Below are 56,283 nucleotides of genomic sequence, written 5' to 3'. Positions count from 1 at the left end.
TAGGTCGCCATCACGTCGGGGCGGTCCGGGAAGAAGGTGATGCGGCGGAAACCTTCCGCTTCGCATTGGGTGAAGAAGTTCCCATTCGAAACATACAGCCCGCTCAGGGTGGTGTTCTGCTCGGGAACGCAGATGGTCTCGATCTCGAGGGTCACCTGGTCGGGCGCCTCGGGAATGACCAGGATATTGTTGGCCAGGCGGTAGTCGCCCTTGCCGAGGGCCTTGCCGTTCAGGCGCAGCGCCACCAGTTCAATATCCTCCCCATGCAGCTCAATCGACCGCTGACTGCTGCCGGGATTGCGGCGCAGGGTCATGCGGTTGGCGACGACGGTCCGGGACGGATCGAGGTCGAAGCCGAGCTCGACAGTATCCACGAGGTAACTCGGCGGGGTATAGTCCTTCCGGTAGATCGTTTGGGGCGTATCGGTGCGCATAGGGAGTCCGCAAACACAGTGGATGAAGTGCTTATTTTACCAACAAGATTTTCGCGCGTTCCGTACGATTTCATGTATCGGAATGTGCCGCGCGTAACCGGGTGTAAATTCCGTGCAATAAATGTAGAACAAAGGCTAAGCTACATCATCGGGGAAACACCGACTATACAAGGGAGAATGTAATGAAACGCCTGATCATGGTCGCCGCGGGAACGGCGCTGGCACTGCTGCTGGGAGGCTGCGCCACGACCTACCGCAGCGATGTCACGACCTTCCATCAATGGCCCGCCCAGATGGCAGACAAGAGTTATGTCTTCGAGGTGCCGCCGCAGCAGGACGACACGCTCGAATGGCGCAGCTACCAGGAACTGGTGCGCGGCGAACTGGCGCGCCTGGGATTCCGCGACGCCAACGGCGCCACGCCGGCGCTGACCGTATCGATGCGTTTCACCACCACCGACATCCCGGTGCGGGTGCTGGAGCCGGTCATGTCCCCCTTCTATCACCCGATGTACCACCCGCTCTACCACCCGCGGGCGCGCTTCGGCTACCGCGGCTACTACCGCCGCTACTGGGGCGGCTACAGCCCGTTCTACGATCCGTTCTGGAGCCCGTTCCCGGCCTACCAGGTTTCGGTGGAACACCAGTACCGGCGCGAGCTGCAGGTCTCGATCAAGCAGGCGAGCGATGCGCGCAGGCTGTTCGACGTCACGGTGCACAACACCAGCCGCGAGCTGTCGACGCCGGAAGTGATGCCGGCGCTGGTGAGGAGCGCGTTCGCGGAGTTCCCGGGGCCGTCGGGGATGGCGCGGCGGGTTGAGGTGACGATGGACGAGAAGAAGGGCTGATTCGCGATTGCGGATGAAGGGAGGCCAGGCTGGTGCCTGGCCTTTTTGTTTGCCGGTGCCGATCTACCGTAACTACCTGCCCGCTGCCCTAAGCCTTCGCCGGAACGAAGAGCTGAGGACTTCGGCGGCGGGTCAGCTGAACCACGCCTCCGACCCGAACGTGATCGCCACGATCATCAGGATCGCCCCCGCCAGCACGATCAGCAGCCTTCCAAACTTCGGCACCCCATCATCCCCCGACGGCGGCGGGCGGTTGTCTCCACTGGTATCCCTCATGGCAGCAGCACCGTCGAACCCGTCGTGCGCCGGCTCTCCAGCGCCCGGTGCGCGTCGGCCGCCCGCGACAGCGGGAAGGTCTGGTTGACCTCGATCTTCACCTTGTCGCTCTCGACCATCCCGAACAGGTCCGCCGCCATCGCCTCCAGCTCCGGCCGGGTCGCCATGTAGGCCCCCAGGGTCGGCCGCGTGAGGTAGAGCGAGCCGCGCTTGGCCAGCTCGCCCGGCGAGAACGGCTCCACCGCGCCGGACGAATTGCCGAAGCTGACCATCAGCCCGCGCGGCTTCAGGCAGTCGAGCGAACGGAAGAAGGTGTCCTTGCCCACCGAGTCGTACACCACCGGCACGCCCGTACCGTTGGTGATCTCGCGCACGCGCGCCACGATGTCTTCCTCGTTGTAGTTGATGACGTGCGCCGCGCCGTGCGCCAGCGCCAGCTCGCCCTTTTCCTTCGAGCCCACGGTGCCGATCAGGTTCACGCCCAGGGCGCGCGCCCACTGGCAGGCGATCAGGCCGACGCCGCCGGCGGCCGCATGGAACAGGATGGTCTGGCCGGTCATCAAGGGATAGGTGCTGCGGAACAGGTATTGCACCGTCAGCCCCTGCAGCATCATGGCGGCGGCGGTCTCGAAGCTCACCGCGTCCGGCAGCTTCACCAGCACATGAGCAGGCATGGTGCGCAGCTCGGCGTACGCGCCGTTCGGGCCGCCGGCATAGGCGACGCGGTCGCCCGGCTGCACGTGGGTCACGCCTTCGCCCACCGCCTCGACCACGCCCGCGCCCTCCTGCCCCAGGCCGGCGGGCAGCGGCTGCGGATACAGGCCGGTGCGGAAATACACGTCGATGAAGTTCAGGCCGACCGCGTGCTGGCGCACCAGCGCCTCGCCGGGTCCCGGCTGGCCTACCTCGACGTCGACATACTCCATCACTTCGGGACCGCCATTGGCGGCGATCCGGATCGCTTTGGCGCGCATGGGACCTCCTTGGTGGATTACTTGGCGAACGCGGCCCGCAGCTGCGACAGCACCAGGTGCGCAGTCGAGACATTGGTCGCGCAGGCGATGTTGTGCACGTCGCAGGCGCGGACCAGGGCGTTGATGTCGGGTTCGTGCGGCTGCGGCGTCATCGGGTCGCGCAGGAAGATCACGCAGTCGATCTGGCCGTTCACCAGCTGGGCGCCGATCTGCAGGTCGCCGCCCACCGGGCCGGAGTGCATGCGCTCGACCTGCAGGCCGAGTTCGTTGATCAGGCGTCCGCCGGTGGTCCCGGTGGCCGACAGGATGCAGGTCTGCAGGAACTCGCGGTACTCGCCCGCGAGCTTGATCATGTCGTCTTTTTTCTTGTCGTGCGCGATGAGCGCAATGCGTGGCTGGGTCGGTTTGGTCATTTTTTGAGCGACAGAAGATAAATCCCCACAAGCACAAGCCCGGTGCCGGCCAGCTGCACCGCCGTGATCGGCTCCCCGAGAATGAGGGCGCCGAAGAACAGCGTCGACGCCGGTCCGATCATGCCTGCCTGCGAGGCGGTCGCGGCGCCGATGCGCTGTACCGCGGCCATGGTCATAAATACCGGGAAGATCGTACAGAATACTCCATTCACGAGCGAGAGCATGTAAACCGGCGCCGGCTGGATCAGCACGCCCGGCGGATGCACGACGAAGAACTGCAGGATGCAGGCCGCGCTCGACACGCACATCGCATAGGCCACCAGGCGCAGCGAGCCGATGCGGCGCACCATCTCGCCCGAGCCCAGCAGGTAGACCGCATAGGCGATCGCCGAGCCCAGCACGAACAGCGAACCGAGCACGGTGCTGCCGGCGCCTCCGCCCAGGTCGTGCACGAACACCAGCACGATGCCGCAATACGCCAGCCCCAGGGCGCCCCACTCGACTGGCTTGACGCGCCGCTTGAAGAACACGGCATTGATGGCCAGGACGAAGGTCGGCGTCAGGAACAGGATCAGGCGCTCCAGCCCGGCCGAGATGTGCTGCAGCCCGAGGAAGTCGAGGTAGCTCGACAGGTAGTAGCCGACCAGGCCCAGCCCGGCGATGCGCCAGCGGTCCGAGGGGGTGAGCGGCGGCCCGGCGCGCATCTTCCAGATCGCCACCGCGGCGAACACCGGCAGCGAGAACAGCATTCTGAACGCGATCAATGTAACGGCATCGATGTGGTACCGGTACAGCAGTTTTGCGACCACCGCCTTCGTCGAAAACAAGACGGCGCCCGCGATGGCGATGGAGAGACCGGCGACGAGGGCGGAGCGTGGTAAAGGAGATGCAGGATTGGCGGCGAGACTCTTGTTCATCCGTCGATTGTAGAACGCCTGAGCCGGCTCTGCTGACGGGGCCGCTGAACGCCGGTGCGGACGAACGGTCGAACAGAACACATCAACGACAGGGGAAACCAATGCCGACCGTCTTTCCACCCGCGTTTGCAAGCCCATGCAGGCCGCAACGCGATCTCCCGCCACCAGCCTTGAAACCGTCTCCCCCGCGAAGGCGGGGGCCCAAGTTTGCCGGCGTCCCGACGGCGCATCAAGGAGCCCCACAATGAACCTTATCGAAACCGGAAGCCACGCCCCCACCGAGCGCCAGGTCCGCCTGGGCCTGGCCTGGCTGACCCTGGTGGCCATCCTGTGCTGGCTGGTGCTCCTGGTCGGCGCCCTGTCCACGGGTCCCGCCGCTGTCCCGCCCGCCCAGAAACCGCCGGAACCGGCCCCCTATGGCGCCGGCCAGCTGGCCCTGGTCTTCGCGCTCTGGGCCGGCATGGCCGCCGCCGTCATGCTGCCGCTCGCGGTCCGTCCCACGGTGCTGGTCGCGCGGGCCGCGCGCTGGCACGGCGCGCCCCTGCCCCGCCTGCGCACGGCGCTGTTCGTGCTCGGCCACCTCATTCCCTGCGCCCTGTTCGCGCTCCTGGCAAGCCTGATGCAGTGGACCCTGCACGACGCCGGCATGCTCGACGAGTCCATGGCGGTGCGCTACCCGGCGGCCCTCGGCCTGGCGCTGGTGGCGGCCGGTATTTACCAGTGGCTGCCCCCCAAGCACGACTGCCTGGAGCACTGCCGCACCCCGCTGCCGGCGCTCCTGGCCGACTGGCGCGACGACACCTGGAGCGCCCTGTGCCGCGGCATCGGCCACTCGCGCACCTGCATGGGCAGCATCTGGCTCCTGATGCTGCTGCCGCTGGCGTCCGGGCCGGTCCACCCAGCCCCGGCCGCCGTCCTGCTGGTGCTGGCGCCGGCCGAAATCAAGCTGCGCGGAGGCCACTGGATCGCCTGCCTGGGAGGGCTCGCGCTCCTGGTCTGGGGAACCCGCTTGTTGTTTCCATAAGTCAGACCCGGCGATTTTGCAAGAGGGGCCTATGTTAGAATGTCGGCCACTCTTGCATTCTGGGAGGGCGGTGGCCCTCCCTTCTCGTCTAAGGATTCTCGACATGGCTGGACACAGCAAATGGGCCAACATCAAGCATAAGAAAGCCGCCACCGACGCCAAGCGCGGCAAGATCTGGACGCGCCTGATCAAGGAAATCACCGTGGCCGCCCGCATGGGCGGCGGCGACGTCGCCACCAACCCGCGCCTGCGCCTCGCCGTGGACAAGGCGGCCGACGCGAACATGCCGAAGGATAACGTCACCCGCGCGATCCAGCGCGGATCGGGCGGCCTGGAAGGCGTCAACTACGAAGAAGTCCGCTACGAAGGCTACGGCATCGGCGGCGCGGCGATCATCGTCGACTGCATGACCGACAACCGCGTGCGTACCGTGGCCGAAGTGCGCCACGCCTTCAGCAAATTCGGCGGCAACATGGGCACCGAGGGTTCGGTGGCCTTCATGTTCAAGCACACCGGCCAGTTCCTGTTCGCGCCGGGCGTGGAAGAGGACAAGCTGATGGAAGCGGCGCTGGAAGCCGGCGCCGACGACGTGATCCCCGACGAGGAAGGCGGCTTCGAAGTGCTGTGCGACCCGTTCGCCTTCGCCGGCGTGAAGGACGCGCTGGAAAAAGCCGGCTTCAAGGCCGAAGTGGCGGAAGTCATCATGAAGCCGGCCACCGAAACCGTGTTCACCGGCGAAGACGCCCTCAAGATGCAGAAGCTGCTCGACGCGCTGGAAAACCTGGACGACGTCCAGGAGGTGTACACCAACGCCGTGATCGAAGAATAAACCGGAAGCTCCCATGAAAATCCTCGTAGTCGGCTCGGGCGGCCGTGAACACGCCCTGGCCTGGAAACTGGCCCAATCCGAACGCGTCCAGACCGTCTTCGTCGCCCCAGGCAACGGCGGCACCGAACTCGATCCGCACCTGGTCAACGTCGGGATCACGGACCCGGCGGCCCTGGCCGACTTCGTGGTGGCCGAAGGCATCAACCTGACCCTGGTGGGCCCGGAAGCGCCGCTGGCCGCCGGCATCGTCAACCTGTTCCGCGCGCGCGGCCTCAAGATCTTCGGCCCGACCAAGGAAGCGGCGCAGCTGGAAAGCTCGAAGGACTTCGCCAAGGCCTTCATGCAGCGCCACGGCATCCCGACCGCCAAGTACCAGAGCTTCTCGGACGCGGCGCAAGCGCACGACTACGTCAACGCCAACGGCGCCCCGATCGTCATCAAGGCCGACGGCCTGGCGGCCGGCAAGGGCGTGGTGGTGGCGATGACCCTGGACGAGGCCCACGCGGCCGTCGACCACATGCTGTCGGATAACGCCTTCGGCGACGCCGGCGCGCGCATCGTGATCGAGGAATTCCTGGCCGGCGAAGAAGCCAGCTTCATCGTCATGTGCGACGGCAAGAACGTGCTGCCCCTGGCCACCAGCCAGGATCACAAGCGCCTCAAGGACCAGGACGAAGGCCCGAACACGGGCGGCATGGGCGCCTACTCCCCCGCCCCGATCGTGACCCCGTCGATGCACGCGCGCGTGATGCGCGAGATCATCAACCCGACCATCCAGGGCATGGCCAAGGACGGCATCGTCTTCACCGGCTTCCTGTACGCCGGCCTGATGATCGACGCCGAAGGCAACCCGCGCACCCTGGAATTCAACTGCCGCATGGGCGACCCGGAGACGCAGCCGATCATGGCGCGCCTGAAGAGCGACCTCCTGAGCGTCGTGGACCACGCCTGCAACGGCACCCTGGACGCCGTGGAACTGGAATGGGACCGCCGCACCGCGGTGGGCGTCGTGATGGCCGCCGAAGGCTATCCGGAAAGCCCGCGCAAGGGCGACATCATCGACGGCATTCCGCCGGAGACCCCGGAATGCGTGACCTTCCACGCCGGCACCCAGATGGTGGGCGGCACCCTGCAGACCAGCGGCGGCCGCGTGCTGTGCGTGGTCGGCCTGGGCGACAGCGTCAAGATGGCGCAGAAGCAGGCCTACGATACGGTGGAGAAGATCCACTTCAACGGCGCGCAGTACCGCCGCGATATCGGGTGGCGTGGGGTGAAGTAAGTCCGCGTTATCGCTGAGCTCTCGCCAGCGGGTACGCACACAAACTTGGGTTCCGGCCTGCGCCGGAACGACGTGCTAAGGGACGTGGCCGAAATCAGATCAGCGATTTTCAGCCACCCGCTTCAAGACCGTCGTTCCGGCGAAGGCCGGAACCCAAGTTTCTTCGAGCAGCCGAAACACCCAGCGAACACCAAACATCTCAACACCTTAACGGCAGGTGTACAATCTGCCCACTTTTCACAAGCTTATCCGATCCGCATGTCCACCCCGTCCCCCCACGCCGTCAAAGCCTGGCTGCTCGCGCTCCAGGCCCGCATCGTGCAAGCCCTCGAGGAAGTCGACGGCAAGCCCTTCCTGCGCGACGCCTGGGAACGGCCGGAAGGCGGCGGCGGGATCTCGCGCCTGATCGAGGAAGGCAATGTGATCGAGCGCGGCGGGGTGAATTTCTCGCACGTGATGGGCGCCAGCCTGCCGCCGTCGGCCATGGCCGCGCGCCCGGAACTGGCGGGCCGCGCCTGGGAAGCCATGGGCGTGTCGCTGGTCCTGCACCCGCGTAACCCCTACGCCCCCACCGTGCACATGAACGTGCGCTTCTTCGAAGCCACGGCGGAAGGCAAGGAACCGGTCTGGTGGTTCGGCGGCGGCATGGACCTGACGCCCTACTACGGCAACGCGATCGATGTCCGCCACTTCCACCAGGCCTGCCACGACGCGCTCGCGCCCTATGGCGGCGACCTGCACGCGCGCTTCAAGAAGTGGTGCGACGAATACTTCTACCTGAAGCACCGCAAGGAGCCGCGCGGCGTGGGCGGCATCTTCTTCGACGACTTCAACGAAGTGGACTTCGACCAGTCCTTCGCGATGGTCCAGAGCGTGGGCGACAGCTTCCTCGGCGCCTACCTGCCGATCCTGAAGGCGCGCAAGGACACGCCCTACGGCGAACGCGAACGCGACTTCCAGGCTTACCGCCGGGGCCGCTATGTCGAGTTCAACCTGGTCTGGGACCGCGGCACCCTGTTCGGCCTGCAGTCGGGCGGCCGCACCGAGGCCATCCTGATGTCGATGCCGCCGATCGTGAAATGGCGCTACGACTGGCATCCGGAACCCGGCAGCCTCGAGGCCCAGCTGTATTCGGACTTCCTGGTCCACCGGGACTGGCTGGCGTCGTGACCTTCTGCGTTGCCTTGCTGGGAGGAAGTTTTGACCCAGTGCATCACGGCCACGTCGCACTGGCCGAGCTGTTCGCCGATCTGCTGCAACCCGACCAGCTGCGCGTACTGCCGGCCCGTCCTTGGCAAAAAGGCGCGCTGCAGGCCAGCGATGCGGACCGCGTCGCCATGCTGGAACTGGCCTTCAAGGACAAGCCTTTCCCGGTGCTGCTGGATCTGCAGGAAATCGAGCGCGGCCAGCCGACCTACACGGTGGACACCCTGCGCGCCCTGCGCGCCGAGCTGGGCCCGGACGCTTCCATCGTGTTCCTGATGGGCGCCGACCAGCTGCAAAAGCTCGACAGCTGGCGCGAATGGCATGCGCTGTTCGACCTGGCCAGCCTGGGCGTGGCCGCACGCCCCGGCTACGAGCTGGCCAGCGACAAGCTGCCGCCCGCCGTCGCCCAAGAATTGTCCGCGCGGCTTGCAACGCCGGACGCAGTGCGGAATAGCCCGCACGGAAAAGTTTGTCTGGCGCATACGCTGGCGGTCGATATTTCCGCCACCCGGATCCGCGAGGCCCTGCGCTCGGGCGCAGACGCTAGCGCGCTGGTGATGGCGCAAGTGCTAGACTATATTCAACAACACAACCTATATAAAAACTAATGGATATCAAGAAACTGCAAACGCTGGTCGTCGACGCCCTGGAAGACGTCAAGGGCCAGGACATCGTCCTGTTCGACACCACCCACCTGACCAGCCTGTTCGACCGCATCGCCGTGGTCTCGGGCACCTCGAACCGCCAGACCAAGGCGCTGGCTGCGTCGGTGCGCGACAAGGTCAAGGCCGCAGGCGGCGACGTGGTTGGCCTGGAAGGCGAAGACACCGGCGAATGGGTGCTGGTGGACCTGGGCGACATGATCGTCCACATCATGCAGCCGGCGATCCGCCAGTACTACCGCCTGGAAGAAATCTGGGGCGAGAAGCCGGTCAAGCTGGGCGCGGCCAAGCGCAAGTCGACCCCGGAAGCGGCGGAAGCGGACGCGCCGAAGACCAAGTCCAAGCACCTGGCGGCCAACCAGGAGCAGCCGGAAGCCAAGCCGGTGCGCGAGCGCAAGCCCGCGGCCAAGAAAGCTGCAACCGAAACCGCCGCCAAGAAACCGGCCGCCAAAAAGGTCCCGACCGGCAAGACCGTCAAGGTAGCGCCGAGCAAGAGCGAAACCGCGGCCGTCGAAGCGCTGAAGGCCAAGCCGCCGAAGCGCGCCGCCAAGACGGCAGCGCCGGCAGCCGACGAGGCGCCGGTGAAGAAGGTGATCCGCCGCGTGAAGAAAGCGGCCGAGTAAGCCTTCATGCAGTTGATGATTGTTGCGGTCGGCCACAAGATGCCGGCCTGGATCGAGACCGGCTTTGCCGAGTACGTCAAGCGCATGCCGCCCGAGCTGCGCATCGTGCTCAAGGAAATCAAGCCGGTCGAACGGTCCGGCAGCAAGACGGCGGCCACCGCGATGGCGCTCGAACGCGAGCGCATCGAAGCGGTGCTGCCGAAAGGCGTGCGCATCATTGCACTGGATGAGCGCGGCAAGGACCTGACCAGTGTCGGCCTGTCGCGCCAGCTGGAGCAATGGCAGCAGGACGGGCGCGACACCGCCTTCCTGATCGGCGGGGCCGACGGCCTCGATCCGGAGCTGAAGGCGCGCGCCGAAGGCATGATCCGCATCTCCAGCATGACGCTGCCGCACGGAATCGTGCGCGTCATGCTGGCGGAACAGTTGTACCGTGCCTGGACCATCACCCAGAACCATCCTTACCACCGCGTCTGAGCGCCATGTTCACGAGACCTAACGACAAGAAAATCTATCTCGCCTCCAAGAGCCCGCGCAGGCGCGAACTGCTGCGCCAGATCGGCGTCGACTTCGAACTGCTGGCCCTGCGCAACGACCCGGTGCGCGGCGCCGACGTCAGTGAAGACGTGCATGCGGGCGAGGCGCCCGTGGACTACGTGGCCCGCGTGGCGCGCGAAAAAGGCGCCTTCGCCTGGAACATGGTGCTGAGCCGGCGCCAGCCGCTGCGCCCGGTGCTGTCGGCCGACACCACCGTCACCATCGACGGCCAGATCCTTGGCAAGCCGGCCAACACCAGGGAAGCGGTGGAGATGCTGGAACGCCTGTCCGGCCGCACCCATGAGGTGCTGACCTCGGTGGCCGTGCACGGCATGAACATCGCCGAGCAGATCACCCAAGTGTCGACCGTGCGCTTCGCCAAGCTCACGCCGGAACAGATCCGCGCCTACTGCGCCTCGCCCGAGCCCTACGACAAGGCCGGCGGCTACGGCATCCAGGGCGCGGCGGCGGTCTTCATCGAGCACATCGAAGGCAGCCACTCCGGCATCATGGGCCTGCCGCTGTTCGAGACGGCGAACCTGCTGCGCAAAGCCGGCTACGTCCTGTAAATACGCCGCGCATCATCCTGGTCCTGGCGGCTCCGCCGCCGGGCCAACCACCGTGTATCATGTCACTCTGAACAACATTGCACGGCTGGGTCCATGAACGAAGACATCCTCATCAACATCACACCGCAGGAAACGCGCGTCGCGCTGGTCCTGCAGGGCGCGGTTCAGGAGCTGCACATCGAGCGCACGCTCACGCGCGGGTTGGCGGGGAATATCTACCTGGGCAAGGTCGTGCGCGTGCTGCCGGGCATGCAATCTGCCTTCATCGACATCGGCCTGGAACGCGCCGCCTTCCTGCACGTGGCCGACATCTGGGAAGCGCGCAGCCACGAAGGCAACGGCACCCCTCCTACCCCCATCGAAAAGCTGCTGTTCGACGGCCAGGTATTGACGGTGCAGGTGATCAAGGACCCGATCGGCACCAAGGGTGCGCGCCTGTCGACCCAGATCTCGATCGCCGGCCGCATGCTCGTCTACCTGCCGCAGGACCAGCACATCGGCATCTCGCAAAAGATCGAGAAGGAAGCCGACCGCGAACTGCTGCGCACCCGCATGCAGAACCTGCTGCCGAGCGAGGAAAAAGGCGGCTACATCGTGCGCACCCAGGCGGAGGAAGCCTCGGACGAGGACCTGAAGGCCGACATCGACTACCTGCGCAAGACCTGGGGCGCCATCGTCCAGGGCGCGCGCACCAAGCCGCCCACCACCCTGCTCTACCAGGACCTGAGCCTGGCCCAGCGCGTGCTGCGCGACTTCGTGCACGACGAGACGGCCACCATCCAGGTCGACTCGCGCGAGAACTACCTGAAGCTGGTCGACTTCGCCCAGGTGTACACGCCCAGCGTGCTGTCGCGCCTGACCCACTACACCGGCGAGCGTCCGCTGTTCGACCTCTACGGCGTCGAGGAAGAAATCCTGCGCGCCCTGGGCCGCCGCGTCGATTTGAAATCCGGCGGCTACCTGATCGTCGACCAGACCGAGGCGATGACGACCATCGACGTCAACACCGGTGGCTTCGTGGGCGGACGCAACTTCGCCGACACCATCTTCAAGACCAACCTGGAAGCGGCGCACGCGATCGCGCGCCAGCTGCGCCTGCGGAACCTGGGCGGCATCATCATCCTCGACTTCATCGACATGGAGAACAACGAGCACCGCAACGCGGTGCTGGCCGAGCTGAAGAAGACCCTGGCGCGCGACCGCACGAAAGTCTCGGTGAGCGGCTTCTCCGCCCTCGGCCTGGTCGAGATGACGCGCAAGCGCACCCGCGAATCGCTGGCCCATATCCTGTGCGAACCCTGCCCCGCCTGCTCCGGCAAGGGCCAGGTCAAGACCAGCCGCACGATCTGCTACGAGATCCTGCGCGAGCTGCTGCGCGAAGCCAAGCAGTTCAACCCGCGCGAATTCCGCATCGTCGCCTCGCAGGAGGTGGTCGACCTGTTCCTGGAAGAGGAATCCCAGCACCTGGCGATGCTGGGCGACTTCATCGGCAAGCGCATTTCGCTGCAGGTGGAGAAGGGTTACCACCAGGAGCAGTACGACGTCATCCTGATGTAAGGCCATGGACGGCTTGAGGGCACGCTGGGCGGCGCTGTGGCAGAGGATGGACCTGCCGGAACCGGAAGGCCTGTGCGGCGCGCTGCTGGACGCCTACAGCGAGGCGCAGCGCCACTATCACACCCTCCAGCACCTCGGCGAATGCCTGGCGCTTGCCGAGACCTTCAGGGCCGAGGCGGAGCGCTTCGACGAGATCGAACTGGCGCTGTGGTTCCACGACGCCGTCTACGATGTGCGCGCGCACGACAACGAAGCCCGTTCGGCGCACTGGGCAGTCACGGCGCTGCACGCCGCAGGACTCGGCGAGCAGGCCTGCAGCCGCATCCACGACCTGGTCATGGCGACTTGCCACAACGCCCTCCCCGGCACACGGGACGCGGCCCTGCTGACCGACATCGACCTGTCCATCCTCGGCGCTCCCGAGGCGCGCTTCGCCGAATACGAACAGCAGATCCGGGCCGAATATGCCTGGGTGGCGCCGGACATCTACGCCGCCAGGCGCCGCGCCGTTCTCCAGGCATTTCTCGAGCGTGAGCCCATCTATGCGACGCCCGCGCTACGTCGTCGCTTCGAGGAGCAGGCGCGCCGCAATCTTTCGCACGCCATCGGCCATCCAGAGAAACCTAGTTCCTGAAACCGGGTGAACCCTTTGTTGCAATCTCCTGTTGTATCCACTGCAGATAACGAGACACGCGAACGGCAAAGCTTTTGCTGCCGTACCTGCCGGACTGCCACGCACTGACCTTACCTTCAGCAAACACCCAGGATGTCAGCCCCGCCAGCCTCCATTCGCCGTCCTCTTCGATGAGGATCGGGCCGCCGCTGTCTCCGTTCCCGCTCGTGCCTTCGAGCGGATGCGCGCCTGGCCCGGAATCGAACACATAGCCAAGCCAGCGCGCATCGGCGCTGCCGACGACATTGAATGCGCGCCGCATCGCAGTACGGTGCGCGCTGTGCGGCTCCAGCCCACGCTCGCCGGTGCCGGTAGCACCCATTCCCATTACCTGCATGAGCTTGCCCGCTTCGTCATCGCCGCGGTAGAGCGCGAGCGGCTGCACATCGGTGACGGGTTCCGACAACTTGATCAAGGCGATGTCATCGGATGCGGCCAGATGCGCTATCCCGTGGGCGGCATCCGCCTCGGCTGCCGTCAGCGCCTTCGGCAGCGGCTTGTAGCCCTTGTGGACGATCAGGCGCTCGACTTTGCGGCATGCGCCGTTCAGCATGATCTCCGTCACCGGATGCCATTGGGTCGCGTGCGCGGCGGTGAGAACCCATTGCGGCGCGATCAGGACGCCATGGCCCTCATGAGGCAAGTTGGCGATGGCCCGCATCGGCGTTTCCTGGACCCGGTACTTCAGGTCGGCGACATCGTGCCGGATAACCACGGCCAGCGCGGGCAGAGAGACCGCCAGCAAAGCGCAGGCAAGGAAGTGTTTGAGCTTGGGCATGGAAGGAGTTTGTTAGGTTAACGAAAACGAGACGCCTTGATGAACAAGACGACCCAGTGTGACGGCCGCCTCCGCCCATGGCGATGCCGGCCGCTGCATGGCGCCGTCGTTTCGCTGCATTTTTTGCAAACCGTTCACTTTTTCGTTTATCGTTCACGCATGCAGACTTCCACTTCAGCCCCCATTCTTCCTGGCCGCTGGATGTCACGCGACTGGTTCTGGGCCGCCGTGGCGTGGTCGGGCATCGGCCTGTTCGACGCGATACAAACGCTGATCGTCATGAAGTCCGGCGGCATGCACCATGCCTGGCCGGAGCTGTTCTGCTTCCGGATGCTGTACTGGCTGGTCTGGGCCGTGGCCACGCCGGCGGTTCTGCGGCTGGGCATGCGCATCGCCGCGCAAGATGCGCAGCGCCTCGGGTGGCCCGGCCATCTTCTTGCCTGCCTGGGCATCGGCTTACTGTCCGCGCTGTGGACCGCTGTACTCGAACAGGCCCTCGACCCGTGGCTGGCGACACCGCCGCCGTCCTGGCGCGAGCTATGGCGCCAGCACTTCGTCAACGGCATGCTGACCAGCGTGGTGCTGTACGTGACGACGCTGGCCATCGGCTATGGCGTACGCGCCCGCGAAGGGCTGATGCTGGAGCGGGCCAAGCGCGCGCAGTTGAACGAGCAGCTCGTCCAGGCACAGCTCGACGCCTTGCGGCGCCAGATCGAGCCGCATTTCCTGTTTAACTCCCTGAATACGATCACGGGCCTGGTCCGCGAGCGGCGCAACGACGCCGCCGTGGGCATGATCACGGGGCTCAGCGAGCTGCTGCGCCGGGTGCTCGCGGACGCCGACCGCAACCTGGCCACACTGGACGAAGAGCTGGCCTTCCTGGACAAATACCTCGCCATCCAGAAAATGCGTTTCGGCGAGCGGCTGCACTACAGTGTCGACGCGCCGCCGGCCCTCCTGTCGGCGCAGGTGCCGACCCTGCTGCTCCAGCCCCTCGTCGAAAACGCCTTTAAACACGGCCTTGCCCACCGGCCGGAAAGCGGCAGAATCGGCGTGACGATCGGTACGGCGGCCGACAGATTATCGATAGCGGTCTACAACGATGGACCGCCTTTGCCGGCCGCCGTCCCGGCAGGCCGGATCGGCCTGGCGAACGTGCGCCAGCGTCTCGCGAGTCTCTACGATGGGAACTTTACGCTCGACCTGTGCAACCGTGGCGATGGGGTCGAGGTCAGGATTACCCTTCCACTTGTTCATTCCTGAGCCATGCAAGACGCTGCCCGAACAATCCGCGCGCTCATCGTCGACGACGAGGCGCCCGCACGCGCCAACCTGAAGGAGCTGCTGCGCCGGCACGCCGATATCGAGCTGGCTGGCGAATACGACCAGGGCAAGGCGGCGGCCGACGCCATGCGGGCATGCAGGCCGGATCTGGTCTTCCTCGATGTCCAGATGCCGGGCTGCGATGGTTTCGACGTGCTGGAGATGCTGGGCGCGAACCTGCCGCCTGCCGTCATCTTCGTGACCGCCTATGACAGCTATGCGTTGAAGGCATTCGATGCGGGTGCGCTGGACTACCTGCTCAAGCCGTACAGCGACGAGCGCTTCGACATGGCCTTGGCGAGGGCGAGGGAGAAGCTGACGACAAACAGGAAATCCGATCAGCGTCTCGTCCTCAAGAATGCGGGGCAAGTCCTGTTCCTGCCGATTCCCGACATCGACTGGATCGGAGCGGCGGATTACTACGCGTCCTTGCATGTCGGGACGCAGGTGCACTTGATGCGCCGCGGCCTGGCGGAACTTGAGGCGGATCTGGACCCTGCGCTCTTTTGCAGGATCCACCGGTCGACCATGATCAACCTCGATCGATTACAGGCGATCGAGTTGAATGCGGATGGGGAGCACGAGGCGGTGCTGAAAAGCGGTGTCCGGCTCAGGATAAGCCGGAGCTACCGTAAGCAGTTGATGCAGCGGATGGGAGTGCTCCAGACATGACGTAGGTGGCGGAACGCGCGGTGAAGTCAATCCATGTCCTCTTGCAGTGGTCCTTTGAAGCGCTTTTCCCTTGGCACCAGTTTCTGACGTGCCTTTCGCAACAGGGCGGACACTTGCTGAGGCTTGTTCATGCCTCTCATCGCACGGAACTTCAGTTTCCTGCCGACATAGTCAGCCAAGGGAGAATCAGGAATCTTTCGCCAAGAATTCGTCCCCGTCTTCCGGGCGATCGGATCGGCATCGTCGAGGAGTGCAAGTGATCGGGTCAGTGCAACATTTTGTGCATGCCGGAGGGACCGCATTGCAAGCGCCTTTCTGCTGGCGATTGCCTTCCTGCTCGAGGAGCGGGACTCCGCAAAGGTATTTCGCCGGTCCTTTTTATAACGCAAGACTTTCTTCTCTTGCGGGGTCAAAAAGCGTTTCATGGTTTTCAATAGGGAGGACACCGCCCGAACTGTCCGCTCGCGCGTCTCCCGCAATAAATCGAGACATGCCCCGCTTCCACCAATAGTGAGAACGATTTCTGCGTGAAGCTGAACTGTTTCCAAGGGATGAAAATGCCCCGCTCGGCGTCATCGATATAGGCCTCAGGAGCGGCCTCGATTGAACACTGGCCAGGCATGCCACATGGCATGCCATGAAGAGAATCGTCCTCATCGCTCCGCTCCAGCACCCCATCGACGCGAAACAGCCGGACATCATGAAACTCGAATACCACTTCCGCACGCGCCGAATCGCGAGAACCCCAGCTTGGAGGGACCTGTTCAGGAAGCTGCATGAATTGACCGGCAATCGCTACGTCGTCGAACTGCGCGCGCCATGCATAGGGGGCGAAGGTGGACAGCGGCGGCGCTTTGCCTTCCCACGCGCTGTCTCTACTTAAACAACGATCATTTCAGGATAAAACTGGACACTTTTGAACTCGGCGGAAGTGTCGTGCAGGCGCAGCTTCAAGGCATCTTTGAAATGGATTTCCAGTAGCCGTTCATCGAGTACGGCATAGCCCTCGATGATCGCGTCGAGCAGCACTTGAAAGCTGGCGGTCGACCACTTCCCCTCCTGATCCCATGCCGAAATCATTTCTCCACCCTGGAAAACCTCCACCAGGGCCTGGGTACAGATTGCGCGCCCTGAACCAAAACGAAATTGCACATCGAAACGGCCGAGACAGATCTGCTGTATCTCCGACCCGACAATATCGTCCAAGTCCAGGTCACGGGGAAAACCATACATCGCATCCTTTCGTGTAGTCCGTCCAGGGTTGGGTGTCCGCCATTGAACGATGCGGAGGGTCGAAGAGTTCGGTGTACGAGGGTGTTGCTCTCAGAGCAAGGCAGAGGGATTGTTTGAGGCGATTACTCCGCACGCCTGCTTCCGGCGCGGTGCAAGTTGGACTCTTCGCCCACGCCTTCCTCCCTGATCTCCTTGCTCAGGAAGTAGTTCAGGCCAGTCCGGATGACAGCGATGGCAGCCAGCTTGCCGATCCGGTCCCAGGTCGGCGCCACCGAGGTGGACAGGATATCGGCGGCCAGCTGCAGTTCGAGAGCCATGGTCAGGTAACGGGCGAAGGTGAGCCGGATCGGCATGAAGCCGCCGCTCTGCCGCGACAGCAGGTGCCGGACCAGCCCGGCGACGACGAGCACGACCCCGGCTGCGATCACCAGCGCGCCGAGCGCCTCCACCACCAGCCGCAGCCATTCGACACTGGCGCGCACCTGCTCTTCGATGTGCGGAAACAAACCGTCCTCCGAGTGTGTCAATACCGCCTCGACTTTAGCCTTTCCGCGCCCCAGGCCGCGCGCCGTAGAGCGAACGCAAGCTATTAACATTATTGCCACATTTTTTGCGCTGCGACGAAACCCGGCCGGAAAGGCCATGTTCTGATGGAAGCGGTCGTACCAACCAGGAGAGAGGCATGAGCGCACGGATCCTTCAACGATGGCAGGAATGGGAACACGCGAGAGCAGGCACGCGGCGGCGGACGCCCAGGCCTTTACCGGCGCTGCTGTGCGCCGCAACGCTGGCCGCATTCGGCGCGGCGCCGGACCATGCGCTGGCCCAGGCCACCCCATGCAGCGCCGCCGGCAGCTGGCTCGACAGCTTCGCCGGCGTGCGCAATATCGCATCCACGCTCACAGGGACGAGCAAATTTCCCTACTGCTCGGCCACCCATAGCATGACCGTCACCATGACGGGACCGGGCAGCTTCACCACCAACAACCGCTACAACGGGGGCGGCGACTGCATCGGCTTTGTCGAGAGCATGAACTTCGCCCCATCGTGCAACCAGGCCAGCGGCGGCTACACCAACGACGACGGCGTCACCGGCGTCATCACCTGGAACCGCACGAATCTGCTCACCCTGACCCGCAACACGCTCACCACGGCCAGCGCCAGCGCCACGCCGGCCGGCGGCAGCTTCAGCCACGTGGGGACGATCGAGGCCGGGCCGAATCCGCCCACCGTCCAGATCGCGTCCGGCGGCACGGCGACGAGCAATCCCAATCCCATCGAGTTCAGGACCACCGCCAACAGCGGCGGCCCCAAAGCGGGCGGACGCATCAAGCTGACCAGCACCTATACCGCCGACGGAGCGCAGAGCGTGAACGACAGGAACCGCGTCGTGGCCTTCGGCATGTCCTGCTATATGCTGGCGCTCGAATCGGACTATGGCGCCCAGCCCGACTCCTGCACCTCCACGCGCATCGGCGGCGTGACCTACAGCGGAACGCGCACCGATCCCAACGGACTGAGCGGCACCTACTGCGCGTCCTTCATCGCCAACGTCCGCCTGCAGGGCAGCGGCCAGCTGAACGATGGCCGCTACGTGAACTATGATGTCAACAGCAACACCATCAATGTCGTCGCCGAGGTCCGCGGTTCGGACAACACGGCGGTGGTGGCCGACCGCACCGTCGCCCGCGACCTTGCCATCATTCCCAGCCGCGGCGTGCTGGTCGATGTCGACGGCATCGGCGACGGCCTGCTCGCCAACGACAGGGGCGGGCATATCGTCGGCTACCGCCTCGATCTGTTCCGCGGGGCCGGCAAGCAGGTCTGCGCGGCTTACGCCAACCCGATTCGCATCGGCGCCTGCCAGACCGCGCAAGGACTGACCTGTCCGGAAAGGAGATTCCAATGAAGATGTCGCGCATGATACTGCTGATGGCATGCATCAGCACCGGCGCGGGCGCCGCCCCGGCGGGCTACCGCACCGTGAGCATCCAGCAGGGCGCCGTCTGCGTCGCCGAGGCCGGCGGGCCGGCGCATTGCTTCGCGCGCGACGGCTTGCGCAAGTCGCTGCCCCTGATGTCCAGGGATGGCGACCGCATCGCCTTCATCAGCGAGGCCGGGCCGCTTGACGCCCGCCAGCGCCCGCTGGCAACGCTGCGGATCGCGGACCGGCACGGCCAGCAGCTGGCGGCCATCGCGATCAAGCCGCTGGGGCCGGACGAGGTGGCGAGCGGCATGCGGGCGGTCGAGTACCTGGAGTGGGTTGGCCGCGACCGCATCCTGGTCGGCGGCTCGATCAACCCATCGAGCGGCGAATACCTGGTCGTCGACACCGCCAGCGGGCAAGTAGTGCAGGAACTGATCGACGACGGCGGCGGCATCGGGGTATCGCCGGACGGCGCCCACATCGCGACGATCGGCGACGCGCCGCATTTCTCCCAAGGCCGGCCCCGCACCGGCAAGCTGGTGGTCGATGGCAATGAGGTCCTGAGCCTGGCGGCGCTGGGCGTGTCCCCGGACAGCCGGCCGCTCTGGTCGCCCGACGGCAAGGCGCTCGCGCTGCAGGTGCGGGGCCGCGGCGAGCGTCCCGGCGTCCTGGTGTGGAACCGGGGCCGGCGCAGCCACAGCCTCACGCTGCTTCCCGCACCCAAGCAGGCCGACGCCAGGCGCGCGCTCGCCTGGCAGGGCGGCGACCTGCTGGCGACGACGCAAGCGGAGCCCGCCCTCCCCGGCCGTCCCGGCGCGGCGGTCGAGGCGCTGGTATTGAAGAACGCCGCCACCTCGTCCGCGCCGGCACTGGTGCGCGCCCGGCCTCCCGCCGCATCGGGCGCCGCGCAGACCAGGAGCCGCCTGAAGGCGGAAGCCCTGCGCAAGGGCGCGCAGGAGGCGGATGTCTGGTGCGCCGACTGTGCGCTGCGCGAGCTGCCGCGCGCGGCCGGTCCGCTGTCCGAGTAGCGCTTGGTCCCGATTCTTCCTTCACCCAGGAGCAAACATGCGACATCTTCTCAACCTGGCCATCCTTGGCCTGGCCTTGTGCGCCGGCGCCGGCGCCCACGCGGTCCCCGTGACCTACACGCTCAGCGGCACCATCAGCGGCGAGCTTGCAGGAACCGGGTTCACCTCGACCCGGTTCGTCCTCACCGGCAAGTCCGACAGCGAGCTGCTCGAGTCGCCCGACCCCGGCGCCAGCCTGGCGCCGCTGGAGACGCTGGTGATCGAACTGGCCGGCATCGGCAGCTTCGAAGCGCTCAACAAGACCTATTTCTTCACCAACCGCGACCTGGCGCTGGCCGGTTTCCTCGACCAGCTGGAAGGCGACCTGATCGACTTCGCGGCGCCCCGCTTCGCCAGCTACGACGGCACGGCGGCGCTCGATGCGCTGCCGGTCGCTCCCGACTACCTCGGGCTACTCGACACCAGCGGCGGCTTGCTGACGCTGAGCGGCGCCAGCGGGCTCATACTCGAAGTCGAGCGCGCCGACGTTGCGCTGCCGGAACCCGGAACCCTGGTCCTCATGCTGGGACCGCTCGCCCTGCTGGCGCGCCGCCGGGCGGGCCGGCTTACTGCGCCGACGGAAAGAACAGCTGCTCGCCCGCCGGCCTGAAGGCCGCGATCCGGCCCTGGCCTTCCGGCGAAGTGATCCAGGCGACCAGCTGCTGCGCGCCCTTGTAGTTCACCTTCGGGTTTCTGGCGGGATTGACGGCGATGATGCCGTAGGGGTTGAACATGCGCTTGTCGCCTTCGACGATGATGGCCAGGCCGGTCCTGGCCTTGTAGGCGCCATAGGTCGCGCGGTCGGTCAGGGTATAGGCCCGCATCTCGGCCGCCATGTTCAGCACCTCGCCCATGCCCAGGCCCGCCGACACGTAGTTGGCGCCCGCAGGCTTCACGCCGGCCTGCTGCCAGTAGCCCTTCTCCATCACGTCGGTGCCCGAGTTGTCGCCGCGCGAGATGAACTTCACATTGGTCGCCGCGATGCGCTTGAAGGCGGCGATCACGTCCTTGGCGCCCTTCAGCTTAGCCGGATCGTTGTCCGGGCCGACCACGATGAAGTCGTTGTACATCACGTCATGCCGGGCTATGCCCCAGCCTTCGTCGACGAACTGGTCTTCCAGCTTGCGTGCATGGACCAGGGTCACGTCGACGTCGCCGTTCCTGGCCAGCTCCAGCGCCTTGCCGGTGCCGACCGAGATCACGTGGACCTTGTAGCCGGTCTTCGCCTCGAAGGCCGGCAGCAGGACCTTGAGCAGGCCGGAGTTCTCGGTGCTGGTGGTGGTCGACAGGCGGATCACTTCCTGGGCCAGCGCCAGCGGCGAGACCAGGGTGGCGGACAAGAGGACGGCGAACAGCGTACGGCGTTGCATGGTGTTCTCCTTCAGTGATGCTTATCGATGCTCGAGCCGGCCTTCGCGCAGCTTGAGGCGGCGCACGCCGGGCAGGCCGATCAGGTCGCGGTCGTGGCAAGCCATCACCACGCTGCCGCCCGCGTGCAGCAGGGTCGGAATCAGGGCGATCACCTGCTCGCGCGCCTGGCCGTCCAGGTTGGCGGTCGGCTCGTCCAGCAGCAGCAGGCGCGGTTGCAGCACGCGGGCGCGCGCCAGCGCCACGCGCTGCTTTTCTCCACCCGACAGGCGGTTGGGGTCGGTGTCGCGCAGGTGCTCCACGCCGGCCCAGCGCATCGCTTCCTCGACCAGGCCGCGCACCTTGCTCCGGTCTTCGCCGCGCGCCTGCAGGCCGTAGGCGATGTTATGGCCGACGCTGGTCGAGAACATGATCGGATGCTGGTGCACGTAGACGATCGCCCGCCGCAGCTCCTTCGGATACGGATACAGCGGCAGGGTGCGTCCGTCGACTTCGACCGTGCAGGCGTCGCAGCGTTCCAGCCCCGCCAGCATGCGAAGCAAGGTGCTCTTGCCGGCGCCGTTCACGCCGGTCAGCACGTAGGCGCTGGCGGTGTCGATAGTGAGCTGGTCGATCTCGAACAGCACCCGGCCGCCATGCTGGCGGCGCAGGCCGCGCACGGTGAGCAGCGCGCTCATGCCCGGACTCCCGGCATGCGCGCCTCGCCCTGCAGCAGCACCAGCGCGCCGTTCATCAGGAGCGCCAAGGTGACCAGCACGATGCCCAGCGCAATCCCCTGCGCGAACTCGCCCTTGCTGGTTTCCAGCGCAATCGCGGTGGTGATGGTGCGCGTCTCGCCTTCGATATTCCCGCCGATCATGAGGGCGCAGCCGACTTCCGAGATCACCCGGCCGAAGCCGCTGATCACGGCCGCCATCACGCCATAGCGCGCCTCGTGCAGCACGGTGAGCATCACGCGCAGGCGCGAGGCGCCGTGGGCGATGGCTGTCTCGGCATAGCGCGGGTCGAGCGCCTGCACCGCCGCCAGGGTGAAGGCCAGCAGCACCGGCAGGCCGATCACGAACTGGCCCGCCACGATGCCGGTCTGGCTGAACAGCCATTCGAGTCCGCCCAGCGGGCCGCGGCGCGACAGCATCAAATACAGCAGCAGGCCGATCAGGACCGTGGGCAGGGACAGCGCCGCCTGGGCCAGCCAGATCGCCACGCGCCGGCCACGGAAGCGGTGCATGGCGATGGCGTAGCCGAGCAGCACCGCGGGCGGCGTCGCCAGCAGCAGTCCCAGCAGACTGGTTTTCACGGAGACCCAGACGATGCGCCACAGCGCGGCGTCGCCGCTGAACAGCAGCGCGAAGGCGTGCGAGATGGCGTCCAGCAGGGACATCAGACTTGCCGCGGCGCGCCCAGGGGTTCGAGCAGGTCGGGTTCGAACACCAGGCGATCGTGCCCCGCCAGCAGCAGGAAATGCTTGCCGGTGCAGCGCGCCAGCAGCGACATGCCGACCCGCTCGGCCACCATGTGCCCCATCTGGGTGGTGCCGGAGCGCGACAGCAGGAAGGGAATCCCCATCTGGGCGCCCTTGATGACCATTTCGGAAGTCAGGCGGCCGGTGGTGTAGAACACCTTGTCCTCGCCGCGCATGCCCTCCAGCCACATCAGGCCGGCGATGGCGTCCACCGCATTATGGCGGCCGACGTCTTCCACGAAGTACAGCAGCTCGCCCTCGTTCGAGAACAGCGCGCAGCCGTGCACCGAGCCGGCCTGCTTGTAGATCGACTGCTGGGTGCGGATGGTCTCGACGATGCGGTAGACCACCGATTGCGGCAGGCGCGCGTCCTCCGGCAGCGAGATCTGGTCGACTTCATCCATCAGGCCGCCGAACACCGAGCCCTGGCCGCAGCCGGTGGTGACGACCTTTTTCGCGGTGCGCTCCTCCACGTCCGCGATGCCGCTGCGGGTGACCACGGCCACGGAGTCCACTTCCCAGTCGACCTGGATCGAGACGATGTCCTCGATCGAGCGCACCAGGCGCTGGTTGCGCAGGTAGCCCAGGGTCAGCGCCTCGGGGGCGCCGCCCAGGGTCATCAGGGTGACCAGCTCGCGCTTGTCGACGTACACGGTCAGCGGCCGCTCGGCCGGGATCGAGATCGTCGAACGGCGGCCGCGCTCGTCCACCGCCAGCACTTCCTGGGTCAGGACGGCGCGGGCGCTGGACAACTGCGGACGGTAGCGTGGCAGGTCGGGACAGTTCATGTTGCCAATTGTGCCATGCCGGCCAGGATTTGGCCGCCACCGTAGCTCCCCTGTGGCGCCACCTCCCCGCCAGGCGTGACCTTGATCGCGCAATACTTGAATTCCGGAATCTTTCCGAAAGGGTCGAGCGCGGCATTGGTCAGGCGGTTGATGGCTGCTTCGTAGTAGCAGAACGGCACGAAGATGGCGCCCACCGGCGAGCTGTCGTCGGCCCGCGCGTACAGCACCACTTCGCCGCGGCGCGAGGTGATCGTGATGGGCTGGCCCGGCTGGATGCCCATGCGCTCCAGGTCGAGCGGGTGCACCAGGGCCACCGGATCGGGTTCGATCGCATCCAGCACCGTCGCGCGGCGGGTCATGCTGCCGGTGTGCCAGTGCTCGAGCTGGCGGCCGGTGATCAGGACCAGCGGGTACTCGGTGTCCGGGCGTTCGTCGGCCGGGATGATGTCGGCCGGGACGAAGCGCGCCTTGCCGCCCTCGCGCGGGAACAGTTCGGTGAACACCACCGGCTGGCCGACGTCGCCCTCGTTCATGCAGGGGTAGACCACCGCGCCGTTGCGCTCCAGGCGTTCCCAGGTGATGCCGCCGATGCTGGCCATGGTCTTGCGCATCTCGTCGAACACCTCGGCCACGTGGCCGTAGTTCCACGGCAGGCCCAGGCGGTTCGCCATCTGCTGGATGATCCACAGGTCCTGCTTGGCCTCGCCCGGCGGCAGGATCGCCTGGCGGCCCAGCTGGACCAGGCGGTCGGTGTTGGTGAAGGTGCCGGTCTTTTCCGGGAAGGCGGACGCCGGCAGGATCACGTCGGCCAGGTAGGCGGTCTCGGTCAGGAAGATGTCCTGCACCACCAGGTGCTCGAGCGCGGCCAGGGCGGCGCGGGCGTGGTTGGCGTCGGGGTCGGACATGGCCGGGTTCTCGCCCATGATGTACATGCCGCGGATCTGGCCGGCATCGATCGCATCCATGATCTCGACCACGGTCAGGCCCGGTTTCGGGTCCAGGGTGGCGCCCCAGGCCTGCTCGAACTTCGCGCGCGCGGCCGGGTTGTCGACGCGCTGGTAGTCCGGCAGCATCATCGGGATCAGGCCGGCGTCGGAGGCGCCCTGCACGTTGTTCTGGCCGCGCAGCGGATGCAGGCCGGTGCCGGGACGGCCGATCTGGCCCGTCATCAAGCTCAGCGCGATCAGGCAGCGCGCATTGTCGGTGCCGTGCACGTGCTGGGACACGCCCATGCCCCACAGGATCATCGAGCCTTTCGAGGTGGCGTACAGGCGCGCCACATAGCGGATGGTGTCGGCGTCGATGCCGCAGATCGGCGCCATCGCTTCCGGGCTGTACTCGGCGACGTTCTGTTCCAGCTCTTCGTAGCCGATGGTGCGGCTGGCGATGAAGTCCTTGTCGACCAGGCCCTCGGTGACGATCACGTGCATCATCGCGTTCAGCAGGGCCACGTCGGTGTCGGGCTTGAACTGCAGGTAGCGGTGGGCGTGGCGCGCCAGCTCGGAGCGGCGCGGATCGAGCACGATCAGCTTGGCGCCGGTACGGACCGCATTCTTGATCCAGGTGGCGGCCACGGGGTGGTTGACGGTCGGGTTGGCGCCGATGATCACGATCACCTCGGCGCGGGTCACGTCCATCACCGGGTTGGAGACCGCGCCCGAGCCGATGCCCTCCAGCAGGGCCGACACCGAGGAGGCGTGGCACAGGCGGGTGCAGTGGTCGACGTTGTTGGTCTTGAATCCGGTGCGCACCAGCTTCTGGAACAAATAGGCTTCCTCATTGCTGCCCTTGGCCGAACCGAAACCGGCCAGCGCGGCGCCGCCGTGCTGGTCGCGGATCGCCGCCAGCTTGCCGCCGGCCAGCTCCAATGCCTCTTCCCAGCTCGCTTCGCGGAACACCTCCATGACGCGGTCCGGGTCCATCGTGAATTCGCCCGTCTTGGGCACGCCTGCGCGGCGGATCAGCGGCTTGGTCAAGCGGTGCGGGTGGTGCGCGTAGTCGAAGCCGTAGCGGCCCTTGACGCACAGGCGGCCATGGTTGGCCGGGCCGTCGCGTCCTTCGACGTAGAGAATCTTGTTGTCCTTGACGTTGTAGGTCAGCTGGCAGCCGACGCCGCAATACGGGCAGACCGAGTCGACCTGCTTGTCGGGGATGTGCAGCGCCACTTCGCGCGCCGGCATCAGGGCGCCGGTCGGGCAGGCCTGCACGCACTCGCCGCAGGCCACGCAGGTGCTTGCTCCAAGCGGGTCGTCCTGGTCGAACACGATCTTGGCGCCCTCGCCGCGGAAGGCCAGGCCGATCACGTCGTTGACCTGTTCGTCGCGGCAGGCGCGCAGGCAGCGCGTGCACTGGATGCAGGCGTCCAGGTTGACGGTGATGGCGGCGTGGGTGGCGTCCATCTGCGGCTGCGCGCGCGTGGGCGCAAAGCGCGGCTTGCCGACGCCGAGCTTGTCCGCCCACAGGTCGACTTCGTTCTTGCGCGTGTATTCCGCTTCCGGCATGTCGGCCAGCAGCAATTCCAGCACCATCTTCTGGGCGGCCACGGCGCGCGGGCTGTCGGTGGTGACCTTCATGCCGTTGCTGGGATGGCGGCAGCAGGAAGGCGCCAGCACGCGCTCACCAATGATCTCGACCATGCAGGAGCGGCAGTTGCCGACAGCTTCCATGCCCTCCTTGTAGCACAGGCGCGGGACTTCGACACCCTCGCGTGCGGCGACTTCGATCAGGGTCTCGTGGGGCAGCGCCTCGACGGTGCGGCCGTTCAGTTCGAAGGATACGGTTCGGATGATGGCGTTCATTTTTGCCCCAATTCGTGCGGGAAGTATTTGATGACGCAGTCGAAAGGATTCGGCGCGGCCTGGCCCAGGCCGCAAATGGACGCGTCGCGCATCACTTGCGACAGCTCGCCCAGCAACGGCACATCCCATTGCGGCTGGCGGATCAGGTCGAGCGCCTTGGCGGTGCCGTTGCGGCAAGGGGTGCACTGGCCGCAGGACTCGTCCTTGAAGAAGGCCAGCGTGTTGCGCGCGGCCGCGACTGCGCTGTCGCGGTCCGACAGCACGACCACGGCGGCCGATCCGATGAAGCAGCCGTAGGGCTGCAGGGTGTCGAAGTCGAGCGGGATGTCGCCCATCGAGGCCGGCAGGATGCCGCCCGAGGCGCCGCCCGGCAGGTAGGCGTAGAAGTCCTGGCCGTCCTGCATGCCGCCGCAGTATTCATCGATCAGTTCGCGGATCGTGATGCCGGCCGGGGCCAGCTTCACGCCGGGGTTGCGCACCCGGCCGGAGACCGAGAACGAGCGCAGGCCGCGGCGGCCGTTGCGCCCGTGGCTGGCGAACCATTCGCCGCCGCGCTCCAGGATCTCGCGCACCCAGTGCAGCGATTCGAAGTTGTGTTCCAGCGTCGGGCGGCCGAACAGGCCCACCTGAGCCACATAGGGCGGGCGCAGGCGCGGCATGCCGCGCTTGCCCTCGATCGACTCGATCATGGCCGACTCTTCGCCGCAGATGTAGGCGCCGGCGCCGCGGCGGAGAATGATCGGCGGCATGCCCTGCACCGGCGGATCGAGGCGCAGCTTTTCCAGCTCGGCCTCCAGCATGGCGCGGCAGCCGTGGTATTCGTCGCGCAGGTAGATATAGATGGCCTCGATGCCCACCGCCCAGGCGGCGATCAGCGCGCCTTCCAGGAAACGGTGCGGGTCGCGCTCGAGGTAGACGCGGTCCTTGAAGGTGCCCGGTTCGCCTTCGTCGATATTGATGGCCATCAGGCGCGGACCCGCTTCGGCACGCACGATGCGCCATTTACGGCCCAGCGGGAAGCCTGCGCCGCCCAGGCCGCGCAGGCCCGAGGTTTCCAGGGTCGAGATGACCTGTTCGACTTCGTGTTCGCCGGCCACGCAGGCGCGCAGCAGCTGGTAGCCGCCTTCGGCGCGGTAGCCGGCGTAATCGGTGTAATCGGCGACAGCATCAATGGTCGAGCCGGATGCCACCTTGGCCAGCACCGTTTCGGCGCTCGCCTGCGGCACCGCCAGCTGGCCGACCACGGCCACCGGCGCCTGCTCGCAGCGGCCGACGCAGGGTGCTTCCAACACCCTCACCTCACGGCCCAGCAGTCCAGGCAGCTTCGCCAGCAATTCCCGGGCGCCCGCCATCTCGCAGGACAGGCCGGCGCAGACGCGGACGCTCAAGGAAGCTGGGGCCGCCTGCCCTTCCTTGACCACGTCGAAGTGGTGGTAGAAGGTAGCGACCTCGTAGACCTCGGTCTGGGCCAGCCCCATCTCCTGCGCCAGCGCGGCGAGATGGCTGCTGGACAGGCAGCCGTAGCGGTCTTGGATCTTGTGCAGGTGCTCGATGAGCAGGTCGCGCTGGCGCGACTCCGCGCCGAGCAGCGCCCGCACCTCGGCCAGCGCCTGCGGCTCGACGCGGCGGCCCTTCGGGGCCTCGCGCTTGCGCTGGCGGCTTGCGCCGGAGACGGCGATCGGGATGATGGGGTGGTTCATGATGGGTCCCAACGTGGTCGATTGGTGAAGGCGCGGACGATGGAACCGCCCGCGCCCGTCCTTGTTACTTGAACAGCACCACTGCCTTCTGCAGCGTGATCCACACGCCCATCAGCAGCGGAATGCCGACTGCGGCCCAGGCGAACATGGCCACGGCCGGGTTGACGCCGCCGGTGGCGACAGCCGCGCCGCCGCGTCCCGACGAGGCGGTGATATCGCGCTCGCTCGCCAGGCGCTTCTCGCGGGCCAGCTCGTCGTCGGTCATGAAGTGCTTGTCGGCGATCGGGCGCACCATCAGGTTGCACAGCACGCCCAGGCCCACCAGCGCGGCCAGCACGTACATCGTCACATCATACGCCTGCGCCTTGGGCACGCCCTGGGCGATCTGGTATTCGCGGATGTAGCCGATCAGGATCGGACCGAGCACGCCGGCGGCGGCCCAGGCGGTCAGCAGGCGGCCGTGGATCGCGCCCACCATCTGGGTGCCGAACAGGTCGGCCAGGTAGGCCGGCACGGTCGAGAAGCCGCCGCCGTACATCGACAGGATGATGCAGATGAAGGCGACGAACAGCGCCAGCTGGCCCGAGTGCGCCAGCGACGGAATCGACACGTAGAGCACGAAGCCCAGCACCAGGAACACGAAATAGGTCGCCTTGCGGCCGATGTAGTCCGAGCACGACGCCCACAGGAAGCGGCCGCCGATGTTGAACAGCGACAGCAGGCCGGTGAAGCCGGCGGCGATGGCCGCGATCTGGCCCTTCTGCGCCGCGTCGAGGTCGTTGAAGGCCACGTCCACGCCGATCAGGCGGCCGCCGAAGACTTCCTGCAGCAGCGGCGAGGCCATCGCCAGGATGCCGATGCCGGCCGAGACGTTCAGGAACAGCACCATCCACACCAGCCAGAACTGCGGGATCGACCAGACGCGGTCCACGTGCACGTGGCGCGCGGTGATCATGGTGTTGCCTTTTTTGGCTGCCGGCGGGGTCCAGCCTTCCGGGCGCCAAGAGCTGGCCGGGACGCGGTAGGCCAGCGCGCCGGCCATCATGAAGACGAAGTAGATCGCGGCCAGGGCCAGGAAGGTCTCCCACACGCCGACCGAGGCCGGGGTGGCGAAGTACTTCATCAGCTTGTCGGCCAGCGGGGCGCCGATCATCGCGCCGCCGCCGAAGCCCATGATCGCCATGCCGGTCGCCATGCCGCGGCGGTCGGGGAACCATTTGATGAGGGTGGACACGGGCGAGATATAGCCCAGTCCCAGGCCGATGCCGCCGATCACGCCCGAGCCCAGCCACATCAGCCAGATCTGGTGGGTATAGATGCCCACGCTTGAAATCACCAGGCCGCCGCACCAGCACAGGGCCGAGACGACGCCTGCCTTGCGCGGGCCGGCGTGCTCGAGCCAGCCGCCGAACAGCGCGGTGGCCAGGCCGAGGAAGACGAAGAACAGCGTGAACATCCAGCCCAGCATCGAGATCTTCCAGTCGCAGGTGGTGGCGAAGATCTCGGCCATGAAGCTCATGTCGGCCGGGCAGGCCAGCGATTCGGTGATGCCGACCGCTTTCGACAGCGGCAGCCAGAAGACCGAGAAGCCATAGGCCATGCCGATGCACAGGTGGATCGCCAGCGCCGCCGGCGGCACCAGCCAGCGGTTGAAACCGGGTCCTGCGATCGTGTGTTCCTTATCCAGAAAACGTAGTCCTGCCATGTTGTCTCCAGTTTTTATAAGTATCGGAATATGCTTTAAAAAGCATATTATTTCGTCTATTTTTATTATTTTGCGGAGCGTACCATGATGTTTTCTGCATAGAAATAGGCTATTTTCAGCATATGCTCAAGGTTCATATACGCCCGCATTGGGAGATCTCCCTGAAGGGAGAGGCGCCGCTGGACACCGCCGACCTGCTCGGTTTGCTGCTGTCCATCCAGGACACCGGCTCGATCGCCCAGGCGGCCAAATCGGTGAAGCTGTCCTATCGCTATGCGTGGGGATTGCTGCGCACGGCCGAGTCCTTGTTCGGCCAGCAGCTGCTGCAGACCGGGCGCGGACGCGGCACTCAGCTCACGCCGCTGGCGCAAAAGCTGGTGTGGGCCGACCGCCGCATCGCCGCGCGCCTCTCGCCTACCCTGCAGAGCCTGGCCTCGGAACTGGAAGTCGAGCTGGCGCGCATCGTCACGGCCGACAAGGCGCGCCCGCTGCGCCTGGACGCCAGCCACGGCTTCGCGGTGGCGGCGCTGATGGGCTGCGTCGACCGCGACGCCCTGCCCATCGATTCGCGCTACCGCACCAGCACCGATGCGGTGGTGGCGCTGGCGCGGCGCGAGTGCGACCTGGCCGGCTTCCATATTCCACAGGGACGCTTCCAGGCCCAGACCGCGGCCTGGTACCTGCGCTGGCTCGATCCGGAGCAGCATTGCCTGGTGCGGGTGGCGGGGCGCGAACAGGGCCTGATCACGGCGCGCGGCAATCCGCTCGGCCTGCGCGGCCTGGCCGACCTGGCCCGGCCGGGCGTGCGCTTCGTCAACCGCCAGGCCGGCTCCGGCACCCGCATGCTGCTCGAGATGATGCTGGAGGCGGACGGCCCGCCCTTCGACGCGATCCAGGGTTTCCACAGCGCCGAGTTCACCCACTCGGCGGTGGCGGCCTATATCGCCAGCGGCATGGCCGACGCCGGGTTCGGCATGCGCGCAGCGGCGGCCCAGTTCAAGCTGGAGTTCATTCCATTGGTAAGCGAGGTCTATTATTTTGCGCTGCGCAGCGATGCGCTGGAGGAAGCGGCCATGCGCCAGTTGCTGGAGCTGATGCGGACGCCGGAGTATCACCGCTTGGTGGCGGCGCTGCCTGGTTACGAGGCCACAGGGACGGGCGAAGTAATCTCGATCACCGATGCGTTCGAACAGCCCTGAACGATATTAGTTCAGCTACCCTAAAAACCGTCGTGCCCGCCACTGGCGGCCACGACTTCCGGCGAAGGCCGGAACCCAAGTTCGTAGAGCAGCCGTAACGCATGCAAAACTTGGGTCCCGGCCTTCGCCGGGACGACGGTCTTGGGGCTAGCGGTGAAGGACACGCAAACAGCGTTCTAGCGCCGCCGCTTCTTCCAGTTGTAGTCAGGCCCCGTCACATCCACGCCTGGATGCCCCACCACATCCGGATGCTCCGAACACATGGTAATGAAGCGCACCCCCTCCCCCGCGCGCTGGCGCTTGCGCAGCTCTTCCATGAACTGCATCGCCGCCACCATCTCGGTCGTGTCGAAAGGCTGGCACTGAGGTTCGCCGCCGTCTTCCTCGACGATGGTCCAGTACACCATGTACATCGTATTCTCCCGCTGTCGGCTGTGGATATTGTGGCGCGATCGGCGCCGGGACGGCGCACGCGTTCGCCTGGAGGCTACTCATGCGTTTTAACCGAAATTAGGCCCAGTAATGCAAGATATGGGCGAAAAACGTAGGACTTGTCCGAAAAGGGGGTTTTATGTGCGCCATTTCACATAAGGGTCAAAACCAGGACAGTAGGCTTGAGGCTGTTTTCACAAAGCAGACGATCCTCATGAATCCACATATTGTTTCACAGCCGGACCAAGCCCCCGAGCTGGAGCTCTGGGGCGGACTTGAATGCACGGTCAACCGTGTACGCGACAACTACTTCAGCCAGATGGACCGCAACGGGCACGCGGAGCGCCTGCAGGACATCGAACGTTTCGCCTCCCTCGGCATCAAGGCGATCCGCTATCCGGTGCTGTGGGAGCGTACTGCGCCTGACGGCATCGAGTCGGCCGACTGGTCGTGGCCCGACGAGCGACTGCCTGCCCTGCAGCAGCTGGGCGTCACGCCCATCGTCGGCCTGATCCACCACGGCAGCGGACCGCGCCATACCAGCCTGGTCGATCCGACTTTCGCCGACGAGCTCGCCGAGTACGCCGGCGCGGTCGCCCGGCGCTACCCCTGGGTCGAGTACTACACCCCGGTCAACGAGCCGTGCACCACGGCGCGCTTCTCGGGCCTGGCGGGCGTATGGTACCCGCACGGCAGCGACGAGGCGACCTTCGTGCGCGCCCTGCTCAACCAGACCCGCGCCACGGTGCTGTCGATGCGCGCCATCCGCGCCGTCAACCCGGACGCCAAGCTGGTCCAGACCGACGACCTGTCCAAGACCTATGGCACGCCGGAGATGGAAGAGATCACCAGCTTCTTCAACGAACGCCGCTGGCTGGGCTGGGACCTGCTGTGCGGGAAGGTCGACCAGCACCACAAGCTGTGGAACTACCTGCTGGAAGCGAACGCGACCGAGGAAGAACTGCTCTGGTTCCGCGACAATCCCTGCCCGCCGGACATCATCGGCGTGAACTACTACATCACCAGCGAACGCTGGCTCGACCACCGCCCGGAGCGCTATCCGGAAACGCACCGCCACGTGTACAAGGGCGTTCCGCACGCGGACATCGAGGCGCCGCGCGCGCTGGCCACGCCGACGCCGGGCATCGCGCCGCTGCTGATGGAAACCTGGGAGCGCTACGGCCTGCCGATCGCCATCACCGAGGCCCACATCGACGCCAACCGCGAAGACCAGCTGCGCTGGCTGGTCGAAATCTGGAACTCGGCCCGCAAGGCGCGCAACCAGGGCGCCGACGTGCGCGCCGTCACCGTCTGGGCCCTGCTCGGCTCCTTCGACTGGAACTGCCTGGTGACCGAATGCCGCGGCTATTACGAACCTGGCCCCTTCGACGTACGCGGCGGCACGCCGCGCGCCACCGCCGTCGCGACCCTGATGCGCGAACTGTCCAGCGGCCGTCCGCTGAGCAATCCGGTGCTGCAGGGCGAAGGCTGGTGGCGCCGTCCGGGACGCTTCCTGTGCAAGCCGGTGGCGACCAGCACCGCGGTGGCCGACCTGGCCGTGCGCAGCCAGTTCAAGTCGGCCCACGTGCAGCCGATCCTGATCACGGGCGCCACCGGCACCCTGGGCTCGGCCTTCGCGCGCATCTGCGAGAAGCGCAACCTGGCCTACCACGTGCTGACGCGCCAGGAGATGGACATCACCGACCCGGCCTCGGTGGAAAGCGCGATCCAGCGCTTCAAGCCCTGGGCCATCATCAACGCGGGCGGCTACGTGCGCGTCGACGATGCCGAGCAGGATGCCGAGCGCTGCATGCGCGAGAACACCCTGGGGCCGACCATCCTGTCGCTGGCCTGCATCCGCCATGGCTTGCGCTTCATGACCTTCTCGACCGACCTGGTGTTCGACGGCACCAAGGGCCAGCCCTATGTGGAATCGGACGCCGTCAACCCGCTGGGCGTCTACGGCCGCAGCAAGGCCGAGGCCGAGCAGCGCGTGCTGGACGCCGATCCGCAGGCCCTGGTGATCCGCACCAGCGCCTTCTTCGGCCCCTGGGACCAGCACAACTTCGTCACCCAGGCGCTGAACGCGCTCGACAACGGCCTGCCCTTCCAGGCGGCGCGCGACATGGTGGTGGCGCCGACCTATGTGCCGGACCTGGTGAACGTGTCGCTCGACCTGCTGATCGACCGCGAACGCGGCGTCTGGCACCTGACCAATGCCGAGGCGCTGAGCTGGGCCGAGCTGGCCAGGCGCGCCTGCGCGGCGGCCGGGGTCGATGCGGGACGGCTGGAGGAAGTGTCGATGGAGTCCTGCGGCTATGCCGCACGGCGCCCGGAGTTCAGTGCGCTGAGCAGCGAACGCGGACTGCTGCTGCCTTCGCTGGACGATGCGCTCAGGCGCTATATGGAGGCGGTGGAACAGCGGGCAAACGGAGTCGAGGCCGAACGTCCGGGAGAGGCGGCGCACTACGCCAGCTGATAACGATCGCTTTCTGCCAAGTTGCCGCGCTCTTCCTTCGGGGAGGCGCGGTTTTTTTGTGCGCTGGCGGGGACCCAAGTTTCACGACTCTTCCACCGCCGCAAACTGCAGCCGATACAGGTTCGCATACATGCCGTTGGCCGCCAGCAGCTCCTCGTGCGTCCCCTGCTCCACGATCCGCCCATGCTCCATCACCACAATGCGGTCGGCCCGCTCGATGGTCGACAAGCGGTGCGCGATCACGATCGTGGTGCGCCCGGCCATCAGGGTATCGAGCGCCGCCTGCACCGCGCGCTCGGACTCGTTGTCCAGCGCCGAGGTGGCCTCGTCCAGGATCAGGATCGGCGCGTCCTTGTAGATCGCGCGTGCGATCGCCACGCGCTGGCGCTGGCCGCCCGACAGGCGCGAGCCGTTTTCGCCGATGCGCGTCTCCACGCCTTCCGGCAGCTTGGCCACCACGTCCGTCAGGTGCGCGGCCTTGACCGCGGCCGCCAGGCGCTCGTCGTCGATCTGTTCGGCGCCGTAGGCGATGTTGGCCGCCAGCGTGTCGTCGAACAGGACCACGTTCTGGCTCACCATCGCCAGCTGGGCGCGCAGGCTGGCCAGGCGGATGTCCTGGTAGGGCAGGCCGTCCAGCAGCAGGCGGCCGCCTTCCGGATCGTAGAAGCGCGTCACCAGGTTGACGAAGGTCGACTTGCCGCCGCCCGACATGCCCACCAGGGCCACCGTCTGGCCGGGCTGGATATCGAGCGAGACCTCGTCGAGCGCCAGGCCGGGCGCGCCGGGATAGCGGAAGGCCACGCGCTCGAACACCAGGTGGCCCCTGGCGCGGCCCAGTTCCTGGCTGCCGGTATCGAGCTCGGTCGGCGAATCGATGATCTGGAACACCGTCTCGGCGGCCGCGATCCCGCGCTGCATCGGGCCGTTGACCTCGGCCAGCGACTTCAGGGGAGTCAGCAGCATCAGCATCATGGTCACGAAGTTGGTGAACTCGCCCACCGTCATCTGGGCGCGGATCGCCAGCACGATCACCAGCGACAGCGCCATCGCGGTGGCGATCTGGGTCACCGGCGTGGTGGCCGCGAAGGCCACCGTCATGCGCTGGGCGAAGCCGCGCAGGGCCTCGCTGCGGGCGTGGAAGCGGGCGCGCTCATAGCGCTCGCCCGAGAACACGCGGATCACCTGGTGGCCGCGCGCGGCCTCTTCCACCACGCCGGTCATCTCGGCGGTGACGCGCTGGCTTTCGCGGTTCAGGCGGCGCAGGCGGCCGGTGGTGGTGCGCACGATCACGGCGGTCAGCGGCACCACCACGATCGCCACCAGGGTCAGCTTCCAGTTCAGGTAGAGCAGCGCGCCCAGCAGGCCGATCACCACCAGCACGTCGCGCACGCAGGCCACGAACACCGACTGGATCATGTCCACCACCTGGCGCACGTCGTTCACCACGGTGTTGATGATGCGGCCCGTGGTCTCTTCCTGGAAGCGCGCCACCGGCAGGCGCAGCACGCGCTCGAAAGCCATGGCGCGCAGGTCGTTCAGCACGCGCGACAGCACCCAGTTGTTCAGGTAGGCGGTCGAGAAGGTGCCGATCCCGCGCAGGATGAAGATCGAGACCAGCACGCCGGGGATCCACCACAGGCTGAATGCGAGCTTTTCCTTGAAGCCCAGGTCGAGCAGCAGTTCCAGCGCCTTGCCCAGCAGCGGCTGGGTGGCGGCGGTGAGCGCCATCGCCAGGAGCGACATCCAGGCGCGCGATTGATAGGGCTTGAGGACCGCCAGCAGGCGTTTCACGATAAGGCTAGTTTTCACGTTTTTCTTTCGCAATCAGGCAGAAGCCCATCAGCAGGAAGATCATCAGCGCGTAGAAGGTGCAGCCCTTGAGCGACCAGAAGATCACTTCCGTCAGGCCGAAACTGAAATAGGAGAGCACGACCAGCATGCCGGCCAGCGCCGGCGCGAACTGCGGCATGCCCTTCCGGATGCCGCGTCCCAGCTCGCGCGCAAAGAACATGAAGGGCGCCAGCAGGATACCAGCCCAGGCCAGCAAGCCCCATATTCCGCCCGAGGCGAAGGCCTGAAAGGCGTCATTATGCAGGTGTTCCACCAGCAGGATCGCCGGATCGAGATCGCCCTCCTCCACATGGCGGCGCAATTCCATGCGCATCGCCACGGGGTCCAGGCCCGTGAGCGGGCGTTCGGCGATCAGCATGGTGGCGCCCTTCCACAGCTCGAGGCGGATGCCGAGGCTGCTGAAGGCGCTGCCGCCGTCCATCCAGGTGCGCACTTCGGTGACGCCCAGCTCGGCGCGATCCTGCATGCCGGTGGCCGGAACGAAGAAGGCCGCGCCGACCAGGGCGAAGCCGCCCACCAGCAGCAGACGCACGCGCTTGCTGTGCAGCAGCTGGGCGTAGCTGAGGAACAGCAGGCCAGCCAGCGGCAGTACGACCAGGCCGCCGCGCGAGCCGGTGGCGATCGAAGCCGCCAGTCCGGCCGCCGCGCCCAGGGCGGCCGGCAAGGCCTTGCGGGTGCTGTGGCGGTAATCGACCGCCGCCGCCAGCGCCAACAGGGCCAGGCACATGGCCAGGTCGCCGAAGGTGATCGGGTTCAGCCACCCGCCTGGCCGGTCCATGTTCAGGACGACGCGCTGCCATAGAACGAAAGGCAGCGCGGCCACGGCGCCGCCGATCACGCCCCACCACAGGACCGCGCGCGGCGGACGCGCCAGCAGCACCAGCATGGCCGCGCTCAGGGCCAGCAGCATGCGCGAAGGATTGTCGAGGCTGGACAGGTCGGCCTCGGGCCGCAGCAGGAAGACCGTGGCCAGGGCCAGCTGGAAGGAGAAGGCGCCGACCACCCAGCGCACGTCCTTCCAGTGCGGCGCCAGCGCCGCCCACGCCCTGCGCGGCACGAACAGCAGCGTGATCACGAACAGGACGCTGGAAAATCCGATACCCGAGGGAGTGATGAGGCTAAGGAAAGGAAATAGAAACACCTGGAAGCCGATCCACAGCTGCATCGGCGCCCAAGCTTGCATCGGCTTATTGTTCATTCAGGTTCATGTGGGATATTCTTGCCACCTTGAGCGATTCATTCAGGAAGCCATGCAGCAAGCACCGACAATCTCTGTCGTGATCACGACGTACAACCGGCCGGACGCCCTCACGGCGGTGGTGGAAGCCTGTTTTTTACAGGACGACAAGAATTTTGAAATCATTATCGCCGATGACGGCTCCGGTGCCAACACGAGGGACTGCATCGACGCCCTGCGCGCGCGCGCTCCGGTGCCGCTCAAGCACGTCTGGCAGCCCGACGAAGGCTTCCGCGCCGCCATGGCGCGCAACCGCGGCACGCTGGCGGCAAACGGCGACTATATCATTTTCCTCGACGGCGACTGCATTCCTCAGCGCGACTTCATCGCGCGCCACCGCGCACTGGCGCAGCCAGGCTTCCTGGTGTCGGGCAGCCGCATCCTGCTCAGCCAGCGCTTCACCGATCAGGTGCTGGCCGAGCACATCGACGTGCCGGGGCTCGGCTGGTTCGACAAGCTGCGCTACCGCCTGCGCGGCGACATGAACAAGGTGCTGCAGCTGATGCTGCGCTGGCCCGACCTGGGCCGGATCCGCCGCAAATTCAGCTGGCGCCGCATCAAGAGCTGCAACCTGGCCGTCTGGCGCGCCGACCTGGAGAAGGTCAACGGCTTCGACGAGAGCTTCGTCGGCTGGGGCCACGAGGACTCCGACCTGGTGGTGCGCCTGTTCCATGCCGGCGTGCTGCGCAAGGACGGCGCCCTCGCCACCGAGGTGCTGCACCTGTGGCACCGCGAGGCCAAACGCGACGAGGAATCGAGCAACCGCAAGGTGGTCCTGCAGCGCGCCGCCGACAAGACCATCCAGGCCACGCGCGGCCTGCGCGAGCACCAGGGCGAATCCGCCTGATGGCCGCGTCCCGCCTGCCCCTGTGGGTGCGGCGCACCCATAAATGGCTGTCCCTGGTCGTCGGCATCCAGGCCCTGCTCTGGGTGCTGGGCGGCCTGTACATGGTAGTGGTGCCGATCGAGATCGTGCATGGCGACCACCTGGCGCGCGGCGGGCGTCCCGCCCTGGCTGCCGATGCGCCGCGCATCGATCCGGCCGCGCTGGCGGCGCGCTATCCCGGCATGAGCGGTTTCGCCTTCAAGCAGCTGGGCGGGCGCGAAGTGGTCGAGGTCCGGCAGGGCAAGCAGGTGCTGTTGGCCGATGCCGCCAGCGGCGCCGCGCTCGCGCCCCTCGGCCGCGCCCAGGTCGAAGCGCTCGCCAGGGCCGCCTACCTGGGCGAGGGCGAGCTGCGCGCCATCGACTGGCTCACGACCTCCCCGCGCGAAGTCGGCGGCCGCCCGGCCCCGCTGTGGGCCGTGCACTTCGACGACATGGTGGCGACGACCCTGTACTACTCGCCTTATACCGGCGAACTGGTGACGCGCCGCCATGCGCTGTGGCGCTGGTTCGACTTCGTCTGGATGCTGCACATCATGGACTACGAGGAGCGCGAAGACGTCAACAACGGACTGCTGCGCACCAGCGCCACCGCCGCGTTCGCGATGGCGCTCAGCGGCGTGTGGCTGCTCGTGCTGTGGCTGCGCAAGAGGAAGAAGCCATGACCCGGATGATGCGCATCGCCCACAAGTGGCTGGGCCTGGTGATCGGCCTGCAGTTCCTGCTATGGGTCGCGAGCGGCCTGGTCATGAGCCTGCTCGACATGCACAAGGTGCATGGCCTGAACAGCCGCGCGCCGGCGCCTGCCGTGCGGCCGTGGATCGCGGATGCGCTGCCGGTGGGCCAGGTGCTGGCTGTGCAGGAGCGGCCGGTGGACCGGATCGCGACCGGCTGGCTGGACCAGCTGCCGGTGTACCGGCTGGCGCAGGGGAAGAACGGCTGGCTGGCGGATGCGCGCGACGGCAAGCCCGTGCGGGTCGACGCCGGCATGGCGGCGCGCCTGGCGCGCGCTTCGTACAAGGGGAACATGCCGATGCTGGCGCCGCAGCTGCTGGTGTCGACGCCGGAGGTGCGCGACCATGGCGGGCGGGTGTGGCGGGTGTACGTGCTCGACGCCGATACGACCACGATCTACGTGTCGGAACAGACCGGCGAGGTGCTGCCGCACCGGAACAGCACCTGGCGGCTGTTCGATTTCTTCTGGATGCTGCACATCATGGATTACCGGGAGCGGACGGATTTCAATCATCCGCTGGTGGTGACCAGCGCCGGGGTGGGCTTGCTGCTGACGCTGGGGGGATTGTGGCTGCTGGTGGCCACGTTCAGGGTGGCGGAGATTGTGCCGGGGAAGAGGAGGCGCTGACGGTGTTCACGCAAACTTGGGTCCCGGCCTGCGCCGGGACGACGTTGTTGTAGAGAGCGGGAAGGCTACAGCCTCGGCTTCGGACACGTACATAAGCACGTCGTCCCCGCGCAGGCCGGGACCCAAGTTTCGCACCACTTACGCAGCAATCAACTTCACCGCTTTAGGCGACCCAACACGCCGCGCCCCATCCCCCACCTTGAACACGCTCACCACCTCGGCCAGCTGCGCCGCCTGGTGCTGCATGGTCTCCGACGCCGCCGCCGCTTCCTCGACCAGCGACGCATTCTGCTGCGTCACCTGGTCCATCTGCCCGATCGCCTGGTTGATCTGCTCGATCCCCAGGGTCTGTTCCTGCGTCGCCACCATGATCTCGCCGATGATCGAGGTCACGCGCTGCACGCTGTCGACGATGTCCTTCATGGTCGTGCCGGCCTGGTCGACCAGGCGCGCGCCGTCGTCCACCTTGGCGACCGAGTCGCTGATCAGGGCCTTGATTTCCTTGGCCGCCGCCGCCGAGCGCTGCGCCAGGTTGCGCACCTCGGTCGCGACCACCGCGAAGCCCCTGCCCTGCTCGCCGGCGCGGGCGGCTTCCACCGCCGCGTTCAGCGCCAGGATGTTGGTCTGGAAGGCGATGCCGTCGATGACGCCGATGATGTCCACCACCTTCTTCGAGGACTCGTTGATCGAGGCCATGGTGTTCACCACCTGGGACACCACCTCGCCGCCGCGGTCGGCCACCGTGGACGCCGACTGCGCCAGCGCGTTGGCTTCGCGCGCATTGTCCGCGCTCTGCTTGACGGTCGAGGTCAGCTCTTCCATCGAGGACGCGGTTTCTTCCAGCGAGGAGGCCTGCTCCTCGGTGCGCGAGGACAAGTCCTGGTTGCCGGCCGCGATCTGGCAGGAGGCGGTGGCGATGGTGTCGGTGCCGCTGCGCACCTGGCTGACGATGCCGGCCAGCGCGTCGCGCATGCTCTTCATCGCGAACATCAGGCTGTGCTGGTCGCCCGGACGGATCTCCACCGGCACGCTCAGGTCGCCCGAGGCGATACGGCGCGCCGCCTCGGCCGCGGCTTCCGGCTCGCCGCCCACCGAACGCTCGATGCTGCGCACCACCGCCAGCACGACGCCGGTCAGCAGCAGGCCGATCACGGCCAGCATCACGGCCGAGGTGGCGACCGAACGGTGGAAGGCGGCGTCCACGTCGTCGACGTACAGGCCGGTCATGATGGTCCAGTTCCAGGGCTGGTACTGGATGTTGAAGGCCAGCTTGGGTTCGGGCGTGGTGCTGCCGGGCTTGGGCCAGACGAATTCCGTGAAGCCGCGGCCGCCGTCCTGCACCGCCTTGAGGGCGTCCAGGTAGACCTGACGGCCTTCCTGGTCCTTGGTCGCGTCGACGCTGGCGCCGACCAGCTCGGGCTTGATCGGATGCATCAGCACCTGCTTGTCGTTGAAGACCAGCAGGTAGCCGCTCTCGCCGTAGCGCAGCGCCTTGATGCGGGCCAGCGCCTGCTGCCTGGCTTCGTCTTCCGGCAAGGCCTTCGAGGCGGCCAGGGCGCCGAATTCCTTGGCGATCGAGAGCGCCATCTCGCCGGCATTGCCGAGCTGGGTCTTGCGCTCTTCCATGCGCAGGCTGCGGTCGCGCATGACGTTGAAAGACACCACGGTCAGCAGGCACAGCCAGCTGAGCACGAGCGGCAGGAAAAGTTTGGTACGAAAGCTCAATTTCATCGGTTCCCCTCCAGGTTGTCCCGGCTGCGCGGCACCCGGGATGCATATTTATCCTGTAAATATATCGTTCGCGCCCGGGGAAACTCGATGGCTAAAGTTTAAGTACGGCAATTTTATTTATGGAATGTGGATGCTACGTACGTGCCGGCGCTGAGATTCGTGCCACCGGTGTAGCGAATCCGCAACTACCAAAAAGCAAACGGCGCACCCGCAGGCGCGCCGTCCGGTCAAGCGCGGTGGACGAATCAGTATTCGACCGCCACGCCCTTCGCCCCGAGCGTGAGCTCGAGCGCATGCTTGAGCTGGTCGGAAGGCGCCACGCGCCAGTCGTCGCCCAGCTGCATCACGCATTCGATGCCCTGCGGGCTGATGCGCAGGCTGACCGGCAAGCCGTCCTGCACGCGGTAGGGCTGCAGCACCTCGGCGATCTTGGCCGGGCTGACCGTGGTGGCCAGGTCCATCTCCAGCTTGTGGCCGTACTGGATGCGCGAGGCCGCGATGTCGAACGCCTTCTCGGCGGTGATGCGCAGGCCGCCGTTGAAGCGGTCTTCCGACACCTTGCCGACCACCAGCAGGAATTCGTCTTCCTTGAAGATGTTCTTGTTGGCCTCGAACAGCTCGCTGTAGATGGTCACTTCGACCACGCCGGTCTTGTCGTCCAGCGAGACGATCAGGATCTTGCCGCGCTGGGTCATCTGGGTGCGCACGCCGGTGATCACGCCGCACAGCATGCGCGGATCGCGCGAGGGCTCCAGGTCCTTGAGCTTGGTCTTGGCGAAGCGCCGCACCTCGGCCGCATAGGAGTCGAACATGTGGCCCGACAGGTAGTAGCCGAGCGCGATCTTTTCCTCCGCCAGCTTCTGGCGGTCGGTCCAGGGCGTGGCCTTGACGTATTCCGGCGGGGCCACCAGGTCGCTGTCGTCGCCGCCGAACAGGCTGACCTGGTTGGCCGAGGCGGCCGCCTGGTCCGCCACTTCGATGGCGAAGCCGACCGATGCCAGCAAGACCGCGCGGTCGACGCCGAAGCAGTCCATCGCGCCCGCCCGAATGAGGGATTCGACGGTGCGGCGGTTGATCTGCTTGCGGTCCACGCGCTTGCAGAAGTCGAACAGGTCCTTGAACCTGCCGCCCGATTCGCGCGCCGCGATGATCGCCTCGATCGCGCCCTGGCCGGCGCCCTTCACGCCGCCCAGGCCGTAGCGGATGTTGGCCACCTGCTTGCCGGTGACGGAGCGCGGCGGGCCTTCCGGGGTGAAGCGGAAATGCGATTCGTTGACGTCCGGCGGCAGGATGGTCAGCTTGCAGACGTCGATCGCGTCCTCGACCAGGATCTTGATCTTGTCCGTGTCTTCCATGGCCAGCGACATGTTGGCTGCCATGAACGCGGCGGTGTGATGGACCTTGAGGTAGGCCGTGTGGTAGGACAGCAGCGCGTAGGCGGCGGCGTGCGACTTGTTGAAGCCGTAGCCCGCGAACTTCTCCATCAAGTCGAAGATCTCGTCGGCCTTCTCTTGCGACAGGCCGTCCTTGGCGGCGCCGGCGCGGAAGATCGCGCGGTGCTCGGCCATCTCCTCGGCCTTCTTCTTGCCCATCGCGCGGCGCAGCATGTCCGCGCCGCCGAGCGAATAGCCGCCCACGATCTGCGCCATCTGCATCACCTGCTCCTGGTAGACCATGATGCCGTAGGTCTCGGACAGGATGGACTCGGTGCGCGGATCGGGGTAGTCGAACTTCTCGCCGTGCTTGCGCTTGCAGAAGTCGGGAATCAGGTCCATCGGGCCCGGGCGGTAGAGCGCCACCAGCGCGATGATGTCCTCGAAGCGGTCGGGGCGCGCATCCTTCAGCATGCCCTGCATGCCGCGCGATTCAAGCTGGAAGATCGCGACCGTCTTGGCGTCGGAGAGCAGCTTGTACGACGGCCGGTCGGTGAGCGGCAAGGTTTCGAGGTTGAAGTCGGCGTCGGCCGGGTCGAGCGCGCGGATGTAGTTGACCGCGCGGTCGAGGATGGTCAGGGTGGTCAGGCCCAGGAAGTCGAACTTCACCAGGCCGACGGCTTCCACGTCGTCCTTGTCGTATTGCGAGACCACGCCCGAGTCGCCGGACTGGGTGTAGAGCGGGCAGAAATCGGTCAGCTTGCCGGGGGCGATCAGCACGCCGCCGGCGTGCATGCCGATGTTACGGGTGATGCCTTCCACCTGCTGCGCCAGCTCGAGCAGCTGCTTGACCTCTTCCTCGTTCTCGAGGCGCTCCTTGAGCAGCGGTTCCTCTTCGATCGCCTCGGCGATCGAGACCTGCTTGCCCGGCTTGAAGGGAATCAGCTTGGAGACGCCGTCGCAGAAGTTGTAGCCGAAATCGAGCACGCGGCCGACGTCGCGGATCGCGCCCTTGGCCGCCATGGTGCCGAAGGTCGCGATCTGCGACACCGCGTCGCGGCCGTACAGGTCTTTCACGTGCTGGATCACCAGTTCGCGCTTTTCCTGGCAAAAGTCGATGTCGAAGTCGGGCATCGAGACGCGTTCCGGGTTCAGGAAGCGTTCGAACAGCAGGTTGTACTTGAGCGGGTCGAGGTCGGTGATCTTGAGCGCGTAGGCGACCAGCGAGCCGGCGCCCGAGCCGCGGCCCGGACCGATCGGCACGCCGTTGTTCTTGCCCCACTGGATGAACTCCGCAACGATCAGGAAGTATCCAGGGAACTTCATGTTGATGATCGTCTGGTTCTCGAACTCCAGGCGCGCTTCGTAGCGGGGGCGCTCCTTCTCGCGCTGTACCGGATCCGGGTAGAGCTGCACCAGGCGCTCCTCCAGGCCCTTCTTGGTCTCGGCCACCAGGTATTCGTCGATGGTCATGCCCGGGGTCGGGAAGTTCGGCAGCTGCGGCTTGCCCAGGGTGAGGGTGACGTTGCAGCGCTTGGCGATCTCCACCGAGTTGGCGAGCGCGCCCGGCAGGTCGGCGAACAGGCGCGCCATCTCTTCCTGCGACTTGAAGCACATCTCTTCGTTGAAGCGGCGCACGCGCTTGGCGTTGGCCAGCATCTCGCCCTCGGCGATGCAGACGCGCGCTTCGTGGGCGATGAATTCGTCCTTGCTGAGGAACTGCACCGGGTGGGTGGCCACCACCGGCAGGCCGAGGCGCGAGGCCAGCGCCACCGAGTGGCGCACCTGCTGCTCCTGGTTGGGCTGGCCGGCGCGCTGGATCTCGATGTAGAAGTGGCCGGGGAAGATGCGCGCCCAGCGCTGGGCCGCGGCTTCCGCCTTGGCCAGGTCGCCGTTGTCGATGGCCTGGCCGATGTCGCCGAAGTGGGCGCCCGAGAGCACGATCAGGGCGTCGTGCTGCGGGGTCTCCGGTTCCAGGGTCGAAACGCTGGTGGCCAGGGCTTCGAGCCATTCGACGCGGATCTCCGCCCTGCCCTTGTACTGGTTGGTGAGCCAGGCCTTGGACAGCAGGTCGCACAGCTGCAGGTAGCCGGTGCGGTTCTTGGCCAGGATCAGCAGGCGGAAAGGTTTGTCGCGGTTGTCGTCGTTGGTGATCCAGGCGTCGACCCCGACGATCGGCTTGATCCCCTTGCCGCGCGCCGCCTTGTAGAAGCGCACCAGGCAGAACGTGTTGGCCAGGTCGGTAACGGCCAGCGCTGGCTGCTGGTCCTTGGCGGCCGCGCCCACCAGCTCGTCAATACGGACCAGGCCGTCGACGATGGAGTACTCGGAGTGGACACGCAGGTGGGTGAAGATCGGGGAGGTCATCCTGACATTTTACCTTGCTCGGGCGGTGCGATGAAGCAATACGCGGGTCTGGCTGTTGCTTATAAACACGACAACGGGCGTGCATACCATCCAGCAACATTGTTGCTTGCCGAGTACGCCAACCGACCAAGAATGCCCTGACCCAGCGGCATGCACCCCACCCTGCCTTATAATATCGCCTTGACTTTTCACCGCGTATCCGCCATGTCCACCCAGTACGTCAACATCGCCGCCTACAAATTCGTCACGCTCGACAACTTGGAAGAGCTGCGTCCGCAATACCAGGACCTGTGCAACGAACTGGGCCTGAAGGGCACCGTGCTGCTGACCCCGGAAGGCATCAACATGTTCCTCTCGGGTACGCGCGAGCACATCGACCAGTACCTGGCCTGGGTGCGCAGTGACGCCCGCCTGGCGGACCTGGAGTGGAAGGAAAGCCTGTCGGCCGAGCAGTCGCACAAGCGCATGCTGGTGAAGATCAAGAAAGAGATCATCACCATGCGCATGCCCCTGATCAAGCCGGAACTCGGCCGTGCACCCTCGGTCGATCCGCAGACGCTCAAGCGCTGGCTCGACCAGGGCCACGACGACGAGGGCGTGCCGGTGGTGATGATGGAAACCCGCAATGCCTTCGAGGTCGATGTCGGCACCTTCAACAACACGCTCGACTACCGCATCGACAAGTTCACCGAATTCCCGGAAGTCGCGGCCCAGCACAAGGATGAGCTGGCCGGCAAGACCGTCGTCACCTTCTGCACCGGCGGCATCCGCTGCGAAAAAGCGGCGATCCACATGAAAAACATCGGCTACGACCGTGTTTACCAGCTCGAAGGCGGCATCCTGAAGTATTTCGAGGAAGTCGGCGGCGACCACTACACGGGCGACTGCTTCGTGTTCGACTACCGCACCGCCCTCAATCCCAAGCTGGAACCGACCGAAACCGCCCAATGCTTCGCCTGCCGCGCCGTGGTGACGCCGCGCCAGCAATTGTCGCCGCAGTATGTGGTGGGAGTGTCTTGCCCGCATTGCGCGCCGGAGACCGCGGGAGAAGCGGCCTCCGGGCAAGGTGCAGCTGCATGATGCAGTTTGCGTGAGTTTCTTTCAACGCGGCACAGCGTTTGAAATATTCTTTCACGTTTGCGCGGACGCCAGGTCCGTGCGAATTCAGGAACAGCTAAGCAGAATCAGCTAAGTCAGTCAGAAACCGGTCGGGCTGCCTACAATCGTGATGTCGTCCATGCCGGTCGGCGGCGACATCATCTTGGTGATCCAGGTATCCACATAGCCCGGGTCGTTGCCTGCGGCCGCGCTCTGGATATCCTTCACCGACGTGACGAAATCGACCGCGACATTGATCGCAGCCTCGCCCGCATAGGCCGCGACTTCGTTCGGCTGGTCGAGACGGGTGGTGAAGGTGTGCGCCGCCGAGGCCTTGCCGTTCAGGAGGAAGCCGTCGCTGTTGCCGGCCGCCGCTCGCGACACGTCGGTCACGATGTAGTCGATCGTGATCACGCCGCGGTCCATCAGGTCGGTCCAGTAATTCAAGCCGCCCGTGTCCGCCTCGCGCGCGAACAGGTTCTCGTAGACCTTGCTGACGATCTGGCGATTGGTCATGCCCGCATACTCGTCGCGGTATTCTTGCGACAGCCCGAACTGGCGCGAAATCTCGAGCAGGGCGTTGGGGTTGTAGCTCAGTGCATTCAACCAGTAATTCAGGCCGCCCGGATCCGCCGGACGGCCGAAGTAGGCCACATAGAGTTTCTGCACTGCGATTGCATTACTGTCTGCCATTTTGAGCCTCCTTAAGTTTGGTAGAGCCGATGCTACTCCAACCATCAAAAAAGCGGCGCAAACAACTGAAGAGTGCGTGAGATGCTTTCTTTTGAGCGATATTTCCCAAAAGATAGCAGCAAGTTAACTGCAGATAAATACCGACAGAACTCAGCCATACGGCGAACCCGGATACTGCCGGGTTCGCCCTACGGGCCAATGGATGAGTTTCCGGAGAATGCGGAAAGATCAGCGGAAGTAGGCGGCGATCTCGCGGATCGCGTCGTTTTCCAGAGTGCCGGCCGCCGCGCGCAGGCGCATCAAGCCGACGAGGTAGGTGTAGCGCGCCTGGGCCAGGTCGCGCTGGCTGGTGAACAGCTGCTGCTGGGCGTTGAGCAGGTCGAGGTTGATGCGCACCCCGCCCTTGATGCTCTGCTCGGTGGCGGTCATCAGGAGCTTTCCCGACTCGACCGCCTTGATCAGGGCGTCGATCTTGCGTCCGCTGCTGGTCACCAGGCTGTGGGCTTTTCGCAACTCAACCAGGGTCTGGTTGGTCAGCGAATCCAGTTCCGCCTGCGCCCGGCCGTAGCTGGCCGCGGCCTGGCGCGTGCTGGCGCTGACGGCGCCGCCGGAATAGATCGGAATATTCACCTGCACGCCGAGCTGGCGGTTGGTGTTTTCCTGGCCCAGGAAGTTCAGGGTTTCGCTGTCGGCCTTGCTGTAAACGGCCACGAAATCGACGCGCGGCAGGTGGCCGGCCTTGTTGCGGCCGATGTCCAGGCGCGCGTTCTCGACCGCCAGGCGGGCGGCCGCCAGCTGGTTGTTGCGCGCCAGCGCCAGCTTGCTCCATTCCTCGAACGAGGACGGGTTCAGGGCCGGCGGGCGAAAATCGTCGCCCAGGCGCTCCAGCTCGCCCGGATCCATGCCGATCACCCCTTCCAGGGTCTCGCGCGCGGCCTTCAGGTTGTCCTGGGATTCGATCAGCTGGGCTTCGGCCAGGTCGAGCCGGGCCTGGGTTTCCAGCATGTCGGTCTTGGTGCCCTCGCCTTTTTCGAACAGGCGCTGGTTGACCTTCTGCTGCTCCAGGTGGGCGTCGCGCTGCACCCGCGCCAGCGCCAGCTGGTCCTGGGCGAACAGCACGTCCAGGTAGGAACTCACCACCCGCACCGACACCTCGTCGATGCCGGCCTCGTACAGCTCGCCGCTCTGGGCGCTCTGCACCTTGCCCTGGCGGTAGCGCATGATCGCGTCCAGGTTGAACAGCGGCTGGCGCAGCTGCACCACGCCTGAGCGGCTGGTGTATTTGGGATGGGTCACGACCGGCGCCGCGCCGATGCGCGCGAATTCCTGGTCGGCCACGTTCTTGCCGTAGGAAAAGCTGCCGGCGATATTCGGCAGCAGCTGCGCGCGTCCTAGCTTGCTCAGCTCCTTGCCGGATTCGTTTTCGTAGAAGCGCATGCGGAACTGCGGGTCGTGCTTCAGCGCGGCCTCGTAGGCCTGCTGCAGGGTGACGGCGCCGGCGCCGCCCGCCGACAGCGACAGCAAGAGGCCCACGGCACCGGCGCGAATAGCGAAGGTCGCGCGCATGTCAGTCCTCACTGAGCGCCGAATGGGCGCGGTCGACGATGGGTTTGAGCAGATAGTTCATCATGGTGCGCTCGCCGGTCTTGACGAACAGTTCCACCGGCATGCCGGGACGGATGTCCATCTTGTGCTGGGCGATCTTGCGCGCCCCTTCCGGCGTCACCTTGACGTGCACCTTGTAATAGGGGAAGCCGGTGCGCTCGTCGACGCTGCGGTCGGCCGAGACATGGGTCAGCTCGCCCTCGATGTGCGGGGTCTTGTTGGTGTTGAAGGCCGAGAAGATCAGCTCGACCGGCAGGCCCGGACGCACCTTGTCGACCAGGTTGGTCGGCAGCTGGCCGTCGACGATCAGCGGCGCGCCGCTGGGCACGATTTCCATCAGCTTGAAGCCGGGAGGCACCACGCCGCCGTTGGTGAACACGGCCAGGTTGACCACCGTGCCGCTGGCCGGCGCCCTGACCTCGACATTGCCCAGTTCGAAGCGCTGGGCTTGCAGGCGCGCGCGATGGGCGTCGGCTTCCTTGCGGTAGTCCGACAGCTGGGTGCGCACTTCCTTCTGGTATTCCTGCAGGCGCTGGGCGCGGCGCAGGCTCAGCTCCGTCACCTGGCGCTGGGAGCGGCCGATGTTGCCGATATCCTCGGAAATCGCCCCGCCCAGCTGGGCGTAGGTGCGCTCCAGGTCGAGCAGGCGGTTGCGGGCGACATAGCCTTCCCTGGCCAGGTCGCGCATGCCGGCCAGCTGTTCCTTGAGGATGGCGACCTGCTCCTTCTTGCTGTCGCGCGATTCCTGCAGGCCGGCCACCTGCAGCTTGAGGCCGGCGATGCTTTCGTCCAGGCCGCCCACTTCGTTCTGCAGCGAACCCTGGCGCGACAGCAGCAGCTGTTCCTGCAGGCTCATCAGCTCGGAGACGCGCGGCTCGCTGCGGCGCTTGAGCAGCTCGTCGGGGAAGACGATCTTCTTCTTGCCGTCGCGCTCGGCTTCCAGGCGCGCCACGTGGGCCAGCGCGGTCAGGTACTGGGTCTCGGTGACCTCGACCGCCGACTGGGCGGTGACCGGGTTCATGCGCACCAGGACCTGGCCCTGCTTGACCACGTCGCCGTCGCGCACCAGCAGCTGCTGGATGGTGCCGCCGGCCAGATGCTGGACCGCCTGGCGGTTGCTCTCGGCCGCCACCGTGCCGCTCAGGGGCACGCCCTTGTCCAGCGGCGCCAGCAGCGCCCACAGCAGGAAGCCGCCGACGCCCAGCAGCACGATCAGCCAGCCCATGCGGCTGAAGGCGCGCGCATCGGTGTTGACTTCGAGCGGAGTCACGTCGTGGGCGACGACTTCCGCGGTCTCGTTCTTCAGCAAGTTCATGGATTCGATCCTCCGCTGGCCGCCGGGGCCGCCGGAGCCGGCTGCCGGCCCTGGGCCGCGGCCTGCGCGGCCTGGGCCGCCTGCATGGCCTTGGTATTGGCTTCCGCCAGCGCCGCCAGCACCTGCTGGGTCGGCCCGAACATATGGACGCTGCCTTCGCGCATCAGGAGCAGCTTGGTGGTGACGCCGATCGCGCTCGGCCGGTGGGTGATCAGGACGATGGTCTTGCCGCGCTGGCGCAGGTCGGCGATCGCCGCCACCAGGGCCTGCTCGCCGGCGTCGTCCAGGTTGGAGTTCGGTTCGTCGAGCACGATCAGCGAAGGGTCGCCGTACATCGCGCGCGCCAGGCCGATGCGCTGCTTCTGGCCGCCGGACAGGCCGGCGCCGCCGTCGCCCAGCTTGGTGTCGTAGCCTTCCGGGAAATGCAGGATCAGGTCGTGCACGCCGGCGCGCTTGGCCGCTTCCACCACCTTCTCCGCATCGACTTCGCCGAAGCGCGCGATGTTTTCGCTGACGGTGCCGCCGAACAGTTCGATGTCCTGCGGCAGGTAGCCCAGGTAGGGCCCGAGTTCGGCCTTGTTCCAGTGGTGGACGTCGGCGCCGTCCAGGCGCACCTTGCCCATCATGGCCGGCCAGACGCCCACCAGCAGGCGCGCCAGGGTCGACTTGCCCGAGCCGCTGGGGCCGATGACGCCCAGCACGTCGCCCGGCTGGATGCCGAAGCTGACGTTCTTGACGATCGGGTTGCGCATGCCAGGGGGCGCCGCGGTCACGCCTTCCACGGTCAGCACGCCCTGGGGACGGGGCAGCGCCATGCCGGCTTCGCGCGCGGGATTGGCTTCCAGCAGCTTGGTCAGGCGCTCGTAGGCGCTGCGCACCGTGCTCACGCTCTTCCACACCGCGATCACCTGCTGCACCGGCTGCAGGGTGCGGCCGACCAGGATCGAGGCGGCGATCATCATGCCCGGCGTGATCCGGTTTTCCAGCACCAGCAAGGCGCCGAAGCCGAGCACCAGGGACTGCAGCGCGGTCTGCACGAACTTGGTGGCGGCGCCGATGACGCCGGCCTTCTGGCTGGCGTCGGCCTGCAGGTTCAGGAACTTGCCGTGCATCTTGAACCAGCGGCCGATCAGGTTGGGCAGCATGCCCATCGATTCGATCACTTCGGCGTTGCGCAGGTTGTTGGTGGCCAGGGTGCTGGCCGCGATCGCCATGGTGTTCGCTTCCGACAGCGGCTTCTTGGTGACGCGCTCGTTGATATAGGCCAGCGCCACCAGGATGATGGTGCCGCCCAGGGCGAACAGGCCCAGGGTGGGCTCGAAGAAGAAGATGACGATCAGGTAGATCGGGAACCAGGGCGCGTCGAAGAAGGCGAACAGCGCGTTCCCGGTCAGGAACTGGCGCAGGCTGGTCAGGTCGTTCAGGGCCTGGCCGCCGTTCGCGCCGGCCTGCTTCAGGCTCTGCTCGAAGGAGGCGGTATAGATGCGCTTGTTGAGCATCATGTCGAAGCGCGCGCCCACCCGCACCAGCACGAAGGCGCGGATGGTCTCCAGCGCTCCCATGAACAGGAAGGCGCCCAGCATCAGCAGGGTCAGCATCAGGAGTGTGATCTCGTTGCGGCTGGCCAGGACCCGGTCGTAGACCTGCAGCATGTAGATCGAGGGCACCAGCATCAGGAGGTTGATGATGGCGCTGAAGGTGCCGATCGTCCAGAACGTGCGCTTGAAGGCCAGCAGGACGCGGCCGATTTCGGTTTTATCGTCTAAGAGTTTCATCTGTGATGCGTCATCTGTGATGCGTCATCGGTATGGCGCGTTCGGAAGCTGACATGGCGGGAACTTCCCGCCAGAAATTAGAGCACGGCGCATTATGGCGTAAAAGCCGCGGAGCTTGTGACGCACGTCACAATTCATTGCATATTCTACAATATTATTGTGCGGGATCCGATTGACGGACGTGCGGTGCCGCCGCCCGTAAGTACGGGCGGGGGAGCTTGAGGAGACGTGGACGGGCGCTACCGGGAGGCAGACCGTTTATTTCAGAGCGGCCGCAGCCCCCGGCGGCGGCCCCGGGAACTGGACCGCCGGCCCGGCCGGCGCCTGGCCCGGCGGCAGATAGGCCGGCGCCGGCTTGCCGGCCGGCCCGAGGTGGCGCACGAAGCGGTAGATCGCGCGCAGGTCTTCCTTGTCCATGTCGCGCAGCGCGAACCAGGGCATGGGCGGCCGCAGCTTGACGGTCTGGGCAGCCTTGATCCAGTCGTCTTCGCCGAGGGCCGTCATCGTCATGCGCAGGTTGGCCGGGTAGGTTGTGCCCCAGGGGCCGCGAAAGCCGAGCTGGTCGCCGAGCAACCATTCTTTTTCCGGCACCTGCCCCGCGGTCTGCGCATAGCCCGCCGTATGGCAGTCGTTGCAGCCGGCGATGCGCACCAGGTAGCGGCCGCGCTCGATGTACTGGGTGTCCGCCGCATTGGTGGAGACCGGCTTGCGGGCCGGCTGGCCGGCGGCGAAGGCCGCGGCCGGCAGGCAGAGCGCCAGCAGCGCGGCGGCCTGTGCGGCTGTTCTTCTACGAAGCTGATCGATGCTGTTTCCCATGTTGGACTCCCGCCTGATGTGTAAGTATTAGTTAGTCCGGCTCGCCGATACTAGGTTAAGCTTGCCAAGTCATCAAGAAGGAATTCTTAATAAGAGACGTCATTCGGATAGGGTGGGAATGTGTCGCACGCTTGGACAATTCGTTACAATTGGACAATAAGACAACAGGACCGTGGAGTATAATTTTTTCGCCCACCCGGCCTTGCTTATGATGACGACAACTACCACGCCTTCTTTCGAGGCGCCTGCCGCGCCGATCAACCCATGATGCCCCTGATGCTGCGAAGCCTGTGGACCTACCGCGGTTTCGTGCTGGGCAGCGTGAAGCGCGAGTTCCAGTCGAAATACGCGAACGCCATCCTGGGCGCGCTCTGGTCGCTGCTCAGTCCACTGGCCATGATCCTGGTGTACACGGTGATCTTCGCCGAGGTGATGCGCGCCCGCCTGCCCGGCAGCGAATCCAGCCTGGCCTATTCGGTCTACCTGTGCGCCGGCATCCTCACCTGGGGCTTGTTCGCCGAAATCGTCGCGCGCGGCCAAAACATGTTCATCGAGCAAGCCGAACTACTCAAGAAAGTCAGCTTCCCGCGCATCGCCCTGCCCGTCATCGCGGTGCTGAACGCGCTGGTCAACTTCGGCATCATCTTCGGCCTGTTCACCGTCTTCCTCCTCGCCAGCGGCAACTTCCCCGGCCCGGCCTACGCCGCCCTGCTCCCGGTCCTGCTGCTGATGGTGCTGCTGGCCCTGGGCATCGGCATGGTCAGCGGGATCCTGAACGTCTTCTTCCGCGACGTCGGCCAGTTCATGGGCATCGCCATGCAGTTCTGGTTCTGGTTCACGCCCATCGTCTACCCGGCCTCGATCCTGCCGGAGCACGTGCGCGGGCTGCTGGCCTGGAATCCGATGTTTCCCGTGATCGCGGCCTGCCAGGACATCCTGGTGCGCGGCGCATGGCCGGCCTGGCGCGGCCTGGCGCCGGTGCTGGTCCTGGCCCTGCTGCTGTGCGTGCTGGGACTGCGCATGTTCCGCAAGCGCGCCGGCGAAATGGTGGACGAACTGTAATGGGCGCAGTCATGGGCACAATCGTCGCACAGGGCCTGGGCAAGGCCTATAAACAATACCGCTCGCGCTGGGCGCGGGTGGCCGACTGGGTGCTGCCGGGCGGGCCGCGCCATGCGCTCAAGTGGGTGCTGCAGGACATCAGCTTCGCCATCCGGCCGGGCGAGGCGGTCGGCCTGATCGGCGTCAACGGCGCCGGCAAGAGCACTCTGCTCAAGCTGATCACCGGCACCACCCAGCCCACCTGCGGCGCCGTCGGCCTGGAAGGCCGCGTGGCCGCCCTGCTGGAGCTGGGCATGGGCTTCCATCCCGACTTCACGGGACGCCAGAACGCCGTGCTGGCCGGCCAGCTGCTGGGGCTGAAGCTGGAAGAGATCGAAGCGAGGATGGCCGACATCCTCGAGTTCGCCGACATCGGCGACTACATCGACCAGCCGGTGCGGGTCTACTCGAGCGGCATGCAGGTGCGCCTGGCCTTCAGCGTGGCCACCTGCGTGCGCCCCGACATCCTGATCGTGGACGAGGCGCTGGCCGTGGGCGACGTGTTCTTCCAGCAGAAATGCTACGCCCGCATCGAGCGCTTCATCCAGGCCGGCACCACCCTGCTGTTCGTGTCGCACAGCGCCGGCACCATCCTGAACATCTGCGACCGCTGCATCTTCCTGCGCGGCGGCCGCATCGCCTTCGACGGCGCGCCGGCCGACGCCCTCGACCTGTACCAGGCCGAGCTGCTGGGACGGGCCGACCAGGCGCCGGACGCGATCCGGATCCACACCGCCCCCGTCCAGCCCCTCGAACGGGCCCACATGACGGCGCTCGCGGGCAAGACCGGCAGCATCACCACCGCCGCCGCCGACTGCGTCGGCGTGCGCCTGCTGGACCGCCACGGCCACGAGCGCACGACCCTGGTGGCGGACGAGCCGGCGACCCTGCAGATCGACTACCTGCTGCACCAGGACGTGGCCGACCCGCATGTCGGCTTCAAGATCCGCAACCGCTTCGGCGCCGTGCTGTTCGAGACCAACAGCTATTGCATGCGGCGCGCGCCGGGGCCGGCCGCCGCCGGCGCGGTGCTGAGCGCCGGCTTTTCCCTGAACCTGAACCTGTTCCCGGACGAATACACCCTCACCGTCGGCCTGGGCGCCGGCGGCCATGGCGAAGGCTCGTTCGAGAACGTGCTGAACTACCTGCACGAGGTGCACAGCTTCGTGGTGGCCCCGAATCCCGCCTCCATCACCTGGGGCGGCCTGGTCAACCTGCATCCGCAGCTGCAGTTCAGCGTCCGCTGAGTCACTAACAAGAGCCCATTAACGAGAACCCATGCCAGATACCAGCGCAACCCATCATGCCATCGTGCGCAGCCTGTACCGGGGCTTCCTGGGCCGCGAACCCGACCCCGCCGGCCGGGCCTACTGGAGCGCGCGCCTGGCCGAAGGCGCCGGGGCCCAGGAGCTCGTCGCGGCGCTGATGGATTCCGAGGAATACCGCCTCGGCCACGGCACCGAGGGCAGCCTGGATGCGCTCAAGCGCCGCATCGCCGGCGAGGCCGCCGGCCTGCTGGCGCGCCCGCTGACCGTGGTCGACATCGGCGCCCAGGAACTCGAGACCGAGGAGCACATTTATGCGCCGCTGACGCGCCAGGGCCTGCCCTACCGCATCGTCGGCTTCGAGCCGCAGCAGGAAAAGATCGCGGCCAGCCGCCTGCGCAATCCGGACAGCCGGGTCACCCTCCATCCGACCTTCATCGGCGACGGCGGCACGCACACCTTCCACATCAACAGCGACGACGCCACCTCTTCGCTGCTGCCCTTCAACCGCGAGCTCACCAGCCAGCTGCGCGACCTGGACCACCTGCACACCCTGCGCACCGAGCAGGTCGCGACCAGCCGCCTGGACGAGGTGCTGGCGGACCTCGAGGCGGTCGACTTCCTGAAGCTCGACATCCAGGGCTTCGAATTGCCGGTGCTGCGCCATGCGAGCGCCGTGCTGGCGCGCACCAACGTCGTGCACTGCGAAGTGGCCTTCGCGCCGATCTATGCCGGCCAGGCCCTGTTCTCGGAGATCGAGATCCTGCTGCGGTCGGCCGGCTTCCACCTGCTGGACTTCCATTCGCTGTGCCGCTATCCCAGCGTCGACGGCGGCGGCCACCGCTCGCGCGACCGTCTCGGCTGGGGCGACGCCGTGTTCGTGCGCGAAACCGCGAGCACGCAGGACTTGCTGGCCCAGGCGCTGGTGCTGCTGTTCGTCTACGACAAGCCTTCGGCGGCGGCCGCGCTGGCGCGCCGCGCCGGCTTCGGCCGCCTGTTCGGGGACACCACCGCATGAAGCACGACTACTTCCTCTCCTACGCCCAGAACAACGAGGACGTGCTGCTGTGGCGCGCCCTCGGCCACGTGCAGGGCGGCTTCTACATCGACGTCGGCGCCAACGACCCGGTCGAGCATTCGGTCACCAAGGCCTTCTACGACCGCGGCTGGCGCGGCATCAGCATCGAACCCCTGCCCTCCTTCCACCAGGCCTTCCTGGCGCAGCGCCCGCGCGACGTCAACCTGGCGGTCGCGGCCGGCGCGCGGGACGGCGAACTGACCTTGTACGACGTCCCGGACGTGCGCGGCTGGGCCTCGCCGGACGCCGCGGTGGCCGAGCAGCACCGCGCCGAAGGCCACGCCATCGCCGAGCTGACGGTGCCGGTGCGCACCCTGGCCTCGGTGTGCGCCGAGCACGTGCACGGGGACATCCACTTCCTGAAGATCGATGTCGAAGGCTTCGAGGGCGAGGTGCTGCGCGGGATGGACTTCGCGCGCTGGCGCCCGTGGATCCTGGTGATCGAAGCGACCCTGCCGAACAGCCGCGCCACCAACCACGACAGCTGGGAGCCGCTGGTCACCGGGCAGGGCTACCGCTACGTCTGGTTCGATGGCCTGAACCGCTACTACGTGGCGCAGGAGCATCCGGAACTGGTGGACAAGTTCGGCATCCAGCCCAATGTGTTCGACGCCTACATTTCGCACCACCTGGATGCGGCCTGGCGCGCCGGCGGCGCCGCCGGCGAAGCCCTGCGCGACGCGCACGAGCAGGTCCGCGAACTGCGGGACATGCTGGACGCGGCCCATGCCCGCGCCGAGCAGGCGGCCAGGGAAAAGATGCATGCCGACGCCCAGATCGGCGCCCTGACCCAGAGCGTGGCGCTGGAACAGGCCAACGCCGAAAAGCTGCTGGCCTGGGCCAAGAGCATGGAAGCGACCATCCTCGCGATCCACGCCAGCACCTCGTGGCGGGTGACCCGCCCCGTGCGCATGGCCGGATCCGTGGGGGGGGGGCGGGGGCCCCCCCCCCCCCCCCCCGCAGGGGGGCCCCCCCCCCCC

52 protein-coding genes (1 of these 52 only partly in view) are annotated in these 56,283 nt (G+C 66.3%); 26 read left to right on the top strand and 26 right to left on the bottom strand.

Annotated elements, in window-relative coordinates:
• A protein-coding gene (gene pepN / locus KBW95_RS11650) for an aminopeptidase N (protein WP_211524677.1) crosses the window boundary here: on the bottom strand, positions 1–434 show its start. The gene continues 2,212 nt to the left of window position 1, outside the view; the window shows 434 of its 2,646 coding nt (coding positions 1–434); its start codon is at positions 432–434; its stop codon lies off the left edge, out of view.
• A 182-nt stretch (positions 435–616) separates the two neighbouring features.
• On the opposite strand from pepN, the gene KBW95_RS11645 reads away from it, so the two are divergent.
• On the top strand, positions 617–1,282 hold the full coding sequence (locus KBW95_RS11645) for a DUF4136 domain-containing protein (RefSeq protein WP_211524676.1): 666 nt from the start codon (positions 617–619) through the stop codon (positions 1,280–1,282).
• A 272-nt stretch (positions 1,283–1,554) separates the two neighbouring features.
• Here KBW95_RS11645 and KBW95_RS11640 read toward each other — a convergent pair whose 3' ends face one another.
• The 3 genes from KBW95_RS11640 to KBW95_RS11630 are packed head-to-tail and all read right to left on the bottom strand — an operon-like array spanning position 1,555 to position 3,862.
• Entirely contained in the window at positions 1,555–2,532 is a 978-nt protein-coding gene (locus KBW95_RS11640; RefSeq protein ID WP_211528313.1) for a quinone oxidoreductase, read from the bottom strand.
• 17 nt (positions 2,533–2,549) lie between these two features.
• Positions 2,550–2,945 carry a methylglyoxal synthase gene (locus tag KBW95_RS11635; RefSeq protein WP_211524673.1) on the bottom strand — a complete coding sequence of 132 codons (396 nt, stop codon included), beginning with the start codon at positions 2,943–2,945 and terminating at the stop codon, positions 2,550–2,552.
• Entirely contained in the window at positions 2,942–3,862 is a 921-nt protein-coding gene (locus tag KBW95_RS11630) for a DMT family transporter (protein WP_211524672.1), read from the bottom strand. Before KBW95_RS11630 ends, KBW95_RS11635 begins: the two co-directional genes overlap by 4 nt.
• Positions 3,863–4,106: 244 nt before the next feature.
• Here KBW95_RS11630 and KBW95_RS11625 point away from each other — a divergent pair, with 244 nt between their 5' ends.
• From KBW95_RS11625 to KBW95_RS11580, 10 genes are all read left to right on the top strand, one after another.
• Positions 4,107–4,886 (top strand): DUF2182 domain-containing protein, encoded by a 780-nt coding sequence (locus KBW95_RS11625; protein ID WP_211528312.1) that lies wholly within the window; start codon positions 4,107–4,109, stop codon positions 4,884–4,886.
• Between the two features lie 103 nt (positions 4,887–4,989).
• Entirely contained in the window at positions 4,990–5,715 is a 726-nt protein-coding gene (locus KBW95_RS11620) for a YebC/PmpR family DNA-binding transcriptional regulator (RefSeq protein WP_211524670.1), read from the top strand.
• Positions 5,716–5,728: 13 nt separating this feature from the next.
• Positions 5,729–6,994, top strand: a complete 1,266-nt coding sequence (purD, locus tag KBW95_RS11615) for a phosphoribosylamine--glycine ligase (protein WP_211528311.1) — start codon at positions 5,729–5,731, stop codon at positions 6,992–6,994.
• Positions 6,995–7,252: 258 nt separating this feature from the next.
• Positions 7,253–8,164 carry an oxygen-dependent coproporphyrinogen oxidase gene (gene hemF, locus KBW95_RS11610; protein ID WP_211528310.1) on the top strand — a complete coding sequence of 304 codons (912 nt, stop codon included), beginning with the start codon at positions 7,253–7,255 and terminating at the stop codon, positions 8,162–8,164.
• Positions 8,161–8,808, top strand: a complete 648-nt coding sequence (gene nadD, locus KBW95_RS11605; RefSeq protein WP_373888790.1) for a nicotinate-nucleotide adenylyltransferase — start codon at positions 8,161–8,163, stop codon at positions 8,806–8,808. Before hemF ends, nadD begins: the two co-directional genes overlap by 4 nt.
• Positions 8,808–9,485: a ribosome silencing factor gene (rsfS, locus tag KBW95_RS11600; RefSeq protein WP_211524666.1), complete on the top strand. Its 678-nt coding sequence runs from the start codon at positions 8,808–8,810 to the stop codon at positions 9,483–9,485. The genes nadD and rsfS overlap by 1 nt, the downstream gene beginning before the upstream one ends.
• A 6-nt stretch (positions 9,486–9,491) precedes the next feature.
• Positions 9,492–9,962: a 23S rRNA (pseudouridine(1915)-N(3))-methyltransferase RlmH gene (rlmH, locus tag KBW95_RS11595; RefSeq protein WP_211524665.1), complete on the top strand. Its 471-nt coding sequence runs from the start codon at positions 9,492–9,494 to the stop codon at positions 9,960–9,962.
• Between the two features lie 5 nt (positions 9,963–9,967).
• Positions 9,968–10,591 carry a nucleoside triphosphate pyrophosphatase gene (locus KBW95_RS11590; RefSeq protein WP_211524664.1) on the top strand — a complete coding sequence of 208 codons (624 nt, stop codon included), beginning with the start codon at positions 9,968–9,970 and terminating at the stop codon, positions 10,589–10,591.
• A gap of 93 nt (positions 10,592–10,684) precedes the next feature.
• A complete protein-coding gene (gene rng, locus KBW95_RS11585) occupies positions 10,685–12,148 on the top strand; it encodes a ribonuclease G (RefSeq protein WP_211524663.1) in 1,464 nt (487 codons plus the stop codon).
• 4 nt (positions 12,149–12,152) lie between these two features.
• Positions 12,153–12,782, top strand: coding sequence for an N-methyl-D-aspartate receptor NMDAR2C subunit (locus KBW95_RS11580; protein ID WP_211524662.1), 630 nt, complete (start codon positions 12,153–12,155; stop codon positions 12,780–12,782).
• Here the strand turns inward: KBW95_RS11580 and KBW95_RS11575 are convergent.
• On the bottom strand, positions 12,772–13,599 hold the full coding sequence (locus KBW95_RS11575; RefSeq protein ID WP_211524661.1) for a trypsin-like serine protease: 828 nt from the start codon (positions 13,597–13,599) through the stop codon (positions 12,772–12,774). The two genes, KBW95_RS11580 and KBW95_RS11575, sit on opposite strands and share 11 nt — an antisense overlap.
• A gap of 39 nt (positions 13,600–13,638) precedes the next feature.
• Between KBW95_RS11575 and KBW95_RS11570 the strand changes: the two genes are divergently transcribed.
• Together KBW95_RS11570 and KBW95_RS11565 are read left to right on the top strand one after the other, a co-directional pair.
• Positions 13,639–14,862 carry a sensor histidine kinase gene (locus KBW95_RS11570; protein WP_211524660.1) on the top strand — a complete coding sequence of 408 codons (1,224 nt, stop codon included), beginning with the start codon at positions 13,639–13,641 and terminating at the stop codon, positions 14,860–14,862.
• A 3-nt stretch (positions 14,863–14,865) separates the two neighbouring features.
• Entirely contained in the window at positions 14,866–15,594 is a 729-nt protein-coding gene (locus KBW95_RS11565; protein WP_211524659.1) for a LytTR family DNA-binding domain-containing protein, read from the top strand.
• 26 nt (positions 15,595–15,620) lie between these two features.
• On the opposite strand, the gene KBW95_RS11560 is transcribed toward KBW95_RS11565, so the two are convergent.
• From KBW95_RS11560 to KBW95_RS11545, 4 genes are all read right to left on the bottom strand, one after another.
• Positions 15,621–16,019: a hypothetical protein gene (locus KBW95_RS11560; protein ID WP_211528308.1), complete on the bottom strand. Its 399-nt coding sequence runs from the start codon at positions 16,017–16,019 to the stop codon at positions 15,621–15,623.
• A gap of 5 nt (positions 16,020–16,024) precedes the next feature.
• Positions 16,025–16,372, bottom strand: a complete 348-nt coding sequence (locus tag KBW95_RS11555) for a hypothetical protein (protein WP_211528307.1) — start codon at positions 16,370–16,372, stop codon at positions 16,025–16,027.
• Between the two features lie 101 nt (positions 16,373–16,473).
• The gene (locus KBW95_RS11550; protein ID WP_211528306.1) at positions 16,474–16,827 is read right to left on the bottom strand and encodes a hypothetical protein; all 354 of its coding nucleotides are present in this window, start codon (positions 16,825–16,827) and stop codon (positions 16,474–16,476) included.
• 122 nt (positions 16,828–16,949) lie between these two features.
• A complete protein-coding gene (locus tag KBW95_RS11545) occupies positions 16,950–17,354 on the bottom strand; it encodes a DUF1622 domain-containing protein (RefSeq protein ID WP_229429695.1) in 405 nt (134 codons plus the stop codon).
• Positions 17,355–17,509: 155 nt separating this feature from the next.
• Between KBW95_RS11545 and KBW95_RS11540 the strand changes: the two genes are divergently transcribed.
• Genes KBW95_RS11540 through KBW95_RS11530 form a run of 3 tightly spaced genes read left to right on the top strand, consistent with a single transcriptional unit; the run spans position 17,510 to position 20,431 of the window.
• Positions 17,510–18,736 (top strand): hypothetical protein, encoded by a 1,227-nt coding sequence (locus KBW95_RS11540; RefSeq protein ID WP_211524655.1) that lies wholly within the window; start codon positions 17,510–17,512, stop codon positions 18,734–18,736.
• Positions 18,733–19,782, top strand: coding sequence for a hypothetical protein (locus KBW95_RS11535; RefSeq protein WP_211524654.1), 1,050 nt, complete (start codon positions 18,733–18,735; stop codon positions 19,780–19,782). The genes KBW95_RS11540 and KBW95_RS11535 overlap by 4 nt, the downstream gene beginning before the upstream one ends.
• A 37-nt stretch (positions 19,783–19,819) precedes the next feature.
• Positions 19,820–20,431, top strand: a complete 612-nt coding sequence (locus KBW95_RS11530) for a hypothetical protein (RefSeq protein ID WP_211528305.1) — start codon at positions 19,820–19,822, stop codon at positions 20,429–20,431.
• On the opposite strand, the gene KBW95_RS11525 is transcribed toward KBW95_RS11530, so the two are convergent.
• The 7 genes from KBW95_RS11525 to KBW95_RS11495 all read right to left on the bottom strand — a co-directional run bounded on the left by KBW95_RS11525 (position 20,388) and on the right by KBW95_RS11495 (position 29,642).
• On the bottom strand, positions 20,388–21,191 hold the full coding sequence (locus KBW95_RS11525; RefSeq protein WP_211524652.1) for an extracellular solute-binding protein: 804 nt from the start codon (positions 21,189–21,191) through the stop codon (positions 20,388–20,390). The two genes, KBW95_RS11530 and KBW95_RS11525, sit on opposite strands and share 44 nt — an antisense overlap.
• A 21-nt stretch (positions 21,192–21,212) precedes the next feature.
• Positions 21,213–21,866, bottom strand: coding sequence for an energy-coupling factor ABC transporter ATP-binding protein (locus KBW95_RS11520; protein WP_211524651.1), 654 nt, complete (start codon positions 21,864–21,866; stop codon positions 21,213–21,215).
• Positions 21,863–22,570, bottom strand: coding sequence for an ABC transporter permease (locus KBW95_RS11515; protein ID WP_211524650.1), 708 nt, complete (start codon positions 22,568–22,570; stop codon positions 21,863–21,865). Before KBW95_RS11515 ends, KBW95_RS11520 begins: the two co-directional genes overlap by 4 nt.
• Entirely contained in the window at positions 22,570–23,439 is an 870-nt protein-coding gene (locus KBW95_RS11510; RefSeq protein WP_229429694.1) for a formate dehydrogenase accessory sulfurtransferase FdhD, read from the bottom strand. Before KBW95_RS11510 ends, KBW95_RS11515 begins: the two co-directional genes overlap by 1 nt.
• On the bottom strand, positions 23,436–26,237 hold the full coding sequence (gene fdhF / locus KBW95_RS11505; RefSeq protein WP_211528304.1) for a formate dehydrogenase subunit alpha: 2,802 nt from the start codon (positions 26,235–26,237) through the stop codon (positions 23,436–23,438). The genes KBW95_RS11510 and fdhF overlap by 4 nt, the downstream gene beginning before the upstream one ends.
• Positions 26,234–27,937 carry an NAD(P)H-dependent oxidoreductase subunit E gene (locus KBW95_RS11500; RefSeq protein ID WP_211524648.1) on the bottom strand — a complete coding sequence of 568 codons (1,704 nt, stop codon included), beginning with the start codon at positions 27,935–27,937 and terminating at the stop codon, positions 26,234–26,236. The genes fdhF and KBW95_RS11500 overlap by 4 nt, the downstream gene beginning before the upstream one ends.
• Positions 27,938–28,001: 64 nt before the next feature.
• Complete coding sequence (locus KBW95_RS11495) at positions 28,002–29,642, bottom strand: OFA family MFS transporter (protein WP_211524647.1); 1,641 nt, start codon at positions 29,640–29,642, stop codon at positions 28,002–28,004.
• Between the two features lie 122 nt (positions 29,643–29,764).
• Between KBW95_RS11495 and KBW95_RS11490 the strand changes: the two genes are divergently transcribed.
• Positions 29,765–30,841, top strand: a complete 1,077-nt coding sequence (locus KBW95_RS11490; RefSeq protein WP_211524646.1) for a substrate-binding domain-containing protein — start codon at positions 29,765–29,767, stop codon at positions 30,839–30,841.
• 176 nt (positions 30,842–31,017) lie between these two features.
• On the opposite strand, the gene KBW95_RS11485 is transcribed toward KBW95_RS11490, so the two are convergent.
• The gene (locus tag KBW95_RS11485; RefSeq protein ID WP_211524645.1) at positions 31,018–31,254 is read right to left on the bottom strand and encodes a hypothetical protein; all 237 of its coding nucleotides are present in this window, start codon (positions 31,252–31,254) and stop codon (positions 31,018–31,020) included.
• Between the two features lie 233 nt (positions 31,255–31,487).
• Here KBW95_RS11485 and rfbD point away from each other — a divergent pair, with 233 nt between their 5' ends.
• Positions 31,488–33,752, top strand: a complete 2,265-nt coding sequence (gene rfbD / locus KBW95_RS11480; protein ID WP_211528303.1) for a dTDP-4-dehydrorhamnose reductase — start codon at positions 31,488–31,490, stop codon at positions 33,750–33,752.
• A gap of 81 nt (positions 33,753–33,833) precedes the next feature.
• Here rfbD and msbA read toward each other — a convergent pair whose 3' ends face one another.
• Both msbA and KBW95_RS11470 read right to left on the bottom strand, forming a co-directional pair.
• The gene (msbA, locus tag KBW95_RS11475) at positions 33,834–35,561 is read right to left on the bottom strand and encodes a lipid A export permease/ATP-binding protein MsbA (RefSeq protein ID WP_211528302.1); all 1,728 of its coding nucleotides are present in this window, start codon (positions 35,559–35,561) and stop codon (positions 33,834–33,836) included.
• A complete protein-coding gene (locus KBW95_RS11470; protein ID WP_211524642.1) occupies positions 35,551–36,801 on the bottom strand; it encodes an O-antigen ligase in 1,251 nt (416 codons plus the stop codon). Before KBW95_RS11470 ends, msbA begins: the two co-directional genes overlap by 11 nt.
• Before the next feature lie 52 nt (positions 36,802–36,853).
• Between KBW95_RS11470 and KBW95_RS11465 the strand changes: the two genes are divergently transcribed.
• The 3 genes from KBW95_RS11465 to KBW95_RS11455 are packed head-to-tail and all read left to right on the top strand — an operon-like array spanning position 36,854 to position 39,086.
• On the top strand, positions 36,854–37,687 hold the full coding sequence (locus KBW95_RS11465) for a glycosyltransferase family 2 protein (RefSeq protein ID WP_211528301.1): 834 nt from the start codon (positions 36,854–36,856) through the stop codon (positions 37,685–37,687).
• Entirely contained in the window at positions 37,687–38,388 is a 702-nt protein-coding gene (locus tag KBW95_RS11460; protein ID WP_211524640.1) for a PepSY domain-containing protein, read from the top strand. The genes KBW95_RS11465 and KBW95_RS11460 overlap by 1 nt, the downstream gene beginning before the upstream one ends.
• Positions 38,385–39,086, top strand: coding sequence for a PepSY domain-containing protein (locus KBW95_RS11455; RefSeq protein ID WP_211524639.1), 702 nt, complete (start codon positions 38,385–38,387; stop codon positions 39,084–39,086). The genes KBW95_RS11460 and KBW95_RS11455 overlap by 4 nt, the downstream gene beginning before the upstream one ends.
• A 138-nt stretch (positions 39,087–39,224) precedes the next feature.
• Here the strand turns inward: KBW95_RS11455 and KBW95_RS11450 are convergent, their stop codons facing one another.
• Together KBW95_RS11450 and dnaE are read right to left on the bottom strand one after the other, a co-directional pair.
• Positions 39,225–40,817, bottom strand: coding sequence for a methyl-accepting chemotaxis protein (locus KBW95_RS11450; RefSeq protein WP_211524638.1), 1,593 nt, complete (start codon positions 40,815–40,817; stop codon positions 39,225–39,227).
• Between the two features lie 245 nt (positions 40,818–41,062).
• Positions 41,063–44,557 (bottom strand): DNA polymerase III subunit alpha, encoded by a 3,495-nt coding sequence (dnaE, locus tag KBW95_RS11445; protein ID WP_211524637.1) that lies wholly within the window; start codon positions 44,555–44,557, stop codon positions 41,063–41,065.
• A 204-nt stretch (positions 44,558–44,761) separates the two neighbouring features.
• Here dnaE and KBW95_RS11440 point away from each other — a divergent pair, with 204 nt between their 5' ends.
• Positions 44,762–45,637, top strand: coding sequence for a sulfurtransferase (locus KBW95_RS11440; protein WP_211524636.1), 876 nt, complete (start codon positions 44,762–44,764; stop codon positions 45,635–45,637).
• Positions 45,638–45,754: 117 nt separating this feature from the next.
• Here the strand turns inward: KBW95_RS11440 and KBW95_RS11435 are convergent, their stop codons facing one another.
• From KBW95_RS11435 to KBW95_RS11415, 5 genes are all read right to left on the bottom strand, one after another.
• Positions 45,755–46,348 (bottom strand): DUF4214 domain-containing protein, encoded by a 594-nt coding sequence (locus KBW95_RS11435; RefSeq protein WP_211524635.1) that lies wholly within the window; start codon positions 46,346–46,348, stop codon positions 45,755–45,757.
• 228 nt (positions 46,349–46,576) lie between these two features.
• Entirely contained in the window at positions 46,577–47,914 is a 1,338-nt protein-coding gene (locus KBW95_RS11430) for a TolC family outer membrane protein (protein ID WP_211528300.1), read from the bottom strand.
• A 1-nt stretch (position 47,915) separates the two neighbouring features.
• A complete protein-coding gene (locus KBW95_RS11425; RefSeq protein WP_211524633.1) occupies positions 47,916–49,268 on the bottom strand; it encodes an HlyD family type I secretion periplasmic adaptor subunit in 1,353 nt (450 codons plus the stop codon).
• Entirely contained in the window at positions 49,265–51,043 is a 1,779-nt protein-coding gene (locus KBW95_RS11420; protein ID WP_211524632.1) for a type I secretion system permease/ATPase, read from the bottom strand. The genes KBW95_RS11425 and KBW95_RS11420 overlap by 4 nt, the downstream gene beginning before the upstream one ends.
• 258 nt (positions 51,044–51,301) lie before the next feature.
• The gene (locus KBW95_RS11415) at positions 51,302–51,859 is read right to left on the bottom strand and encodes a cytochrome C (RefSeq protein WP_211528299.1); all 558 of its coding nucleotides are present in this window, start codon (positions 51,857–51,859) and stop codon (positions 51,302–51,304) included.
• A 264-nt stretch (positions 51,860–52,123) separates the two neighbouring features.
• Between KBW95_RS11415 and KBW95_RS11410 the strand changes: the two genes are divergently transcribed.
• The 4 genes from KBW95_RS11410 to KBW95_RS11395 form a co-directional block, all read left to right on the top strand.
• On the top strand, positions 52,124–52,921 hold the full coding sequence (locus tag KBW95_RS11410) for an ABC transporter permease (protein ID WP_307727647.1): 798 nt from the start codon (positions 52,124–52,126) through the stop codon (positions 52,919–52,921).
• An 11-nt stretch (positions 52,922–52,932) separates the two neighbouring features.
• Entirely contained in the window at positions 52,933–54,207 is a 1,275-nt protein-coding gene (locus KBW95_RS11405) for an ABC transporter ATP-binding protein (protein ID WP_211524630.1), read from the top strand.
• A gap of 31 nt (positions 54,208–54,238) precedes the next feature.
• Positions 54,239–55,243 (top strand): FkbM family methyltransferase, encoded by a 1,005-nt coding sequence (locus KBW95_RS11400; RefSeq protein WP_211528298.1) that lies wholly within the window; start codon positions 54,239–54,241, stop codon positions 55,241–55,243.
• On the top strand, positions 55,240–56,283 hold a 1,044-nt coding region (locus KBW95_RS11395), incomplete at its 3' end, for an FkbM family methyltransferase (protein ID WP_211528297.1). The genes KBW95_RS11400 and KBW95_RS11395, both read left to right, overlap by 4 nt.

The organism is Massilia sp. ZL223, assembly GCF_018119395.1.
GTDB lineage: Bacteria > Pseudomonadota > Gammaproteobacteria > Burkholderiales > Burkholderiaceae_D > Telluria.
The sequence above is the reverse complement of the archived record's forward strand: the minus strand, read 5'-3'. Positions and strand labels throughout refer to the sequence as shown.

What these genes read in the sequence shown, in the direction of transcription:
- fdhF (WP_211528304.1), bottom strand. Translation starts at nt 26,237, where the DNA reads ATGAACGCCATCATCCGAACCGTATCCTTCGAACTGAACGGCCGCACC.
- KBW95_RS11640 (WP_211528313.1), bottom strand. Translation starts at nt 2,532, where the DNA reads ATGCGCGCCAAAGCGATCCGGATCGCCGCCAATGGCGGTCCCGAAGTG.
- KBW95_RS11510 (WP_229429694.1), bottom strand. Translation starts at nt 23,439, where the DNA reads ATGAACTGTCCCGACCTGCCACGCTACCGTCCGCAGTTGTCCAGCGCC.
- KBW95_RS11550 (WP_211528306.1), bottom strand. Translation starts at nt 16,827, where the DNA reads ATGTATGGTTTTCCCCGTGACCTGGACTTGGACGATATTGTCGGGTCG.
- KBW95_RS11405 (WP_211524630.1), top strand. Translation starts at nt 52,933, where the DNA reads ATGGGCACAATCGTCGCACAGGGCCTGGGCAAGGCCTATAAACAATAC.
- KBW95_RS11565 (WP_211524659.1), top strand. Translation starts at nt 14,866, where the DNA reads ATGCAAGACGCTGCCCGAACAATCCGCGCGCTCATCGTCGACGACGAG.
- rsfS (WP_211524666.1), top strand. Translation starts at nt 8,808, where the DNA reads ATGGATATCAAGAAACTGCAAACGCTGGTCGTCGACGCCCTGGAAGAC.
- KBW95_RS11580 (WP_211524662.1), top strand. Translation starts at nt 12,153, where the DNA reads ATGGACGGCTTGAGGGCACGCTGGGCGGCGCTGTGGCAGAGGATGGAC.
- KBW95_RS11555 (WP_211528307.1), bottom strand. Translation starts at nt 16,372, where the DNA reads ATGCAGCTTCCTGAACAGGTCCCTCCAAGCTGGGGTTCTCGCGATTCG.
- KBW95_RS11625 (WP_211528312.1), top strand. Translation starts at nt 4,107, where the DNA reads ATGAACCTTATCGAAACCGGAAGCCACGCCCCCACCGAGCGCCAGGTC.
- KBW95_RS11460 (WP_211524640.1), top strand. Translation starts at nt 37,687, where the DNA reads ATGGCCGCGTCCCGCCTGCCCCTGTGGGTGCGGCGCACCCATAAATGG.
- KBW95_RS11485 (WP_211524645.1), bottom strand. Translation starts at nt 31,254, where the DNA reads ATGTACATGGTGTACTGGACCATCGTCGAGGAAGACGGCGGCGAACCT.
- KBW95_RS11575 (WP_211524661.1), bottom strand. Translation starts at nt 13,599, where the DNA reads ATGCCCAAGCTCAAACACTTCCTTGCCTGCGCTTTGCTGGCGGTCTCT.
- KBW95_RS11515 (WP_211524650.1), bottom strand. Translation starts at nt 22,570, where the DNA reads ATGTCCCTGCTGGACGCCATCTCGCACGCCTTCGCGCTGCTGTTCAGC.
- KBW95_RS11440 (WP_211524636.1), top strand. Translation starts at nt 44,762, where the DNA reads ATGTCCACCCAGTACGTCAACATCGCCGCCTACAAATTCGTCACGCTC.
- hemF (WP_211528310.1), top strand. Translation starts at nt 7,253, where the DNA reads ATGTCCACCCCGTCCCCCCACGCCGTCAAAGCCTGGCTGCTCGCGCTC.
- KBW95_RS11540 (WP_211524655.1), top strand. Translation starts at nt 17,510, where the DNA reads ATGAGCGCACGGATCCTTCAACGATGGCAGGAATGGGAACACGCGAGA.
- KBW95_RS11425 (WP_211524633.1), bottom strand. Translation starts at nt 49,268, where the DNA reads ATGAACTTGCTGAAGAACGAGACCGCGGAAGTCGTCGCCCACGACGTG.
- KBW95_RS11570 (WP_211524660.1), top strand. Translation starts at nt 13,639, where the DNA reads ATGAACAAGACGACCCAGTGTGACGGCCGCCTCCGCCCATGGCGATGC.
- KBW95_RS11430 (WP_211528300.1), bottom strand. Translation starts at nt 47,914, where the DNA reads ATGCGCGCGACCTTCGCTATTCGCGCCGGTGCCGTGGGCCTCTTGCTG.
- KBW95_RS11630 (WP_211524672.1), bottom strand. Translation starts at nt 3,862, where the DNA reads ATGAACAAGAGTCTCGCCGCCAATCCTGCATCTCCTTTACCACGCTCC.
- KBW95_RS11400 (WP_211528298.1), top strand. Translation starts at nt 54,239, where the DNA reads ATGCCAGATACCAGCGCAACCCATCATGCCATCGTGCGCAGCCTGTAC.
- KBW95_RS11645 (WP_211524676.1), top strand. Translation starts at nt 617, where the DNA reads ATGAAACGCCTGATCATGGTCGCCGCGGGAACGGCGCTGGCACTGCTG.
- KBW95_RS11450 (WP_211524638.1), bottom strand. Translation starts at nt 40,817, where the DNA reads ATGAAATTGAGCTTTCGTACCAAACTTTTCCTGCCGCTCGTGCTCAGC.
- rlmH (WP_211524665.1), top strand. Translation starts at nt 9,492, where the DNA reads ATGCAGTTGATGATTGTTGCGGTCGGCCACAAGATGCCGGCCTGGATC.
- KBW95_RS11530 (WP_211528305.1), top strand. Translation starts at nt 19,820, where the DNA reads ATGCGACATCTTCTCAACCTGGCCATCCTTGGCCTGGCCTTGTGCGCC.
- KBW95_RS11560 (WP_211528308.1), bottom strand. Translation starts at nt 16,019, where the DNA reads ATGAAACGCTTTTTGACCCCGCAAGAGAAGAAAGTCTTGCGTTATAAA.
- purD (WP_211528311.1), top strand. Translation starts at nt 5,729, where the DNA reads ATGAAAATCCTCGTAGTCGGCTCGGGCGGCCGTGAACACGCCCTGGCC.
- KBW95_RS11420 (WP_211524632.1), bottom strand. Translation starts at nt 51,043, where the DNA reads ATGAAACTCTTAGACGATAAAACCGAAATCGGCCGCGTCCTGCTGGCC.
- KBW95_RS11410 (WP_307727647.1), top strand. Translation starts at nt 52,124, where the DNA reads ATGATGCCCCTGATGCTGCGAAGCCTGTGGACCTACCGCGGTTTCGTG.
- KBW95_RS11520 (WP_211524651.1), bottom strand. Translation starts at nt 21,866, where the DNA reads ATGAGCGCGCTGCTCACCGTGCGCGGCCTGCGCCGCCAGCATGGCGGC.
- KBW95_RS11435 (WP_211524635.1), bottom strand. Translation starts at nt 46,348, where the DNA reads ATGGCAGACAGTAATGCAATCGCAGTGCAGAAACTCTATGTGGCCTAC.
- KBW95_RS11525 (WP_211524652.1), bottom strand. Translation starts at nt 21,191, where the DNA reads ATGCAACGCCGTACGCTGTTCGCCGTCCTCTTGTCCGCCACCCTGGTC.
- KBW95_RS11620 (WP_211524670.1), top strand. Translation starts at nt 4,990, where the DNA reads ATGGCTGGACACAGCAAATGGGCCAACATCAAGCATAAGAAAGCCGCC.
- KBW95_RS11495 (WP_211524647.1), bottom strand. Translation starts at nt 29,642, where the DNA reads ATGGCAGGACTACGTTTTCTGGATAAGGAACACACGATCGCAGGACCC.
- rng (WP_211524663.1), top strand. Translation starts at nt 10,685, where the DNA reads ATGAACGAAGACATCCTCATCAACATCACACCGCAGGAAACGCGCGTC.
- KBW95_RS11535 (WP_211524654.1), top strand. Translation starts at nt 18,733, where the DNA reads ATGAAGATGTCGCGCATGATACTGCTGATGGCATGCATCAGCACCGGC.
- rfbD (WP_211528303.1), top strand. Translation starts at nt 31,488, where the DNA reads ATGAATCCACATATTGTTTCACAGCCGGACCAAGCCCCCGAGCTGGAG.
- KBW95_RS11415 (WP_211528299.1), bottom strand. Translation starts at nt 51,859, where the DNA reads ATGGGAAACAGCATCGATCAGCTTCGTAGAAGAACAGCCGCACAGGCC.
- KBW95_RS11635 (WP_211524673.1), bottom strand. Translation starts at nt 2,945, where the DNA reads ATGACCAAACCGACCCAGCCACGCATTGCGCTCATCGCGCACGACAAG.
- dnaE (WP_211524637.1), bottom strand. Translation starts at nt 44,557, where the DNA reads ATGACCTCCCCGATCTTCACCCACCTGCGTGTCCACTCCGAGTACTCC.
- KBW95_RS11490 (WP_211524646.1), top strand. Translation starts at nt 29,765, where the DNA reads ATGCTCAAGGTTCATATACGCCCGCATTGGGAGATCTCCCTGAAGGGA.
- KBW95_RS11455 (WP_211524639.1), top strand. Translation starts at nt 38,385, where the DNA reads ATGACCCGGATGATGCGCATCGCCCACAAGTGGCTGGGCCTGGTGATC.
- KBW95_RS11500 (WP_211524648.1), bottom strand. Translation starts at nt 27,937, where the DNA reads ATGAACCACCCCATCATCCCGATCGCCGTCTCCGGCGCAAGCCGCCAG.
- KBW95_RS11465 (WP_211528301.1), top strand. Translation starts at nt 36,854, where the DNA reads ATGCAGCAAGCACCGACAATCTCTGTCGTGATCACGACGTACAACCGG.
- KBW95_RS11590 (WP_211524664.1), top strand. Translation starts at nt 9,968, where the DNA reads ATGTTCACGAGACCTAACGACAAGAAAATCTATCTCGCCTCCAAGAGC.
- KBW95_RS11470 (WP_211524642.1), bottom strand. Translation starts at nt 36,801, where the DNA reads ATGAACAATAAGCCGATGCAAGCTTGGGCGCCGATGCAGCTGTGGATC.